Source organism: Massilia sp. LMS1-1-1.1 (genome assembly GCF_040815535.1).
Taxonomy (GTDB): Bacteria; Pseudomonadota; Gammaproteobacteria; order Burkholderiales; family Burkholderiaceae_D; genus Janthinobacterium; species Janthinobacterium aestuarii.
On sequence record NZ_JBFPNG010000012.1, the window covers coordinates 111585 to 166861 of the forward strand.

Annotated in this window: 53 protein-coding genes (2 of these 53 cut by a window edge); 33 read left to right on the forward strand and 20 right to left on the reverse strand. The window is 64.4% G+C overall.

The features are described 5' to 3' along the window. From MRBLMS1_RS10485 to MRBLMS1_RS10510, 6 genes are all read right to left on the reverse strand, one after another. Positions 1-933 carry the 5' portion of a sigma-54-dependent transcriptional regulator gene (locus MRBLMS1_RS10485; RefSeq protein ID WP_081368342.1) on the reverse strand. Its footprint begins 414 nt before the window's first position, so the window shows 933 of its 1347 coding nt (coding positions 1-933); it begins with the start codon at positions 931-933; the stop codon falls past the left edge of the window. Continuing rightward, a complete protein-coding gene (locus MRBLMS1_RS10490; protein ID WP_485879368.1) occupies positions 920-2821 on the reverse strand; it encodes a sensor histidine kinase in 1902 nt (633 codons plus the stop codon). The genes MRBLMS1_RS10485 and MRBLMS1_RS10490 overlap by 14 nt, the downstream gene beginning before the upstream one ends. Positions 2822-2851: 30 nt before the next feature. Then, complete coding sequence (locus MRBLMS1_RS10495; protein WP_485879369.1) at positions 2852-3643, reverse strand: ABC transporter ATP-binding protein; 792 nt, start codon at positions 3641-3643, stop codon at positions 2852-2854. An 11-nt stretch (positions 3644-3654) separates the two neighbouring features. Then, a complete protein-coding gene (locus MRBLMS1_RS10500) occupies positions 3655-4464 on the reverse strand; it encodes an ABC transporter permease (RefSeq protein WP_370385376.1) in 810 nt (269 codons plus the stop codon). A gap of 27 nt (positions 4465-4491) precedes the next feature. After that, the gene (locus MRBLMS1_RS10505; protein WP_485879370.1) at positions 4492-5493 is read right to left on the reverse strand and encodes an ABC transporter substrate-binding protein; all 1002 of its coding nucleotides are present in this window, start codon (positions 5491-5493) and stop codon (positions 4492-4494) included. Positions 5494-5891: 398 nt separating this feature from the next. After that, on the reverse strand, positions 5892-6128 hold the full coding sequence (locus MRBLMS1_RS10510) for a hypothetical protein (RefSeq protein WP_456149048.1): 237 nt from the start codon (positions 6126-6128) through the stop codon (positions 5892-5894). A 467-nt stretch (positions 6129-6595) separates the two neighbouring features. Here MRBLMS1_RS10510 and MRBLMS1_RS10515 point away from each other — a divergent pair, with 467 nt between their 5' ends. Together MRBLMS1_RS10515 and MRBLMS1_RS10520 are read left to right on the forward strand one after the other, a co-directional pair. Further along, a complete protein-coding gene (locus tag MRBLMS1_RS10515; RefSeq protein WP_223278908.1) occupies positions 6596-7096 on the forward strand; it encodes a winged helix-turn-helix domain-containing protein in 501 nt (166 codons plus the stop codon). A gap of 231 nt (positions 7097-7327) precedes the next feature. Further along, a complete protein-coding gene (locus MRBLMS1_RS10520; protein WP_128139999.1) occupies positions 7328-8200 on the forward strand; it encodes a M90 family metallopeptidase in 873 nt (290 codons plus the stop codon). A 4-nt stretch (positions 8201-8204) separates the two neighbouring features. Here MRBLMS1_RS10520 and MRBLMS1_RS10525 read toward each other — a convergent pair whose 3' ends face one another. Beyond that, entirely contained in the window at positions 8205-8894 is a 690-nt protein-coding gene (locus MRBLMS1_RS10525; RefSeq protein WP_485879371.1) for a LytR/AlgR family response regulator transcription factor, read from the reverse strand. Next, positions 8891-10552, reverse strand: a complete 1662-nt coding sequence (locus tag MRBLMS1_RS10530) for a histidine kinase (protein ID WP_485879372.1) — start codon at positions 10550-10552, stop codon at positions 8891-8893. Before MRBLMS1_RS10530 ends, MRBLMS1_RS10525 begins: the two co-directional genes overlap by 4 nt. Before the next feature lie 164 nt (positions 10553-10716). Between MRBLMS1_RS10530 and MRBLMS1_RS10535 the strand changes: the two genes are divergently transcribed. From MRBLMS1_RS10535 to MRBLMS1_RS10545, 3 genes are all read left to right on the forward strand, one after another. After that, positions 10717-12825 carry a serine hydrolase domain-containing protein gene (locus MRBLMS1_RS10535; RefSeq protein WP_485879373.1) on the forward strand — a complete coding sequence of 703 codons (2109 nt, stop codon included), beginning with the start codon at positions 10717-10719 and terminating at the stop codon, positions 12823-12825. 186 nt (positions 12826-13011) lie between these two features. After that, positions 13012-13566 carry a glycine zipper domain-containing protein gene (locus MRBLMS1_RS10540; RefSeq protein WP_485879374.1) on the forward strand — a complete coding sequence of 185 codons (555 nt, stop codon included), beginning with the start codon at positions 13012-13014 and terminating at the stop codon, positions 13564-13566. Between the two features lie 196 nt (positions 13567-13762). Continuing rightward, positions 13763-14122: a hypothetical protein gene (locus tag MRBLMS1_RS10545; protein WP_034758862.1), complete on the forward strand. Its 360-nt coding sequence runs from the start codon at positions 13763-13765 to the stop codon at positions 14120-14122. A 20-nt stretch (positions 14123-14142) separates the two neighbouring features. Here the strand turns inward: MRBLMS1_RS10545 and MRBLMS1_RS10550 are convergent, their stop codons facing one another. Continuing rightward, positions 14143-15009 (reverse strand): universal stress protein, encoded by an 867-nt coding sequence (locus tag MRBLMS1_RS10550; protein WP_034758861.1) that lies wholly within the window; start codon positions 15007-15009, stop codon positions 14143-14145. A 168-nt stretch (positions 15010-15177) separates the two neighbouring features. On the opposite strand from MRBLMS1_RS10550, the gene phbB reads away from it, so the two are divergent. Next, the gene (gene phbB / locus MRBLMS1_RS10555; RefSeq protein WP_485879375.1) at positions 15178-15924 is read left to right on the forward strand and encodes an acetoacetyl-CoA reductase; all 747 of its coding nucleotides are present in this window, start codon (positions 15178-15180) and stop codon (positions 15922-15924) included. Positions 15925-16086: 162 nt separating this feature from the next. Here phbB and MRBLMS1_RS10560 read toward each other — a convergent pair whose 3' ends face one another. The 6 genes from MRBLMS1_RS10560 to MRBLMS1_RS10585 form a co-directional block, all read right to left on the reverse strand. Beyond that, positions 16087-16467, reverse strand: coding sequence for a TraR/DksA family transcriptional regulator (locus MRBLMS1_RS10560; RefSeq protein ID WP_485879376.1), 381 nt, complete (start codon positions 16465-16467; stop codon positions 16087-16089). 110 nt (positions 16468-16577) lie between these two features. Then, positions 16578-16997 (reverse strand): VOC family protein, encoded by a 420-nt coding sequence (locus MRBLMS1_RS10565; RefSeq protein WP_485879377.1) that lies wholly within the window; start codon positions 16995-16997, stop codon positions 16578-16580. A gap of 84 nt (positions 16998-17081) precedes the next feature. Next, on the reverse strand, positions 17082-17555 hold the full coding sequence (locus MRBLMS1_RS10570; RefSeq protein ID WP_051992001.1) for a hypothetical protein: 474 nt from the start codon (positions 17553-17555) through the stop codon (positions 17082-17084). Further along, on the reverse strand, positions 17540-18406 hold the full coding sequence (locus MRBLMS1_RS10575) for a hypothetical protein (protein ID WP_485879378.1): 867 nt from the start codon (positions 18404-18406) through the stop codon (positions 17540-17542). The genes MRBLMS1_RS10570 and MRBLMS1_RS10575 overlap by 16 nt, the downstream gene beginning before the upstream one ends. Positions 18407-18443: 37 nt before the next feature. Further along, the gene (gene otnI / locus MRBLMS1_RS10580; RefSeq protein ID WP_485879379.1) at positions 18444-19226 is read right to left on the reverse strand and encodes a 2-oxo-tetronate isomerase; all 783 of its coding nucleotides are present in this window, start codon (positions 19224-19226) and stop codon (positions 18444-18446) included. A 243-nt stretch (positions 19227-19469) separates the two neighbouring features. Further along, the gene (locus MRBLMS1_RS10585) at positions 19470-20840 is read right to left on the reverse strand and encodes a DEAD/DEAH box helicase (RefSeq protein WP_485879380.1); all 1371 of its coding nucleotides are present in this window, start codon (positions 20838-20840) and stop codon (positions 19470-19472) included. Positions 20841-21254: 414 nt separating this feature from the next. Here MRBLMS1_RS10585 and MRBLMS1_RS10590 point away from each other — a divergent pair, with 414 nt between their 5' ends. The 3 genes from MRBLMS1_RS10590 (at position 21255) to MRBLMS1_RS10600 (ending at position 25276) form a co-directional block, all read left to right on the forward strand. Continuing rightward, positions 21255-21632, forward strand: coding sequence for a BlaI/MecI/CopY family transcriptional regulator (locus MRBLMS1_RS10590; protein WP_485879381.1), 378 nt, complete (start codon positions 21255-21257; stop codon positions 21630-21632). A gap of 3 nt (positions 21633-21635) precedes the next feature. Further along, complete coding sequence (locus MRBLMS1_RS10595; RefSeq protein WP_485879382.1) at positions 21636-23063, forward strand: peptidoglycan DD-metalloendopeptidase family protein; 1428 nt, start codon at positions 21636-21638, stop codon at positions 23061-23063. Between the two features lie 74 nt (positions 23064-23137). Next, a complete protein-coding gene (locus MRBLMS1_RS10600; RefSeq protein WP_485879383.1) occupies positions 23138-25276 on the forward strand; it encodes a TonB-dependent receptor plug domain-containing protein in 2139 nt (712 codons plus the stop codon). 7 nt (positions 25277-25283) lie between these two features. On the opposite strand, the gene MRBLMS1_RS10605 is transcribed toward MRBLMS1_RS10600, so the two are convergent. Next, a complete protein-coding gene (locus MRBLMS1_RS10605; RefSeq protein ID WP_485879384.1) occupies positions 25284-25526 on the reverse strand; it encodes a hypothetical protein in 243 nt (80 codons plus the stop codon). Between the two features lie 218 nt (positions 25527-25744). Here MRBLMS1_RS10605 and MRBLMS1_RS10610 point away from each other — a divergent pair, with 218 nt between their 5' ends. Then, entirely contained in the window at positions 25745-26398 is a 654-nt protein-coding gene (locus MRBLMS1_RS10610) for a hydrolase (RefSeq protein ID WP_485879385.1), read from the forward strand. A 67-nt stretch (positions 26399-26465) separates the two neighbouring features. After that, entirely contained in the window at positions 26466-28322 is a 1857-nt protein-coding gene (locus tag MRBLMS1_RS10615; protein WP_485879386.1) for an amidohydrolase, read from the forward strand. 14 nt (positions 28323-28336) lie between these two features. Here the strand turns inward: MRBLMS1_RS10615 and MRBLMS1_RS10620 are convergent, their stop codons facing one another. Genes MRBLMS1_RS10620 through MRBLMS1_RS10630 form a run of 3 tightly spaced genes read right to left on the reverse strand, consistent with a single transcriptional unit; the run spans position 28337 to position 30791 of the window. Then, complete coding sequence (locus tag MRBLMS1_RS10620; RefSeq protein WP_485879387.1) at positions 28337-29701, reverse strand: vWA domain-containing protein; 1365 nt, start codon at positions 29699-29701, stop codon at positions 28337-28339. Next, entirely contained in the window at positions 29701-30303 is a 603-nt protein-coding gene (locus tag MRBLMS1_RS10625) for a TadE/TadG family type IV pilus assembly protein (RefSeq protein WP_139090944.1), read from the reverse strand. Before MRBLMS1_RS10625 ends, MRBLMS1_RS10620 begins: the two co-directional genes overlap by 1 nt. Then, the gene (locus MRBLMS1_RS10630; RefSeq protein WP_485879388.1) at positions 30303-30791 is read right to left on the reverse strand and encodes a TadE/TadG family type IV pilus assembly protein; all 489 of its coding nucleotides are present in this window, start codon (positions 30789-30791) and stop codon (positions 30303-30305) included. The genes MRBLMS1_RS10625 and MRBLMS1_RS10630 overlap by 1 nt, the downstream gene beginning before the upstream one ends. Positions 30792-31351: 560 nt before the next feature. Here MRBLMS1_RS10630 and MRBLMS1_RS10635 point away from each other — a divergent pair. The 10 genes from MRBLMS1_RS10635 (at position 31352) to MRBLMS1_RS10680 (ending at position 40345) form a co-directional block, all read left to right on the forward strand. Next, positions 31352-32047, forward strand: a complete 696-nt coding sequence (locus tag MRBLMS1_RS10635) for a LuxR C-terminal-related transcriptional regulator (RefSeq protein ID WP_485879389.1) — start codon at positions 31352-31354, stop codon at positions 32045-32047. Positions 32048-32251: 204 nt separating this feature from the next. Further along, on the forward strand, positions 32252-32425 hold the full coding sequence (locus MRBLMS1_RS10640; RefSeq protein ID WP_070304077.1) for a Flp family type IVb pilin: 174 nt from the start codon (positions 32252-32254) through the stop codon (positions 32423-32425). 116 nt (positions 32426-32541) lie between these two features. After that, the gene (locus MRBLMS1_RS10645) at positions 32542-33102 is read left to right on the forward strand and encodes an A24 family peptidase (protein ID WP_485879390.1); all 561 of its coding nucleotides are present in this window, start codon (positions 32542-32544) and stop codon (positions 33100-33102) included. Between the two features lie 42 nt (positions 33103-33144). Further along, positions 33145-33978: a Flp pilus assembly protein CpaB gene (cpaB, locus tag MRBLMS1_RS10650; protein WP_485879391.1), complete on the forward strand. Its 834-nt coding sequence runs from the start codon at positions 33145-33147 to the stop codon at positions 33976-33978. A gap of 27 nt (positions 33979-34005) precedes the next feature. Further along, positions 34006-35511 (forward strand): type II and III secretion system protein family protein, encoded by a 1506-nt coding sequence (locus MRBLMS1_RS10655; RefSeq protein ID WP_485879392.1) that lies wholly within the window; start codon positions 34006-34008, stop codon positions 35509-35511. 9 nt (positions 35512-35520) lie between these two features. Continuing rightward, a complete protein-coding gene (locus tag MRBLMS1_RS10660) occupies positions 35521-35793 on the forward strand; it encodes a pilus assembly protein (protein WP_485879393.1) in 273 nt (90 codons plus the stop codon). Positions 35794-35830: 37 nt separating this feature from the next. Continuing rightward, entirely contained in the window at positions 35831-36991 is a 1161-nt protein-coding gene (locus tag MRBLMS1_RS10665) for an AAA family ATPase (protein ID WP_485879394.1), read from the forward strand. A 76-nt stretch (positions 36992-37067) separates the two neighbouring features. Next, on the forward strand, positions 37068-38411 hold the full coding sequence (locus MRBLMS1_RS10670) for a TadA family conjugal transfer-associated ATPase (protein ID WP_485880066.1): 1344 nt from the start codon (positions 37068-37070) through the stop codon (positions 38409-38411). 5 nt (positions 38412-38416) lie between these two features. Further along, on the forward strand, positions 38417-39385 hold the full coding sequence (locus MRBLMS1_RS10675; RefSeq protein WP_485879395.1) for a type II secretion system F family protein: 969 nt from the start codon (positions 38417-38419) through the stop codon (positions 39383-39385). A gap of 18 nt (positions 39386-39403) precedes the next feature. Further along, positions 39404-40345, forward strand: a complete 942-nt coding sequence (locus tag MRBLMS1_RS10680) for a type II secretion system F family protein (RefSeq protein ID WP_485879396.1) — start codon at positions 39404-39406, stop codon at positions 40343-40345. Positions 40346-40421: 76 nt separating this feature from the next. Here MRBLMS1_RS10680 and MRBLMS1_RS10685 read toward each other — a convergent pair whose 3' ends face one another. Continuing rightward, complete coding sequence (locus MRBLMS1_RS10685; RefSeq protein ID WP_034758799.1) at positions 40422-41204, reverse strand: inositol monophosphatase family protein; 783 nt, start codon at positions 41202-41204, stop codon at positions 40422-40424. Between the two features lie 195 nt (positions 41205-41399). On the opposite strand from MRBLMS1_RS10685, the gene MRBLMS1_RS10690 reads away from it, so the two are divergent. From MRBLMS1_RS10690 to MRBLMS1_RS10745, 12 genes are all read left to right on the forward strand, one after another. Next, positions 41400-42164, forward strand: a complete 765-nt coding sequence (locus MRBLMS1_RS10690) for an RNA methyltransferase (protein WP_034758797.1) — start codon at positions 41400-41402, stop codon at positions 42162-42164. Further along, positions 42161-43063, forward strand: coding sequence for a LysR substrate-binding domain-containing protein (locus MRBLMS1_RS10695; RefSeq protein ID WP_485879397.1), 903 nt, complete (start codon positions 42161-42163; stop codon positions 43061-43063). The genes MRBLMS1_RS10690 and MRBLMS1_RS10695 overlap by 4 nt, the downstream gene beginning before the upstream one ends. A gap of 90 nt (positions 43064-43153) precedes the next feature. Continuing rightward, entirely contained in the window at positions 43154-44347 is a 1194-nt protein-coding gene (locus tag MRBLMS1_RS10700) for an MFS transporter (protein ID WP_485879398.1), read from the forward strand. Positions 44348-44418: 71 nt separating this feature from the next. Continuing rightward, positions 44419-44946, forward strand: a complete 528-nt coding sequence (locus MRBLMS1_RS10705) for a hypothetical protein (RefSeq protein ID WP_128139975.1) — start codon at positions 44419-44421, stop codon at positions 44944-44946. A gap of 7 nt (positions 44947-44953) precedes the next feature. Then, positions 44954-46600: a GMC family oxidoreductase gene (locus tag MRBLMS1_RS10710; protein WP_485879399.1), complete on the forward strand. Its 1647-nt coding sequence runs from the start codon at positions 44954-44956 to the stop codon at positions 46598-46600. Then, positions 46597-47553, forward strand: a complete 957-nt coding sequence (locus MRBLMS1_RS10715) for an alpha/beta hydrolase (RefSeq protein ID WP_485879400.1) — start codon at positions 46597-46599, stop codon at positions 47551-47553. Before MRBLMS1_RS10710 ends, MRBLMS1_RS10715 begins: the two co-directional genes overlap by 4 nt. Positions 47554-47838: 285 nt before the next feature. After that, positions 47839-51477 (forward strand): EAL domain-containing protein, encoded by a 3639-nt coding sequence (locus MRBLMS1_RS10720; protein WP_485879401.1) that lies wholly within the window; start codon positions 47839-47841, stop codon positions 51475-51477. Between the two features lie 152 nt (positions 51478-51629). Beyond that, positions 51630-52211, forward strand: a complete 582-nt coding sequence (locus tag MRBLMS1_RS10725) for a phasin family protein (protein WP_485879402.1) — start codon at positions 51630-51632, stop codon at positions 52209-52211. 138 nt (positions 52212-52349) lie between these two features. Next, positions 52350-53021 (forward strand): TetR/AcrR family transcriptional regulator, encoded by a 672-nt coding sequence (locus MRBLMS1_RS10730; protein ID WP_034758777.1) that lies wholly within the window; start codon positions 52350-52352, stop codon positions 53019-53021. A 41-nt stretch (positions 53022-53062) separates the two neighbouring features. Then, complete coding sequence (locus MRBLMS1_RS10735) at positions 53063-53836, forward strand: tetratricopeptide repeat protein (protein ID WP_034758773.1); 774 nt, start codon at positions 53063-53065, stop codon at positions 53834-53836. 11 nt (positions 53837-53847) lie between these two features. Next, complete coding sequence (locus MRBLMS1_RS10740) at positions 53848-54393, forward strand: LOG family protein (protein WP_046682536.1); 546 nt, start codon at positions 53848-53850, stop codon at positions 54391-54393. Positions 54394-54742: 349 nt separating this feature from the next. Beyond that, on the forward strand, positions 54743-55277 hold the 5' portion of the coding sequence (locus MRBLMS1_RS10745; RefSeq protein ID WP_485879403.1) for a PEP-CTERM sorting domain-containing protein. The gene runs 62 nt beyond the window's last position; 535 of the gene's 597 nt are visible here — the first part of the coding sequence; the start codon lies at positions 54743-54745; its stop codon lies beyond the right edge, outside the window.

The window sequence follows — 55277 nt, forward strand, 5'->3', positions numbered from 1 at the left end:
CAGGCGGTAATACAGGTCGGGCCGGAATTTCCCCTGTTCCGCCAGTACATTCAAGTCTTCCTTGGCGGCGGCGATCACGCGGAAATTGACGGAAATGAGTTTGTTTGAACCGAGCCGCTCCACCTGCCGCTCCTGCAGCACGCGCAGCAGTTTGACTTGCAGGGCCAGCGGCATGCTTTCGATTTCATCGAGGAACAGGGTGCCGCCGTTCGCGTACTCGATCTTGCCGATGCGTTGGCGCTGTGCGCCTGTAAACGCGCCTTCTTCGTGGCCGAACAGTTCCGATTCGAAGATCGATTCGGGCAGGGCGCCGCAGTTGATCGCCACGAATGGATGGTCGCGCCGCTCGCTGAAGTCGTGCAGACAGCGGGCGATCAGTTCTTTTCCAGTGCCCGTTTCGCCGAGGATGATGATGTCGGCCGATTTCGGCGCCAGGTTCAGCACCAGCTGGCGCACCTTGGCCATGGCCGCGCTGCGGCCCACGATGCGTGCTTCGATGCCGACCCGCTGCTCGAGCTGGCGGCGCAAGTTCATGTTTTCCAGCACCAGGTGGCGCTTGTCGAGGGCGCGACGGCACACTTCCACGAGCAAGTCGGCGGAAAACGGTTTTTCGATGAAATCGTAGGCGCCGCGACGCATGGCACCCACGGCCATCGACACGTCGCCGTGGCCCGTGACGAGGATGACGGGCAGGCTGGCATCCTGCGCCACCGCGATATCGAGCAGTTTCAAGCCATCGATGCCCGGCAGCTTGATGTCGCTCAATAAAATGCCGGCAAATTCGGGTACCAGATAGGGCAGCGCCTCCTCGGCCGTGGCGACGGCCGTCACTTGCAAGCCCGCCAGTTCCAGCGATTGCCGGGCGCCCTTGCGCACGACGGCATCGTCTTCCACCAGCAGCACTTGCATGCCTTCAAAATTATTCTCGTGCATCAGATGTTTCCTTGTCTCTCTCCCCCGGGTCGCAGCTCAGGGTGATGGTAAATTGTGCGCCGCCCCCTTCCTGCGCGCTGCGGTTGCGCACGGCCAGGGCGCTGCCGGCAGCGCGCAGTATGCCTGCGCTGATCGACAATCCCAAGCCCAGCCCGTGTTCCTTGGTGGTATAGAAGGGATCGAAGATCTTGTCGAGCGAGGCCAGCGGGATGCCGGGGCCATTATCGGTGATATGCAGCACGGCAAGGCTGCCTTCGCGGCGCACCTGAAACCAGATTTGCACGGGCTCGCTTTCCGGCACGGCATCCATGGCGTTGGTGATCAGATTGGTAAACACCTGTTCCAGGCCGATGGCATTGCACAGCACGATGATGTCGCCATCAGGCCAGCTTTCATGCAGGGTCAAACGCTGCGAGTTCTTGCGCGTGCGGATTTGCAGCATGGTTTGCGCGAACGCCTGGCGCACGCTGACGGGCTTGCGCGCATCGTCGCTGCGCCGCGCAAAGCCTTTCAGTTGCGACGTGACATAGCCGAGCCGCTTGACGAGGTCGGAAATGGTCGACAGGTTGTCGAGCGCATCGTCGATCTGCCCCCGCGCCAGAAACACCTTGGCATTATCGGAAAATGTTTGCAGGGCGGCCAGCGGCTGGTTCAGCTCGTGCGTGACGCCGGCCGCCATCTGGCCGATGGCCGCCAGCTTGCCGCTTTGCACCAGTTCCGCCTGGGCATAGCGCAAGGTTTGCTCGGCCCGCTCGCGTTCCGTCACCTCGGCTTGCAGGCGGCCGTTCGCGTGGACGAGGTCGGCCGTGCGCTGCTCGACCTTGATTTCCAGCTGTTCATACGCGCGTGCCAGGGTTTGCTGCGCGTTGAGCTTGTCGGCGATGCGGCGCCGGCGCTGGCGCGCATACATCAGGGCCAGCAGCAGCAAGGCCCAGCCCAGCGCGGCGGCGATGGCCGCGTTGCGCGCCGCCTCATTCACCTGGTCGAGTTCGGCCAGCACCGTGATCTGCCATTGCAGCGGCCCCAGCGCGCGGTTCACGGCCAGGTAGTCGGCGCTGCCGGACAGGGCGGGGGTATCGCCCGTCTGTGGACGCTCCAGGGTCATCACGCTGGCGCCGTCGGCGAACTGGCGGCTGACGCGGTGCGGCAAGATGGGCAGGTTTTCTTGCAGGAACTGGCGCTGTTCGCTGATGTCTTTCTTGGCGTCCGGCGACAGCGGGGCCAGGGTCTTGAACTTGAAGGCCGGCGTGGTGGCCAGGATGATCACGCCATTCGCATCCTTGACCCAGATCTGTTCGCCAGCGCCGGGCGTGCGCCACGATTGCTCGATCCAGTCCAGGTTGACCTTGGCGGCGACGATGCCGATGATGCGCCCGTCGCGCTGCACGGGCTGCGAAATGAAATAGCCGGCCTCGAAGGTGGAAAAGCCGATGCCGTAGAAGCGGCCGATGCCGCCTGCGATCGCCTTCTTGAAATACGGACGGAAACCGTAGTTGACACCCACATACGAGCTGCGGTCTTGCCAGTTGCTCGACGCCAGGGTCGTGCCCTTGTCGTCGAGCACGTAGACGGCAAAGGCGCCCGCGCGGCGGTTCATGTCGACCAGGTAGGCGTTGATTTGCGTGACTTTGTCGGCGCTGGGCTGCTCCAGCAATTGCGCCACCGCATCGCTCTGGGCCACGGCCAGGGGCAGGAATTCGTACTTGTTGAGGGCGCCGCCGATGGACGCCGCATACAGTTCCGCGCGCGAATCCAAGGTGCGGTGCAATTCGTCGAGCTGGCGCTGCTTGACCCAGGCATACGACGCCCACGTCAGCACGACCAGCGACCCCACGGCCAGCAGGGGGGCGAGTGGCCTTGGGGTCTGACCCGCCGGGTCAGACCCCAAATAAGTTTGCGGTCGCTTAATCAAGCTCCCTCAATCGGCGGTACTGGACATGGTTTCGGCATTGTGATGACGCTGCTGCTCTTCCATCACCATCTCGCCCAGCATGCGCTTGAGGCGGTTGAACTCCGGGTCGCTCGGGTCGCGCGGGCGGGGCAGGTCGATGGCCACGTCGCGCTTGATGGTGCCGGGACGGTAGGTCATGACGATGGTGCGGTCGGCCAGGTAGATCGATTCCTCGATCGAGTGCGTGACGAACACGATGGTGGTGCCGAAGACTTTCCAGATTTTCAGCAATTCATCTTGCAGGTTGCGCCGCGTCAAGGCATCCAGCGCGCCGAACGGTTCATCCATCAGCATGATCGGCGAATCGAGGGCCAGCACGCGGGCGATGGCCACGCGCTGGCGCATGCCGCCCGACAAGTCTTTCGGGTAGCGGGCACGGAATTCCGTCAAGCCCAGCATGCTCAGCAGCATGTCGACCCGTTCCTTGATCTCGGCTGGCGTCTTGCCGGCGATTTCCAGGCCGAAAGCGATATTGCTCTCGATGGTCATCCAGGGGAACAGCGCGTATTCCTGGAACACCATGCCGCGGTCGGGACCGGGTTCTGTGATCAGCTTGCCGCCGGCCAGGATCTGGCCCGACGTCGGCTGCGAGAAGCCGGCGATGGCGTTGAGCAGGGTCGATTTGCCGCAGCCGGACGGTCCCAGCAGGCAGATGAATTCGCCGCTGGCGATTTCCAGGTTGATGTCCTTCAGAGCGATGACGTCCGCGCCGCCCGTGGTGAAGATTTTATTGACTGCATTGATATTGATCGTGGTCATGGCCGTTCCTCTTAATGTTCCAGGCCGCGGTGCCACTGCAGCAAATGATTATTCAGGGCATTCATGGCGATATCGATGGCCAGGCCAAACAGGCCGATAGTAAACATGCCGGCGATAATCTTGTCGGACCAGAAGTACTCGCGCGCTTCCAGGATGCGGAAACCGAGGCCGCTGTTGACGGCGATCATTTCCGCGACGATCACGACAATGAAGGCCGTGCCCATGCCGATGCGCGCGCCGGCCAGGATGTACGGCGTGGCGGCCGGCAGGATGACGCGGCGGAACATGGTCATCTGGCTGGCGCCCAGGTTGCGTGCGGCGCGGATGTAGATGCCGTCGACCTGGCGCACGCCGGCGATGGTATTCATCAGCACGGGGAAGAAGGAGCCGATGCTGATCAGGAAGAAGGCGGGCGGGTTGCCCAGGCCGAACCACAAGATCGCCAGCGGAATGTAGGCGATCGGCGGAATCGGGCGCAGCACCTGCACCAGCGGGTCGAACAGTTTATAGATGGTCTTGTTGGTACCCATCAGCAAGCCCAGCGGCAATGCCAGGCCGGCGCCGATGGCAAAGCCGCCCAGCACGCGCGACAGGCTGGCCCAGGCGTCGTGCGGCAGTTCGCCGGAGAACATCCACACCAGGTAATTGCCCGCTTCGGGCGTGTACGCTTCCATGGGAATCAGGTATTCATACCATTTCACGACCACGGCGACGGGCGAGGGCAGGATTTGCGGGTTGATCCAGCCGAACGTGGACATGGCTTGCCACAGCAGCAGCACGGCGACGGGTACGGCGGCGCCGTGCGCGAAGCGTTTCATCATTTGAATATTCATCGTGACACTTTCAGATTAGCGTGGTGCGTAGGACTTCTTGGCTTTTTCCAGCAGATCCAGCTTGACCCAATCCTTGGCGGCAGGCGCTTTGGCCATGCGGCCCACGCCGAATTTCACCATGTAGTCGGTGGTCAGCTGCACGTGGCTTTGCGTGATGTCTTCCGTGAAGATGGCGTTGTCGATGGCGTCGCGGTAATCGTCGGAGGTGATCTGGTTCTTGAACATCGATTCGCGCACGTATTTTTCCGCCAGTTTCGGGTCGGCCAGGAAGGCCCGCGTGGCGGCGACGAAGCAATCCATGAAGCGCTGGGCCACGGCCGGCTTTTCCTTGTACATTTTTTCCGTCATCACGAGCGCGCGCACGGGCTCGCCCAGCGGCGTGTCGTAGGGCTTGAGGATGGCTGCGCCGTATTTCTTGTGGATGGCCTGGGTCGAGTACGGCTCGGACTGGCTCATGACATCGATATCCTTGGTCAGCAGCGCTTGGTTCAAGTCCGGGTAGCCCATGTACAGAATTTGCACGTCCTTGCCCGGTTTGTCGGACCAGGTAAGCTTGGCTTTGGTCAATTCGGCAAACAGCAGGATTTCCTGCGGACCGCCGCGCGTGACACCGACTTTCTTGCCTTTCAGGTCGGCAATGCCCTTGATGTTCAGGTCGGGACGGCCGACGATCTGCACGCCGCCCTTGGCGAAGCCGCCCACCAGGTACACGGGCAAGCCGGTGGCGCGGCCCGTGATGGCCGCTTCCAGCGCGCTGGCGGACACGTCGATTTCGCCGGCGATCATGGCCGGCACGATGTCGAGGCCCTTGGCGAAGATGCGCTCTTCGATCTTCAGGTCGTATTTCGGCGCGATTTCCTTCATGTAGGCAACGGCGCCGTAATGGGCGAATTTCAGGTTGCCCAGACGTACGGTATCGGCTGCGTGGACGGCCAGCGGGAATTGCGCGGCCAGGGCGACGGCCAAGGCCAGTGCCTTGGTGTTGAGGAAGGACGAGATGCGGAAGGTGCTTGCCATGCTGTTGTCTCCAAAAGGTAGATGGTTTTTATATAGTGGGTCAGGCCGCCGCTCTGATGGCGGCTATGAAAATATAAAAGCATCTTCCGTGCCAGTGGAGCGCATTTTGGCGTTTATTGCAAGTGATTGTTTATAAAGGTTTAATTTGAATCTATTGAAATTGGGGAATGGCGAGATTCCGTCTTTCCGCACGGGGAGGGGAAAGACTGTGCGGATTGCCGCATTTTGGTGGGCGGGTTCGATACCGGCTTGCGGGCTCGGAGCAGGTGAACCTAAATGGCGCGGCCGACTCCAATCGTAAAAAAACGCGTTGCAAACAGGCTGGCAACGCGCAACTCCCCCGTGGAGTAGGGGCGGCGCCGCACGGGCGCCTGATGGATGGGCTCCGTCTGCCGGGCTTACTTTGGTGCCGTGGCAGGCGGCAGGGCCGGCGCGGTGGCCGGGTCCGTCAGCGGGGCAGGCGGCGTCGTGCTGCCAGGACCCGCTTCCGGCGTGGCTGGCGTGACGGGTGGCGGCATCACTTGTGGTGCGGAAGCGGGGTTGGGTGCCGTTTCGGGCAGCGGCGCGTCGGCCGGTTTTTTGCAGGCGGACAAGGTGATCAGGGCGGCGGCGGCCAGCAGACTGGGCATATTCATGATGGTTCCTTTGCAAAGTATCAAGATTGGCGCGATGCGGGCGGCGGGTGCCGCGCGCGAAGCTTGAATTTATTACAAGGATGCCGACGCTTCTGTTCGCTATTTCACGTTGTGCGCGTATGCAAGCGCAGCGTTTTTAGATGTCTTTTATAGATGCATTCAGAGAAATAATTCAACAAGGCAATATTTTTCACTTTCTTGCTTCTAATGTTCGTTAACGCACAGACCAGTGAGGATCAGGATGGCATTCTGTGCCCAGACGCTCAGGATTCGTGGCGTTCTGGTATAAAAATTGCCAAGAACTTAACAATCCGGGCTACCGGCAATCGTTTAAAAGGAGTATTCAAATGCATGCAATGACTCAGTCTCACGTGAAGAGCGAATTAAAGGCAGCGCACCAGGAACTTCGTAGCCCCGAAAAAGGCTCGCAAATGGTAGAACGCGCAGCACCTATCCCCCCGGAACGCATGAATCCCATTTCCATGGCACCGATCGAGCGCGTGCGTTCGACGTCGGCCACCCTGCGCCGCATCGAAAACATGCAAAAGCTGATCGGCGAATTGTCGCTGCACGAGATGCTGGCCGACGAAATCGCCTGGTTCCTCAAGTTTTCGCCATCGGGCGCCCGTAAATACATCCGCGACCTGCGCGAAGCGGGCGTGATCGAACTGGCCCGCTACATAGAAGGCACCGCCACCTATCTTGGCAAGGCAGTGTACCAGTTGACGCCGGATCCTGAGCGCGTGCGCGCCTTCCTGGCCGCCATCGTCCAGCCAAAACGCGAAGGCGCGCCACCGCGCAAGGACCGTCCAGGCCTGCGCGAGCAAAGCATGGCAGGCAGCGGCCGCCACTTCCACATCCTGGCCGATGACACGCATTACGCCATCCGCGTCAACCGCGGTCCCGTGACGCGCGATCCGTTGGTGGCCGCGCTGTTCGGTGCGCCGCAGCAAAAGTCGGCCGAGTAATAGCTGACGGTTTTGTCAGGCGTTGTTATGTTGTAATGAAAGCCGGGTTGCAACCCGGCTTTTGGCGTTGGGGCAGGCCATTTGATGTCGTCTGATTGAAAAGACTGCAAGCATCCCCATGTGGGCTGGACTGCTGCCCGCAACGCGCGGGTTCACTTGAAGGAGCTTGTCCTTGTCTGCCTACGCCATATTCTCCTGCTCCATTGCCCTTATCCTGAAGCGGGCCGCTGCATGAATCCGCTGCTGTGGATCGCCCTCGTCACGGCTGCCATCGTCTTTTCGCTGTGGTTTCCCCGCTGGCGTTTGAAGCGGGCCCTGGCCAGGCCCTTGCCGCCGGAAGGCCTGGCCGTGCTGGAAAAGAATATCCCCGTGTATCCGCGCATGCCGGCGTCGCTGCAGGAGCAGTTGCGCCGTCTCGTCGTGCAATTCCTGTATCAGAAGAAATTCGTCGGTTGCGGCGGACTGGAGATCACGGACGAGATGCGCTATACCATCGCCGGCCAGGCTTGCCTGCTGTTGCTGAACCGCCAGACCCAGGTGTATCCGGAACTCGACACCATCCTCGTGTATCCCACGGAATTCATCGTCACGCGCGATGAAGTGGGACCGGGCGGCGTGGTGACGCCATCGGCCAATGGGCTATTGGGCGAATCCTGGGGCGATGGCAGAGTCGTGCTGGCCTGGGACCATGTGCAGCGCGGTGCGGCCGACTGGACCGATGGGCACAATGTCGTGCTGCATGAATTTGCCCACCAGCTCGACAGTGAATCGGGCGCCGCGAATGGCGCGCCGTATTTGCCCAGCGTGTCGAGCTACCGCAGCTGGGCCACCGTGCTGTCGCGCGACTTCGACAATCTGCGCCACGACGCCATCTACCAGCAGCACAGCGTGATGGACCATTACGGCGCCACGAATCCCGCCGAATTCTTTGCCGTGGCCACGGAAACCTTCTTTGAAAAGCCGTACCAGATGGCCGAGCACCACGAAGAACTGTACGCGCAATTCTTGCAGTACTACAAGGTCGACCCGCGCGACTGGATGGCGCCGCCCGTGGAACCCGAGCACATGAGCTCGCCGTTTCCCAACTACGCGGCACATTGGTAGGCGTTCAGCCCAGCAGCCGCCGTTTCAGCGCGGGATAGCTGCTGCGCGACACGGGGATGCCCGTGCTGGTTTGCGTGTCGAGCGCGTATTTGCCGCCTGCCGCGATCTGCAGCCGTTTGAAACCGAGGCTGTTGACGATGTAGGAGCGGTGCACGCGCAGGAAGTGGGGCGGCAGCAGGGCCATGAGCTTGTCGATGGCCAGGTCATGAAAACACTGTTCGCCGCTGCGCAGCACGATATTGCTGTAGTGGCCATCGGCCTGCACATGGTCGATGTCTGCCATGGCGATCCATTCCAGCGCGCCGCGTTTCTTGACGGCCAGCGAGGCCGCTTCCGTATGCCGCCCCGTATAGCGTTGCAGCGCCTTGTGCAGGCGCTCGCGGCTGAAAGGCTTGGCAACGAAGTCGAGCACGCCGAACTCGAAGGCCGTGATCGAGCGTTCCGCATGGGCCGAGACGATGATGGTCTGGAACGGGGCTGTCTGGGCCAGGCGCAGCAAGTCATAGCCGTCCGCGCCATGCAGGTTCAAGTCCAGCAGCAGCAAGTCGACCTGTTCCTGGGCCAGCGCGGCCAGCGCTTGCGGGACATTGTCATGCAGCACGAGATTGCTGAGGCGCGCGCCGAAATGCGCACGCACCTCGCGTTCGAGGCCTTGCGCGATCAGCGGTTCATCTTCCAGTATCAACACATTCATGGCGCCGCCGGCAAGGTAAAGGTGAGGCGCCAGCCAGCCTGCTGCTGTTCGCTGGCATATTCACGCTCATAGCGGGCCGCATCGCCAAACACGGCGTGCAGGCTGGCGCGGATGTACTGTTCGCCCACGCCGCCGCCCGCATGCGGGCGTGTCTCGCCTTCGGGCAGGATCAGGGTGAGTACCTGCGTTTGCGCATGTTGTGCGATGCGCAGGATAAAGGCCGCACCGTGGCGGTAGCGGTTGTGGCTGAACGCATTTTCCAGCGCCGTCAGCAAGATGGCGGGCGGCACGGTGATGCCCGCCGCTTCGCCATCGAGCTGCAGGCTGCACGGCTGCTGCAGCCGCGTGCCCATGATGCTCAGGTAATTCCCGCACAGGGCCAGTTCCTGCGTCAGGGCGATGCTGGGCTGCTGCGCGAATTCGTTGAGCATGCGCAACTCGGCGCCCAGCGCCTCGATGAAGGTTTCCGCCGCCTGCGGCGATTGCGCGTTGAGTTCGCTGATCAGGCTCAGGGAATTCATCAGGAAATGCGGTTGCATGCTTTTGCGCAAGAGCTGGTTTTCCAGCTGCTGGGCGCGTGCCGCCTTGCTGCGTTCGCGCAGCAGCTGCGCCAGCAATTGCGCACACAGGGGCAGCAGCAAGAAGCACACGACGAGGGCGAAACCGCCTTCGGCAAACTGGCTGCCCGTCAGCAGGAACAGGGCGCACGAGGCCAGCGCGATCAAGGTGCCGCCGCGGCTGCCCGGCAGGCGGCGCCACAGGGCGCCCAGGTTGAGCGCCAGGCTCGCTGCCAGGCCCGTCAAAAACATCGACCAGCAGCGCGAGTCGAAATGCGCGGGCAGCGCGCCGGCCAGCGCGATGCCCGCCAGCAGTAACGCCGCCGCCAGCGGCCAGCGCGGCAGCCGGTATGCCGTATAAAAATACAGGGGCAGCAAGGCGGAAAACAGCCAGGTCAGCGCACTGACGGCGTACAGGCGCGGCAAATGCATGGGATAGGCGTAGCCGGTAACGCTGCGCCAGAGCTCCACCACCAGCAGCAGCGCCGCCACCAGGCACAGCGCGGCAAACATGGCCCAGTGCCGTTGCCGCTGGTACAGCGCGGTCAAGGCGAGAAACAGCAGGGCGACGGCACCCAGCGCCCCGGCCAGCAGCAGCGGCGGCAGCCGGTACCAGGCCAGCGCCGCGCGGTAGTCTTGCCGGTCGACCAGGTACAGCGCATACAGTGGCGACGCCAGGCGGGCAGGCGCCTGCTGCGTCGACAGCAGCAGGCGCAGGTGGTGCCTGCCCATGGACAACTGCCGTGGTGTCAGGTGGATGGCAAAATCGATGTCGCCCGCGCGTTCCCCGCTGGCCTGGCGGGCCGGCTGGCCATTGCTGCCGATCAATATGTCATCGAGCCACAGCTCGCTGGAAGCCAGCGCCGACAGCACCAGCAGCTGCGTCGACGAGGGCGTGGCGGCCACGGTGATATCGCGCTCGGCGCACAGCAGCTGGCCCGGCTTGAGCAGCTGGTACAGCGAAGCGGCGGGCGTGGCGCGCGTTGTGCCGCAGGCGCGCCAGCCTTCGGCCAGCGATAGCCTGTCCATGCCCATGGCGAACGAGGGCAAGGCCAGGCAGCACAGCAGCAGGTAGCGGAAGCAGGAGGGCATGGCGGGCATTGTAGCTGCTCATTTGCCAACCCTTTGCAACATTTTCATCATTGCCGGTGCTGTTCGTGCCGGCCACGTGCATTTCGTGCACGGCTCGCCAGCAGTGTGTAAAAGACACTTACCATGCATCAGCGCCGTGCTGTGGACACGGCCCTCACCATGGAATCATGACTATGCAAAGCAAGACTTGTTTCGCCGGCGCGCTGGCGCTGTTCTGCGGCGCGGCGCAAGCCGCTTCCGCTCCCGCTTCTGTTCCCGCTCCTGCTCTGGCCGCGCGCCTGGCCGATTTCGACGGCTGGGTCGCTCAGCGCATGGACAAGGCACGCATCCCGGGCGTGACCGTCGGGTTCAGCCAGGGCGACGTGGAATGGGTCAAAGGCTATGGCTATGCGGACCTGGAAAACCGCGTGCCGGCCACGGCCCGGTCCAGCTACCGGCTCGCGTCCGTCACCAAGCCCATGACGGCGGTGGCCATCCTGCAACTGGTGGAGCAGGGCAAGATCGACCTGGATGCGCCCGTGCAAACGTATGTGCCGTATTTCCCCGTCAAACCGTTTCCCGTGACGGTGCGCCAGTTGCTGGGCCACCTGGGCGGCATCGACGCCTACCGTAACAGCAAGGCGGAAAAGCACTTCAAGGAGCACAAGGATACGCGCCAGTCCATCGCCGTCTTCGAGCGGTTCGACCTGATCGCCGAACCGGGCACGCGCTTCCGCTACACCAGCTATGGCTACAATTTGCTGGGCGCCGTCATCGAGGGTGCCTCGGGCGAAAGCTATGGCGGCTACATGCGTCGCCACGTGTGGGAGCCGCTGGGCATGGACACCATCGTGATGGATGACCCGGACACCGTGATTGCCCATCGCGTGCGCGGCTACCGGCTGGCCGGCAAGGAATGGAAAAATGCGGAATTCGTCGACATCAGCAGCCGCTTTTCCGCCGGCGGCACGCGCGCCAGCGTGCCCGACATGCTGGCGTTCGGCAGGGGCGTGCATGAAGGCAAGATACTGTCGGCGGCCAGCGTGGCCGCCATGGTGCAGCCGATGGCCACGCGCGCCGGCCGCTTGACGGACTATGGCATGGGCTGGGAAGTCGTCCCGACGGGCGGGCGCTATGCGATTGCCCACAGCGGCCAGCAGCCGGAAACCGTCACCTATCTGTACAGCTTCCCCTCGCGCAAGCTCACCATTGCCGTCGCCGCCAATCTCGAGCGCGTCAATCCCGAGGCGTTCGTGCAGCGCCTGTTCGAAGTCGTCACGGGCGAACCGTGGCAGCTGAACACGTATATCGCCGATGCGGGCGCGCAGCGCGCGTATCAGGTGGCGCAAGGCATGTTCGAGGAGGGCAGGGCGTATGCCGAGCGCACGGATCAACCGTATGCCGATGTGGCCGCCACGCGCGAGGCATTTACGCAAATTAACCGGCAAGCGCTGGCGCCCGATGCCAGGGCGGCGCGCGCTTACATCGACGCGGCCCGCCATCCCGCAGGCGGCCGCGTATTTCTCACGGCCGGTGCCAGCATGGCCAGGCAGTTGCGCGAGGCCGGTGTCGACCTGAATCAATACGCGCGCGGCGGCGCGCTGGCGTTTGCGCGCGACTATGTCCTGTTGTCGCAAGGCACAAAGGCCGGCGCCTTGCCCCGCTTCGATCCCGTTTTCGAGCAAGCCATCGTGGCCCTGGCTGGCAGCTGGGACCGCACGGCCGCCATCGCCTGGCCGGCCGCGCCCGCTTCCATCGCCGCACGCGATGGCCAGCTGCGCACGGCCTTCCGTGGCCAGCGCGCCTATCCCGATTTCGTGCCCGAGCTGCAGGAACTGGCGCAAGCGTCGGCCGCGCGCGGCGAGGTGGAGGCGGCGCTGGCGGCCAGCCGCCTGGCCGTGGAACTGTATCCGCTCAGCGACCGCGCACATGCGCTGCAAGGCTTGACCCTGCTGAGCGCCGGCAAGACGGAAGCGGCCCTCGCCGCCCTGCGCCTGGCGCTGGAGCGCGATCCGCTCGGTGCGGCCAGCCCGGCGGCGCTGAACCTGGAAGTCTACCGCTTGAAAGGCAGCGGCGCCGTGGCGCAAGGCATGGCCGTGCTGCAGGCGGCCGTCAGCCTGCATCCGCGCGACGCGAATCTGCAGGACAGCCTGGCCGAGTTTTATGTGGAGCAAGGCTTGCGCCCGCAGGCCGTCGAGGCATATCGGCAAGCGCTGCAGCTCGACCCCCGCTATCCGGGCGCCGTGGGCGCAAAAGCGGCGATCATCCGCCTCGGTGGCGAGACGAAGGCGCTGGCGCCTTAGAACACCTAATGGGCTTTGCGCGCACAACAATTCCTGTCCGATATCCGCAGCCCGTTCGGCGCAGCCGCATGATTGACTGGCTGTGTGCGTAACTGTGTGTGCAAGCGAACGGTATCCTGGCGCCGTCCGGCGCACCCTATCGTAGCGGCGCACGGTGCGCCAGCAGCCGACCAGGAGGGCCGTACCATGTCACGCATCATCGCAGGTCATTTTCAGTTGCAGGAGCAGATCGACGCCGCGCGCGCGGCCCTGAATCAGGCGGGCTTTCCCGACAGCCGCATCAGCGCCTTCTTTGTCAACCAGCCGGGCCAGCATGATCTGCACGCGCTTGGCGGCGACCGCGATATCTCGCCCGGTGCCAAGGAGACGCCGGAGGGCGTTGCCGAAGGCGTGGCTGTCGGGGCCGCCGTCGGTGCGGGCATCGGCGCGGCCACCACGCTGGCGACGGGGCCGCTGGGCCCGGTGGTGGGAGCGCTCGTGGGTGCCCACGTGGGCTCGCTCTACAGTTTCAATAAAATGAAGGACGCGGGCGAGGCCGAGGAAAATGGCGAAAACCGCCGCCAGCCACGCCATCCGGGCATGCTGATCGCCGTGGCGCTGAGCGGCCTTGAGGAGCGCGAACGGGCGCTCGAGACCTTGCACCGGCTCGGCGCCGAGCATATCGAGGAAGCGGAAGGCACGATCGCCAATGGCGACTGGCTGGATTTCGACCCGCTCAGCATGCCCGTGCTGGTGGCGTGAACCAGGGCATCGGTGGCGCAACAGGCATAAATTCCGCGCCGCATGAAATTTAGGTATGATCCTTGTTAGTATTCGTAATTATTGGTAAACAATGCCGACAGGGATAGTTTCCGCGCGCCCGAAGTGACACTGGACCAAGGTGACTGCCTGTAGTACTTGCCTCGCATGCTAACGGGTATGAATAGGAGGTCGCGTCATGACACAGGCATGGTTCATTCTGACACGGGCCGATGGGCGCGACATCTGCGCGCCCTCGCCGGCACAGCTGGCCGATGCGCTGGCCGAGGTTTACCGCGGCGGCGCCGTGGCGCAGGATGGCAGCCCGGCCGCCGTCCTGTTGCGTTTTGGTTACGACGATGGCTTGATGTATCAGGTCGAGGTCGCTAGCGGAGGCGAAGTCACTTTCGAGGAATGGTCGGACCGCGATTGCGAAATCGCCCTGGCCAGTCCGCGCCACATGTCGGCCCTGCCGCAGGACGACGCGCTGCAACTGTGGCAGTGGCTGGCGCAGCGCCAGGTGGCGAAGATCCGCAGCCAGCCCTGGCAGGGCGGCTAGCCCGCCGCTTTCAATACGCCCTAGTGCGCCATCAGCACGGGGATCGTCATGCTTTGCAGAATCGTGCGCGTGACGCCACCGAGGATGGTTTCGCGCAGGCGCGAATGGCCATACGCCCCCATCACCAGCAAGTCGGCCGACAGGTCGGCCGCCTGCGACAGCAGCGCTTCGCCGATATCGCCGCGCCGCACGCCACCGCCATCGAGCAGATGCAGCCGCGCTTCCACGCCGTGGCGCGCCAGGTATTGCGTCAGTTCCGCGCCTGGCTGTTCGCCGTGCTCGGCGGCATGCACTTGGGCGTCGAAGATGGCCACGTGGACTTGGCCGGCGCGCTGCAGCAGGGGCAGGGCGGCGCTCACGGCGCGGCTCGCTTCCTTGCTGGCGTTCCAGGAAATGAGTACATTGCGCGCGGCCGCAGGCGGCGCCAGCAGGGGCAGCGGCGGCGCATACGGCACGATCAGCACGGGACGGCCCGAATGCAGCAGCACATAGGCGGGAAAGTCGCGCATCACGGACGGCGATTTATCCTTGGCATTGTATTGGCTGATGACGACCAGGTCCGCATAGCGGGCCAGCAGGCTGATGCCGCCCGCCGCCTCGTCGTCGAGCACGCGCTGTTCGAACGAGGCGACGCCGGCCGCGCGCACCTGCGCTTCAAAACCGTCGAGGGCGCGCGTGGCCCGGTCGCGCAGGAAGTTCAGATGCAAACTCAGGTTCGGGTCGGCATCGAGGTCGGGCTGGTTCTGGTACAGCAGGCGCGACACGCCCGTCAGCGCCACGCCCGTCAGGTGGCCGCCGCAAGCTTGGGCGATGCTGGCCGCCGCTTCGATGCGGGCGGCGCGCCCGGCGCTGTCGTCGATGTGGAGCAATACGGTCTTGTACGTCATGGCCTGTCCTCTCGCTGTGCAGTAGCGGCCATTCTGGCACAGTCCGGGGTGCCGGCCGCGCACGACTGCATCAGGCTGAGCAATTGATCTGGCGCAAGGCTGGCAATAAAAACTGCTCCTACACTTGATGCCACGCAGAACAACCATAACAAGCGGGGAGAGACAGTCATGAAGGAACAAAAGGTAGCGCTGGTCACGGGCGGCATGGGCGGCCTGGGCACGGCCTTGTGCCGCCGCCTGCATGGGGCGGGCTTTGCCGTCGTGGCCGCGCATACGCCGGACAATGCGCGGGTGGCAAGCTGGCTCGACGAGCAGCAGGCGCAGCAGTATTATTTCCATCCGCTGGCCATCGACGTGACGGATTTCGCTGCCTGCAGCGAGGCCGTGGCCAGCGTGCTGGCGCAATTCGGCCGCATCGACGTGCTGGTCAACAACGCCGGCATCACGCGCGACCAGAGCATGCGCAAGATGGAATTGCCGCACTGGTCCGAGGTCATGCGCACCAATCTCGACAGCCTGTTCAACATGAGCAAGCAGGTGCTCGAGCCGATGCTCGAACATAAATGGGGCCGCATCATCAATATCTCGTCCGTCAATGCCCAGAAGGGCGCGTTTGGCCAGTGCAACTACGCAGCCGCCAAGGCGGGCGTGCATGGTTTCAGCAAGGCGCTGGCGCTGGAAGTGGCGCGCCATGGCATCACCGTCAATACGGTCTCGCCCGGCTACCTGCGCACGCAGATGGTGACGGCGGTGCCGGCCGAGATACTGGAAACGAAGATCCTGCCGCAAATTCCCCTGGGCCGCCTGGGCGAGCCGGACGAAGTGGCGGCCCTGGTCGCTTACCTGGCGTCGGACGAGGCCGCGTTTGTCACGGGCGCGAACATCGCCATCAATGGCGGACAGCATATGAGTTAAGCAAGCGTACAGCTTGCACAGAGGCAATGGCAGTAGAGGAGACCCGTCCACCCAGCCGGCGCGCAGACGCTGGCGGAGGACGGCAGGCAATGGCAGTTACGCTGGAAAACAAGGGCAGGGCAGCGATGCCTTGCCCTTTGTTGTTGCGCAGTCATGCTGCCGTCATGGTATTGGGCGCCGGGCTTTTTCCAGCCGCGTCTGGCAATCGATGCACAGCCGTGCTTCCGGGCGGGCGTTCAGGCGCGACAGGCCGATGGCTTCGCCGCAGTTGTCGCACAGGCCGTAGCTGCCATCGGCAAACTTGGCCAGCGCGTGCTTGATGATGGCCAGCTGCGCCAGCTTGTGTTCGGCCGCTTCGCTGACGAGGGCGTTCAAGGTGCGCACGCTGGCGTTGTCGGCCGGCGAGGCTTCGATTTCATTGAGCAAGGAGGCGCGCGCGTCCGCTTCGGCCGCTTCGTTCTCGATCTGTTCCAGCAACGCCAGCTTGCGTTGCTCCAGCACGCCCTGCAGGCGCTGCAACTGGTCTTGCGGCAATCCATTCATGGCCATCACCCGGTAGAGGTTACTTCCATCATGGTAGTCCAAGATTGGCGGCTCTGCTTGCGCTACCACCCGCGCCGCGTTTGACGCGGCGCAGGCTGGCAGTGGCCGTTCTATGCTGGCTCTTTCAGGCAGTTGACCATCCAGGCAACGCCGAACTGGTCTTTCAGCATGCCGAAGCGCTTGGCCCAGAACGTTTCTTCCATGGGCATCTGGATAGTGCCGTCACGCGCCAGCGCGTCGAAGGCCCGTTCCGCCTCTTCCGGCGTATCGACGGTCAGGCAGATCGAGCTGCCGTGCATGCCCTTGGCGCCATCCTCGGTGCAGCCGCCATCCGAGCCCATCAGCATGGTGGGGCCCAGCTGCACGGAGCCGTGCATGATCTTGTCATACCAGTCTTCCTTGACTTGCTCCTGGCCCGGGGTGCCCCGGAATGGCATCAGACATAGGTCGGTGCCATGCAGGTGCTGGCGGTAGTATTCGAGCGCTTGCGCGCAGTTTCCACTGAATTGCAAATACGGTTCGATACGCATCTTGGTCTCCTCTGGTCATCTTCCCGCAGGCACGATTGCCACGCGGGGGAGGTCCCAGTATAGGCGCTCACCGGCCGATTTCAATCACTCCGGGGCCATCTCTTGCAGGCGCTCACGCACCTTGCCCAGTGTGCTGAGGATGCGCTCCGGATTGCCGGCGAGCACGGCGCTGCCCAGGTGCAACAAGCTCGTCGCCAGGCTGATCCAGTGCCGTACGTCGTCGTTGCGGGCGATGCGCAGGCGCACCGTGTCGAGCAGGCCGCTGAGCTGGCGCTGCGCCGTCTCCAGCCCTGCCACCGTGTGCCCGGCGGCATCGGCATACAGCTGGTTGGCTTGCTGGCGCAAGGCCACTTCCAGGGCGAAGACGGCTTGCGCCTGGCTGTGGCTGATGCCGTCGGCGCCCTGGCTGGCGCGCTTGCGGATGGCGCGCATGACGGCGCCGTGCAGGGTGACGGCCGCCTGCGACAGACTGTCGGCCAATTGCTCGACGCGCATGGCGCTGCTGAGAGCCGCTTCGCGGCGTTCGCTGTTGCTGCTCCTGCCTACCGATCCGTCCATTGTGCCTCCGTGGTGGTGGTGAGGGCGGCGGCGAGCTGGGCGTGTTCGCGCCCCAGTGCCGCCAGTTGCCGGCGCGCCAGGGTATGGCGCAAGCCAGCCAGGCGGTATTCCTCGGTTTTGTTTTGCTGCATGTTTTTCGCCAGCACGGCCAGCAGGCGCTGCTGCGGCGTGTCCGCATACGCGATTTCCACGTCGAGCAGGCCGAGCACCATGTCGCGCTCGTTGTCGCCGCTTTTGTCGTACAGCGCCAGCAAGCTGTCGAGCGCGGCCAGCAAGGCTTGCAGCGGCGCGTCGCCATCGTGCAGCACTTGCGCCAGGTGCGCCTGCTGGCTGGCCGCGCTGCTCAGGCGCGACAGTTGCTGCAGCAACTGGGTATAGGCGCTGACATGGCGGTCGTCGATGCCGCTGTCCGGCCAGGCGCGGATGGCGGCGCCGGCGCCGGCCAGTTCCGGCCGCACGTCATACGCGTCGGCATCGGCCAGTCGGCCCAGCGCCTGCAGGTACAGGCGCACGGCTTGCGCCAGGCGTGCGGCGTCCGCCTGCGCGGCGCGGCGCTGCGCATCGAGCAGGCGTTCGCGCGCGTCTTCGGCCGGCGACAGATAGGGGCGGGCGCGCTGGTAGCTGTCGACGTGGCGCTGCGACAGTTCGCTGAAAGCGGTCAAGGCATCGGTGCCGGCCGCCAGGGCGCGCACTTGCGCCAGCTCGGGGCGCGCGGCGGCGCAGCCGCACAGCACGGCAGCCAGGCAGAGGTGGATGCAAAGATAAAGGGCGCGGCGATGGCGGGCGGGCAGGGCAAACACGTCACCTCTCGACAGGAAATACTGTATGGAAAGGTATTGTCGTGCCGGCATGCGCTACCCGCCTTGTGCGGGCGCAAGCAGGCTGCGATCAGGCGCCCGTCAATTGCTCGCGCCAGCCCAGTCCGGCAACGGTGTCGCTGGCGGGACGGTATTCGCAGCCGACCCAGCCTGCGTAGCCGACCTGGTCCAGCAGCTTGAACACGTGGCGGTAATTGATTTCGCCTGTACCCGGTTCGTGGCGGCCCGGCGTGTCGGCGATCTGGATGTGGCGGATCAGGGGCAGCATGGCGCGGATGGTGTTGCTCAGCTCACCCTCCATGCGCTGCATGTGATAAATGTCGTACTGCAGGAAGATATTGCTGCGCTGGCAGTCGGCGATGATGTCGGCCGCCTGCTGGCTATGGTTCAGAAAGTAACCGGGCATGTCGTGGTGGTTGATCGGCTCGATCAGCACATTGATGCTATGCGGACGGCAGGCGTCGGCGGCAAATTGCAGGTTGCCGATCAGGCTTTGCCGCGCCCGCTCCAGGCTCATGCCGGGCGGCACGATGCCGGACATGCAGTGCAGCTGTTTCGCCCCGAGCGCCAGCGCATAGTTAAGCGCCAGCTGCACGTTGCTGCGGAATTCCTCGCCCCGGCGCGGGTCGCAGGCAATGCCCCGCTCGCCGCGTTCCCAGTCGCCGGGCGGGAAGTTGAAGAGGGCCAGCTGCAGATGGTGGCGCTCCAGCAGCATGGCAATCTGCCGCGCCTCGACGGCATAGGGAAACAGGAATTCGACGGCATCGAAGCCCGCTTCCCTGGCGGCGGCAAAGCGGTCAAGGAAGGGCAGTTCGGTAAACATCATGCTGAGGTTGGCAGCGAAGTTCGGCATGGCGGCACGCAGGTGAGGGCAATGGACACTATCCTAGCCCAAATCGGCAATTGGTGGCGGGCATGAAAAAACCGTTCCAGAAACGAGTTCTGGAACGGTTTTTATCGTCTTTTGATAAAGACAAACGCCGCCTGAAAGCGTAGCGAGCGGGAGTGATATTGCGTCGAGTAGCGCAGCCGTACAGGAGTACGGCGAGCAACGCAAACGCAATAGCGCCCCGCGCAGTAGCTTTAAGGCTGCGTTTTAGCGGCCGCGGCCGCCGGAGCGGTGATTAGCTGCCGAACGCGGCGCATTGCCCGAACGGTTGCCGCCGCCACCGCCGCCCGATGGGCCGGCGCTGCGTGGCTTGGCGCCGCTGCCGCCGGTTTTCACGCGCACGACGGCGCCCGCTGGCGCTCGGCTGTTGTTGCGGTGGCCACCGGTGCCGCTGCGCAATTGCACAGGCTGGGCGCGGGCGTTCAGGTCGGGCTCGAAGCCCGGGATGACTTCGCGCGGCAGGGTTTGCTTGATCAGCTTTTCGATGTCTTTCAACATTTCGTGCTCATCCACGCAGACCAGCGACACGGCTTCGCCCTTGGCGCCGGCACGGCCCGTGCGGCCGATACGGTGCACATAGTCTTCCGGAATGTTCGGCAAGTCGTAGTTGACGACGTGCGGCAACTGGTCGATGTCGATACCGCGCGCGGCGATGTCGGTGGCGACCAGCACTTGCAGGGTACCATCCTTGAACTCGGACAGCGCGCGCGTGCGCGCCGACTGGCTCTTGTTGCCGTGGATGGCCAGGGCGCCGATGCCGTCCGCGCCCAGTTGTTCGACCAGTTTATTGGCGCCATGCTTGGTGCGCGTAAAGACCAGCACTTGCGTCCAGTTGTTCGACTTGATCAGGTAGGACAGCATCGGGTGCTTCTTGTCGCGGTCGACCGGATGGATCTTTTGCTTGATCACTTCCACTGTCGAATTGCGGCGCGCCACTTCGATCATGGCTGGCTTGTTCAGCAAACCGTCGGCCAGGGCCTTGATCTCTTCCGAGAACGTGGCCGAGAACAGCAGGTTCTGGCGTTTTGGCGGCAGTACGGCCAGCACTTTCTTGATGTCGCGGATGAAACCCATGTCCAGCATGCGGTCGGCTTCGTCGAGGATCAGGATTTCCACTTTCGACAGGTCAACCGTGCCCTGGCCCATGTGGTCCAGCAAACGGCCCGGCGTGGCGACGAGGATGTCGACACCATGCTTGAGCTGCTTGATTTGCGGGTTGATGCCGACGCCGCCGAAGATCACGGCCGAGTTCAATTTCGTATACTTGCTGTAGGCGCGCACGCTTTCCTCGACCTGCGCGGCGAGTTCGCGCGTCGGGGCCAGGATCAGGGCGCGGATAGGGCGTGTCGAGGTGTTGCTGGTGATGGCCGTGCCATTGGCGTCGGTCGACAGGCGGTGCAGCACGGGCAGGGTGAAGCCGGCCGTCTTGCCGGTACCGGTTTGTGCGCCGGCCAGCAAGTCGCCGCCAGCCAGCACGGCGGGAATCGCCTGCGACTGGATCGGGGTTGGCACGGTGTAGCCGTGTTCGGTAACGGCACGTACGATAGCGTCGGACAATCCGAGGGAGGAAAAGGACATGGTAACTTTATTGTGAGATCGGCCTGTCGCCATCGTGAGGCGCCAGTCGCAGGCAATCAGATTAGGGGTCGAAAGACAGCGGCAAGGGGACTGGTCATATGTGCCGCACACGCGAAGTATAACAGCCTGGCAAAAATGCGCCTGTTTTGTTTCAGGTTTGCAATGTCGCAAGTAAAGAAAAGCGAGGCCAAGGCACGCTGCCGTCTTGGAAAGCCTGAGCTATACGATATGGAAACTGGGCAGCGGCGACGTGATCACGGGCAAGGCGGCCTTTCTCGGCCACCTGGGCAGGGCGTGCCTGAACGGAAGAAGCGCGGGAGGCGTTTTAGCGCATGTGACAGCTGTCGCAAATAGTGCTTGCGTGCGTGTGACTGTTGTCGCATAATTGTGTCAATAGTCACTAAAGGATGCAACATGAGCACGCCCTCCGTCACCGAACTGTCGTTATTGAAAGCCTTGTGGAAAGACCATCCGCTGTCCGCGCGTGAATTGCATGCCAGGGTGGAAGACGAGCTGGGATGGTCATTTTCGTCCACGCGCAAGACGGTCGAGCGCATGCTGGACAAGGGCATGCTGCAGCAGCGCAGCGTGCATGGCGTGCTCGTGTATGAAGCGAACGTGGACAAGGTGGCCACCCTGGCCGCGTTCGCCCACGACTTTGGCCGGCGCGTGATGGAAATCGACAGTCCCTTGCCGGTCAGTATGTTTACGGGCAGCAAACTGGTGGATCAGCAGGAACTGGCGGCGCTGGAGCAACTGCTGCAGGACTGGCCGCTCGAGGGAAAGGAATAAGCGATGCTGCTGTTTTCCCTCACGCTGTTGCAGGCCAGCGTCGCCTGTCTCGTGACCGGTCCGCTGCTGTGGGCTTTGCTGAGTCTGGCGCAACGGCGCTGGCCCGCGCTGGCGGCGCAGCGCAGCGTGTGGCTGGGTGCTCAGCTCGTGCTGGTCGCCGTGTTTGTGCTGCCGCTGCTGCCCGACACGCGGCAGCTGAGCGTGGTGCCCGAACTGAGCGTGCCCGTTTCCCTGGCCAGCGCGGCGCCCGGCGTGCCGATGGTCATGGTTGCGCCAGCCGCCGGGCTGCCATCCGCCGCTTCCTGGCTGGTGCTGGTGCCGTCCGCCTGGGGCCTGATCTATCTGCTGGGCGTCGCTTGGACCGCCTGGCGCTGGCAGCGTGGCCACGCCATGTTGCGCACCTTGTTGCGGCTTGCGCGGCGCCGTCGGCTGCATGGCATGGATGTGCTGGAGGTGGAGGCGCCGATCTCGCCGATGCTGGTGGGCGTGTGGCGGCCGCGTCTGCTGTTGCCGGCGCACCTGGCGCAATTTACCCCGGAACAGCAGCAACTGGTGATCGCCCATGAGCTGACCCATGCGCGCCGGTGCGACCCCGTGCTCCTGCTGCTGGCCACCGTGCTGCAGGCGCTGCTGTGGTTCAATCCTGCCGCGCGCTGGCTGGCCGGCCAGCTGGCTTGGGCGCAAGAGCTCGGTTGCGACCGCCAGGTACTCGCTGGCTGCCTCCCGCGCCAGCGCCAGCAATATGCGGCGGCGCTGGTCAAGCAACTGGGCCTGCAGGCACAACCGCTGCCTGGGCTGGCCTTTGGTGGCGGCAGCATGGCCGAGCGCCTGCTGCGCATGCGTGACGGCCAGGGGCGCCCATCTCCGGCCTTGCGGGTGCTGACGGCGCTGCTGCTGTGCGTGATCGGCGCGGCCAGCCTGGCGCTGCAGCCGGCACTGGCGTGGGCCGTGGCAGCCGCGCCGGCAAGCATGCTCGCTGCGCCGGCGACGGCGCCAGCTCTCTGGCGCAATCCCCTGGACACCATGCGCGTGACCGGCTTCTTTGGCGTCGTGCGCCAGATGACACCGCATGGCCATAGCGGTATCGATCTGGGCGCCAGGCGCGGTACGCCCGTGCATGCGGCGGCCGACGGCATCGTCAGCGTCAGCGAAGATGCGCGCCTTGGCAAGGCCGTGCGCATCCACCATGGCGCTGGCGTCGAGTCGCTGTATGCCCATCTCGACCGGGTTACGCTCACGACCGGCATGGCCGTCACGGCAGGGCAGGCCATCGGCACCGTGGGCGCCACCGGTCTGGCGACGGGGCCGCATCTGCATTTCGAGGTCACCCGCGACGGGCGCTTGCAGGATCCGAGGCAGTGGCTGGCCGGCCTGGACGCCAACGCCACCGCGCGCGCCCTGCGCATGCGCAAGGAACAATTCGGCTATTAACGTGATCCGGCCGCAGGTCGGCTGAGCGCGGGAACGCGCAAGCCGACACCACCACAGACCTTTCAGGATTTCCCATGCGATTGAGTATTTTATTGTGCAGCCTTGCGCTGCCGTTGACGGCGCACGTCCGCGCCGAAGAGGCCCTCCCTTCCGTGACGGTCAATGCCGGTAAAGTGGAACAGCGCCGCAACGATACCGTCGCCGCCATCGTCGTCGGACACGAAGAATTGATACGCCAGGGTGACCGTACCCTGTCCGACGCCCTGAAGCGCCTGCCCGGCATTTCCATCGGCGGTACGGCTTCGGGTACGGCTGGCGGGCAAATCCAGCTGCGCGGACTGAGCCACGGTTATACCCTGATCATGCTCGACGGCGTGCCCGTGCCGCCCGGTTTTTCGCTCGACTCTCTGGACCCGGAACTGGTCGAACGCGTGGAAATCATGCGTGCCGCCACGGCGCAATTTTCCGCCCAGTCGATCGCCGGTTCCATTAACATCGTGCTGAAAAAATCGGGCAGGCGGCGCGAACGCACCTTCAAGCTGGGGGCATCCAGTAGCCACGGCATGCCCGCCGGCAGCGCCACCGTGCAGTGGTCGGACAAGGACGGCCGCCTGTCGTATGCGCTGGCCGGCACGCTCGCGCACACGGGACGCCGGGGCTTGCTCGACGAGTGGAACCGCGCATACGATGCCGATGGCAGGCCCGCGGTGGTGCGCCATATGCCGCTGACCGAGCGCGTAACCAGCGATACGTTCGAACTGGCGCCCCGTTTGCAATGGGCGCTGGCGGGCGAAGACAGCCTGGCCTGGCAAAGCCTGGTCAGCTTGCGCCGCCTGGCCAGCCGCCGCCAGGTTGTGGAAACGGCTTACCTGGGCGGCCATACCGACTATCCGGACAACGACGCCGCGTTCAGCCAGGACAGCGGCACCGTGCGCAGCGATCTGCACTGGCTGCGCAAGCTGGGGCAAGGAGCCAGCCTCGACATGAAACTGGGCCTCGATGCCAACCACCGTGGCAGCGACTATCTGTTCCAGGGCGTCAGCGCCGCGCCCGGGCCGGCGAATGTGCGCCGGGTCGATGCGGGCGTGGACGATGTGGGCGTGCAGACCAGCGGTACCTACCGCCGGACTCTGGGCCAGGGGCATGCGCTGGCGGCGGGCTGGGATGCGGGCAACCGGCGGCGCACGGAGTTCCGCCGCGAACGCCTGCTGTCACCGGGCGGGCCACCCGTGCTGCCGGACGAAGACTATGCGGCCACGGTACGGCGCCTGGCCTTGTTCGCGCAGGATGAATGGGATATCTCCGCGCGCTGGTCGCTGTATCTTGGACTGCGCTGGGAAGCCTTGCGCACGGCCAGCGCCAATGGTGGCGCGGAGCGCCGCGTCGACGTGCGCGCCCAAGTATGGAGCCCTGTGCTGCAAAGCCTGTGGAAGCTTGCCGGCAAGGATCAGGTGCGCTTGGCCGTCACGCGCACCTACAAGGCGCCGCAGATTTTCCAGCTGATCCCGCGCCCCTACCTCAACGACAACGGCAATAGCCCCGTGAACCCCGACAACCAGGGCAACCCGGCACTGCGCCCGGAACTGGCGTGGGGCCTCGATGCGGCCTACGAATACTATCTTGGGGAAGGCGCCATGCTGGGCGCCAGCGCTTCGCTGCGGCGCATCGGCGACGTGATGCTGGATCGGCTGTATCAGGACAAGGGGCGCTGGGTGGCCACGCCCGTCAATCAGGGCAGGGCGCAGGTGCGCGGGATCGAACTGGAAGCGAAGCTGCCGTTGGCGGCGCTGTGGGCAGGCGCCCCCGCGCTGGACCTGCGGGCGAACGTGGCGCGCAACTGGTCGACGCTGGACGCCGTCGCCGGCCCGGACAACCGCCTCGATGGCCAGCTGCCGTGGAGCGCCAACCTGGGCGCCGATTACCGGCTGGCCGGTCAGCCCTTGACCCTGGGCGGCAATCTGCATTACCAGGGCGGTGGACGGTCGCGCGAGTCAAGCCAGTTGCTGGTCTGGCAGGGCGTCCGGCGTGAACTGGATCTGTACGCGTTGTGGACTTTCAGCGACCAGCTGCGCCTGCGCGTGTCGGGCGCCAATCTGCTGCGCCAGCTTGAGCGCACGCGCAGCCTGTATGCGGATGGTGGCGGCAGCCTGCTGCGCACGGTCGATACGGGCAGCTACAACACTTTGCGCGTCATGCTCGAAGGCTCCTTGTAGGTTTTATTCAGTCGTCGATCTCGTCGACGGCATAGCGTACGCCCTGCGCATCGAGCCAGGCGCGCACGGCGGCCAAGCCGTGCCACGGGTCCGGGCGCAGGTGTTGGCAGATATACAGGCCAGCCTCCGTCAGCCTGGCGTCCGTGTCGGGCATGGCGCCGGGCGCCTGCGGCAGTGCCGCCAGCAGCTGCGCGATGTGCTGGCGCTGCTCTGGCGTCAGGCTGGCCGTGATCCTGAATTCAAATCCCATGTTTTCTCCTAGAGGACAGGCTGCTGTCGCGGCCATTTTTCATTATCGAAAAAATTGCACATAGCTTGGCATTCTTTCCGTTTTTGTTTTCAAAGTATCTCGTCCATACTGCATAGCACTGGCCCGGCACACACAGCGTGACGCAAGGGCAGGAGCAGCAGCACCGTATAACGACATCTCTTTTTTTATATTCAATTATTTTCACTAAGGAAAACATCATGCCTATCGCCACCGCCCAAGCCGCACAAAAACTGCTGACCCCGAACGATCATACCCTGATCATGATCGACCACCAGTCGCAGATGGCGTTCGCCACCCGCTCCATCGACCTGGCCCTGCTGCGCAACAATGCAGCCCTGGTGGCCAAGGCGGCGGCGCAATTCAAGGTGCCGACGATTTTGACGACGGTGGCCGCCAAATCGTTCTCCGGCCCGATCTTCGACGAGATCCAGTCCGTCTTCCCGGATCAGGCGCCGATCGACCGCACCAGCATGAATACCTGGGAAGATGCGCGCATCGCCGACAAGGTGAATGGCTACGGCAAGGGCAAGATCGTGCTGGCCGGCCTGTGGACGTCCGTCTGCATCGTGGGCCCTGCGCTGTCGGCGCTGGAGCAGGGTTTTGAAGTGTACGTGATCGCCGACGCCAGCGGCGACGTCTCCGACGAAGCCCATGCGATGGCCATGCAGCGCATGATACAGGCGGGTGCGCAGCCGATGACGTCCGTGCAATACTTGCTGGAACTGCAGCGCGACTGGGCCCGCGGCGAGACTTACAATGAAACGGTGGCGACTGCCGTGGCGCACGGCGGCGGCTATGGCCTGGGCCTGATCTACGCCAAATCGATGTTCAACGCCAGCGAAGGCCATTGATTTTTCGCTGATTTTGGCTCCGCCGACCGCCGGCGGGGCCGTGTTTTCATTTGATCCGGGAGTTCCCATGCACGCAAACACCATCTTGCTCAACGGCCGTTTCCACACGGTCGACAGGACGCAGCCGCTGGCGTCCGCCGTCGCCATCGCCGATGGCAAATTTCTCGCCGTGGGCGACGTGGAAGACGTGATGCGCCATCGCGGCCTCGCCACGCAGGTGATCGACCTGGCTGGCCGCACGGTGATTCCCGGCTTGAACGACTCGCATCTGCACCTGATCCGCGGCGGCTTGAACTACAACCTGGAATTGCGCTGGGAAGGCGTGCCCTCGCTGGCCGACGCCTTGCGCATGCTGAAGGAGCAGGCCTTGCGCACGCCAAACCCGCAATGGGTGCGCGTCGTGGGCGGCTGGACGGAATTCCAGTTCGCGGAAAAGCGCATGCCCACCCTCGATGAAATCAACGCGGCCGCACCCGATACCCCCGTCTTCATCCTGCACCTGTACGACCGCGCCCTGCTGAACCGCGCCGCCCTGCGCGCCGTCGGCTACGACAAGAATACGCCGAACCCGCCCGGTGGCGAAATCGTGCGCGATGCGGCCGGCAATCCGACCGGCCTGCTGATCGCCCGGCCGAACGCCATGATCCTGTATGCGACCCTGGCGAAATGCCCCAAGCTGCCGCTCGAATTGCAAGTGAACTCCACGCGCCAGTTCATGCGCGAATTGAACCGCCTCGGCATCACCAGCGCCATCGACGCGGGCGGCGGCTTCCAGAATTATCCCGAGGATTACGCCGTCGTCGACGAGCTGGCGCAAAAAGAACAGCTGACCATCCGCATCGCCTACAACCTGTTCACGCAAAACAAGGGCGCGGAACTGCAGGACTTCCAGAAGTGGACGGGCATGATCAAGCCCGGCGACGGCACGGATTTTTACCGCCATAACGGCGCCGGCGAAATGCTCGTGTTTTCCGCCGCCGACTTCGAGGATTTCCTCGAGCCGCGCCCCGAGCTGGCGGCCGGCATGGAAGACGAGCTGGAAAAGGTCGTGCGCCACCTGGTCGAGCAGCGCTGGCCGTTCCGCCTGCACGCCACCTATGACGAATCGATCAGCCGCATGCTCGACGTGTTCGAAAAGGTCAACCGCGACACGCCATTCGGCGGCCTGCACTGGCTGTTCGACCACGCGGAAACCATCAGCCCGCGTAATATCGACCGGGTCAAGGCGCTGGGCGGCGGCCTGGCCATCCAGCACCGCATGGCCTTCCAGGGCGAGTATTTTGTCGAGCGCTATGGCGCCGACGCGGCGAAAGCCACGCCGCCCGTGCAGCGCATGCTGGACGCGGGCGTGCCCGTCGGCGGCGGCACGGATGCGACCCGGGTCGCCAGCTACAACCCGTGGACGGCGCTGTACTGGCTGGTGTCGGGGCGCACGGTGGGCGGCCTGGCCCTGACGGATGCGGCGGGCAGACTGTCGCGCGACACGGCGCTGGAACTGTGGACGGCGGGCAGTGCCTGGTTCTCTAGCGAGCAAGGCAAGAAGGGACGTATCCGCGAGGGCATGCTTGCCGACCTGTCCGTGCTGTCGGCCGATTATTTTACGGTGCCGGAAGAGGCGATCAAGTCCATCGAATCCGTGCTGACCATGGTGGGCGGCAAGGTCGTCTACGGTCAGGCGGAGTTCACCAATCTGGCGCCGCCACCGATTCCCGTACTGCCAGAGTGGTCGCCCGTGCGCACGGTGCCCGGCCATTACCGGCCGGTGGCCAAGCAAGCGCAAACGCAAGCCATGCTGCCGCACCAGTGCGCGGGCGCCTGCGGCGTGCATGCGCATGCGCACGACCGGGCGCGCAAGTCGGCCGTGCCGGTTGCCGACTTTTCCGGTTTCTGGGGCACCCTGGGCTGCAGCTGCTTCGCCTTCTAGGAGCTGGCCGGGCCTTATTTGGAAATGCGCAGGATGGCCGAGGCAAGCCGCGTGAAACAGGGGCTCAGGTCGCTGTCCGTGGCCGCATAGCAGTACAGGCCCACGGGTTCGGCCGGCTTGCGGCAACGGTTTGGTGCATCCGCTGTATTGGCCATGCAGCGCAGCAAGTCCTCGCCGATTTCATTGTCCGGCCCGGCCTTGGCCTTCAGCGCGGCGCCCATGCCCAGAGTAAATATGTAGGTATTTTCCAGGCGTGCCTTGCTGGCCATCGCCTCTGCCAGGTTGCGCGATGCACGGTGCATATTGGTCCACTGGAGTTTTCTGGTGGACATATCTTTGCTCACCGCACGCGGCGTAGTGGTCACGATGGGGAATTCGCGTGCTGTCGGATCGTCGGCCTGGGCGGGAAGATTGTGCGCGTTATACCAGGTCGGCAATTCACTGATCAGGTTTCTGGTGCAATAGGTCTCGGGCGCGAGCTTGGTGCTGCTTGCATTGATACGGTACAGTCCATCTGTCGCAAAACCGCTCGATGGTAAATCGTCGTACACGGCCAGCGCTCCCGCTTTCGTGCAATTGCCCGTGGTAGCGGGGAAAAAGTAAGAGGAAAAGGCGGACGGAGATCCATCGGAAAAGAACACGATGACGCGCAGGCTGGAGCGATTGTTCTGGCTGATGCTATTGAGCTGATCCTGAGCATTCCACATGCCTTCCGAGTAATTCGTGCCGCCTTCGAACTTGTAGCCATTGATGGCATTGCCAGCCTGCGTGCGATCGAAGCCGCGATCGCTTGTCTTGATCGGCAGATCGAGCTGCGCGCCGCTGGCAAAATGCAGCAAGCCGACGCGGTCCACGGTGGAATTGAATTTATTCAGAAAGGACTTGCCCGCCGCCCGCACGGCGTCCGCATTGTTTTTCAGCGAACCCGAGGTATCCATCACCAGCACCATGTCCAGGTCCTTGCGGATGGTTTGCGCGCTGGCGGCCACTTTCAGGGTCTTGAAGCCGAGTACGCCCATCAGCGAGACGGGCAGCGAGGCGGTGGCCGAGACGTCGATGGTGACGGTGCCCTTGTCGAACGTGACGCCGACGGGATTGAGGGTCGGTGTCGAGAGCAGGAACTGGTCCGGATAATTGATGTCGAAAAATTCCCTGGCCGACTGGCGCGCATTGGCCCGCTGGTCCTCTTCCGAGCTGCCCGCCGTGACGCCGCGCGCCGCCGCCAGGCTGGCCGAGTCGACGGCCGCGTTGAGCTTGGCCTTGACGAAGTAGCCGAGGGCCGAATCGACGGCCAGGCCCACCGAGGCGATCAAAACGACGGCCGACAGCGCCACCATGATCAGCACTTGCCCGTCTTGCCGCTTGTGTGGAATGCGCATCAGAATACCGTCATCGAAGTGAGGTTGGGCCCCAGCACGGGCGTCGTGCTGTTGCCAAATTTCAAGGTGCCGAACAGCATGTCGAAATGGTAGAAAGTTTCCACGGCGTAGATCAGTTCGCCGTCGGCCAGCTGGTCCCGCATCAAGGCCACCGTGGGGGCGGACTCGTCCTTGGCGATGCCCGTGCACGCGCCATTGCTCCAGCTGCCGCATTGCCACACCTGGCTGGCGGGCAGGTAGCCGCTGGCGTTGGCGCCCGCATCCCAGCGGTACTGTTCCAGCACGATGTTGCGCATGCCGCTCTTGGCCGTGTAGCCCATGATCTTGGTGATGTAGATCATGCCGCGCTGGTTCATGTCCAGCGGCGGCGTGCTGGCTGCCAGCGCGTTCATGATGGCCTGGCTAGATCCGCTCAGGTCGGACGTGGAGCGCGAAGCCAGGTTGGCGCCTTCGCGGCTGATGTTGAGCAAGATGGTCTTGGCCTGGATGGCGCGCGACAGGTCGACCACCATGAACAGCAGCAGCGCCAGCAGTGGCAGCACGATGGCAAATTCCACGGCGGCGATGCCGCGCACGAGGCGCGCAGGAGAGTGACCGCGCATCACAGGCCGCCAAAGCTTTCATTGCGCATGGTGGCGGCCACGACGAAATGCGCCTGGCCATCACGGAACAGGGCACGGATCATCGGCGTGGCAAACGCCCAGCGGCAATCGACGGAAATGACGACGATATCGCCGGCCTGGCCGAACATGGCGGCGCCGACGGCATCGCTGCCGTTGACGGCGATCACGGGACTGACCTTGTCATACATGCCCATGGAACTGTCCCGTATCTTCTGTATCACGGCCTGGTAGCGCTGCTGGTTGGCGCTGTCGGGGTCCAAGTCCTTGGCCCCCGTGACGGCATAGCGCGCGCCTTCGCGCACGGCGTGCTGCATGGTCATATTGGCAAAATAAGCCATGCTCAATTCGATGATGCCGATTATCAGCATGAGAAAGACCGGCGTTATCAAGGCAAATTCAAGCAAGGTGGCGCCGCCTTGTCCGCGGTGCTTGCGGAATATGCGGGAATCGGCCTGTTTTAAACGCATGGGAATAATCCGGTAAAGTTCCGCGACGACAAATGTCGGGCGGATGGCATTGCGCCATTTGACTGGCGATTATTCTATATTGATTTTCAAGGGCGTAGCCGCTATTTAAATTATTACAGGTCAAGATAATCGAAATTAACTGCCATATTTCAATTGTGCCGGCCCCGTCCCGATAAGGCCGGGAGTAATATGCGCGGGTATGAAAACAGGCCTGATGTCAGGATTGTCCTGCGTGCAGGCAAGGACTTGTTTTGCAAGGTGATGCAACAAAAATGCTGCAACGTAAGCAACAGCAGCGGTGGCAGCAGCGATGGCGCGCCCGCGCCGCGTGCGTCCCGGCCACGCTGCCCATCCATCGGCACACGCCCGCCATGCGGCGCCCGCTGGCCTGGGCCACGCACCGCGTTTGCGCGTGCCGGCCCGATGCCTCTTCCTTCGTGCCCCCGTGACTTCTTTCCCCTGCGCGCAGCCGCGGAAGGCGCGCGCGGGCGAGGCAGGCAAGCCGATTCGGATCAACAACCCTCCCCGAGGGGAGTGGGCTTCAAGTAAAGAGGTAAAGCATGTCAACAAAAAATGTCATCCGCGTCATGCTGGTGTCGGACCACAAGACCTGGCTGTGGGGCCTGGAGCAGCTGCTCGCCGGTGCCCAGCCGGCGATGCAGGTGGTAGCCAGCTCCACCGAGATCGACAGCGCGCTGCTGCTGGCGCGGACCCTGTGTCCCGACGTCATCGTGCTGGACGCCGACCTGGACTGCAGCGGCGCCAGCGCCTGCGCCATCGACTATCTGCCGCAGCTGCTCGGCAATGGCGTGTCGCGGGCCTTGCTGTTCAGCGGCACGCAGGACCAGGCCGCATGCGCGCGCGCCGTGCGCAGCGGCGCGCGCGCGGTGCTGGGCAAGGAAACGCCCGTCAAGCAGATGGTCGACGCCATCGCCCGCCTATATCAGGGCGAGTTGTGCCTGGATCCGGCGCTGCTCGACAGCATGCTCGGCGTGCTGAACAAGCCGGAAGCGGCGCCCGATCCGGAAGAGCAGCGGATCGCCAGGCTGACGCTGAAGGAGCGCAAGATCGTTGCCATGATGGTGGAGGGAAATGGTGCGCTGAACCGCGCGATAGCCCAGCGCGCTTTTATCTCGGAGCAAACCTTGCGTAATCATCTGACATCGATCTACAGCAAGCTCGATGTCACCAACCGCCTGGAATTATATGTGTACGCCACCCGCAACCGGCTGGCCGAGCCCATGCCTGCGGAATGACGGTACATATGTACTGGATGTGAATAAAAAATTAAGATGTTTTGTACTGCGCACAAAATGACTTTTCTCTGATTCGATTTGATGTTTGTTTATATAAAATACACGCATCAGAAATTGGCAAATAAAAACAAGGATGATGTTTTTATTTTCAGACTGTATTTTCAGTTTTTATCATGTTTGAAACTTGACCTGAAAGGGAATAATATGAATTGCATTAAAAACTTTATCGCCGAAGAAGACGGCGTGACTGCGATCGAATATGCGCTGATCGCGGCGCTGGTGGCTGCGGCGCTGGTAACGGCCGTCGGCTATTTCACCACCGGCCTCGATGGCGCCTTCAAGGCGATCGGCACCAAGCTGACGGGCGCGGCGATCTAAAACGCCGGCCCACCGCGCTGCACCCCGACAGGCCGGCTGCCGATCCGGCCCGGCCTGCCGACCTCCCGCCCAACGATGCGCATGCTGTCCTGCGCTCGGCTTGCATCAGGTACACGATGGATCCTCATTCTTTCTGGACGTTCAGCCCCGCCATAGTCTTGTGGGGGCTGCTTGCTGCGGCTGTCTGGCATGACGTGCGCCGCCGGCGCATTCCCAACCGCCTGGTGTTTTCCGGCGCCGTGCTGGGCGTGTTGCTCAACAGCCTGGCCTTGCCCGGGGTAACGACGGCCGGACCGTGGCTGGCACTGGGCGGCCTGGCCGTCGGCCTGGGCTTGCTGCTGCCCATGCATGCGATGAAGGCGCTGGGCGCGGGCGACGTCAAGCTGATGGCGATGGTGGGGGCTTTTCTCGGTCCGCGCGCCGCCGTGTTTGCCGTGCTGTGCAGCCTGCTCGCCGGCGGCGTGCTGGCGCTGGCCGTCGCCCTGTATCAGGGCACGCTGCGCCAGGCGCTGGCCAATGCCCGCCAATTGCTGCTGCAAGGCTGGCTGCGCGCCGCGGCGGGCGAGGCGCCGCAGCTTGACGCACCCGCCGCGCCGGGCGGCAACTTGCCGTACGCGATCGCCATTGCCGTCGGCACCGCCAGCTGGCTGGCCCTGGCGGCTGGCGGCCATGCATGACGCGCCCGTCCGGAACCCCACGCTTGATCAAGAGGAAAAACAATGAGAAATAGCCGCGTTGTGATCGTGCTGCTGCTGGCGTTGCTGATGGCGGGGGCCGCCGTGCTGGCGGCCGCGCGCTGGATGTCGGGGCAAAGTGCGCCGGCCAGCCAGACGGTGATGGTCGCGCTGGTCGATATCGGCGTGGGCGCGAAGGTGACGCCGGCCATGCTGCGCGGCATGGACTGGCCGGCCGGCGCCATGCCGCCCGGGGCGTTCGGCGAGGCCGGCGCGCTGGACGGGCGCATCACGCGCAGCGCCGTCAGCAGGGGCGAGCCGGTGCTGGAAAGCAAGCTCGCGCCGCCCGGCGCCACGGGCGGCCTGTCGGCCATCGTGGCGGCCGGCAAGCGCGCCATGACGGTGCGCGTCAATGACGTGGTGGGCGTGGCCGGCTTCGCCCTGCCGGGCAATTTCGTCGACATTCTCGTGCATACGCAGGATGACCGCGCCAGGCCGGCGGGCGGCGCGCCGCTGGCCATTTCCAAGATCGTGCTTGAACGCATCCTCGTGCTGGCCGTGGCGCAGGAGTCGGGCCGCGACGACAACAAGCCCAAGGTGGTCAACGCCGTGACCCTGGAACTGACGCCGGAGCAGGTGGAAAAGCTGGACCTGGCGCGCAGCGTGGGCAGCCTGTCGCTGGTGTTGCGCAACCAGGTCGATCCGGAACCCGTCAACACGGGCGGCGCCACCAAGGAGTCGTTGCTGGAACTGAAGGCGCCGGCGCCGGCGGCCGTGCCCGTACGCGCGGCGCGGCGCCACGCGGCCCCGGCACGCGCCGCCGCGCGCGACAGCGTCACCGTCGTCAAGGGCATGGATACGAGCGTCCAGCAATTTTAACAACCAGCAGGCAAGCAAGGATGACCGATGAACACATTTCGTAAGCACGCCGCGAGTGCGGGCATGCGCCTGGCCCTGGCGGCAGGATTGGCCTGGCCGGGCGGCGCCATCGCGGCGGCGCCGGCCCGGCAGGCCGTCATGTCGCCGGTGGCGGCGCCGGCCATGTCGCTGGGCGCCGATATCGCCCGCCTTGGCGAGCCCGTGCGCATCGCCGTGGGCAAGTCCACCTTGCGCAAGCTGAGCTTGCCGGTGTCGCAGATCGCCGTCAACGATGCGAGGGTGGCTGGCGCCAGGATGCTGGGCTCGTCCAGCCAGCTGTTCGTCTGGGGCCTGGCCCCGGGCAGCACCAACCTGATCCTGTGGGACCGGCAGCAGCGCCCCGTGATCGTCGATATTGAAGTCGAGATCGACGTCGAAGGCTTGCAGGCGCAGCTGGGCTACGTCTTCCCTGGCGAGCGCGCCGTGAAAGTTGGCGTGGCCGGCGGCAGCATCGTGCTGTCGGGGCAGGTGAGCGACGGCGTCAAGGCCAGCCAGATCCTCGAAATGGCGCAAGCCTATGCGCAGCGGGGCGCCGGCGAGCCGGCTGCACCGGCTACGTCGGCCGACGGCACCGCCAGTGCGGGCGGCGCCGTCAAGGTCATCAATATGCTGTCGGTCGCGGCGCCGCAACAGGTGATGCTGGAAGTGAAAATCGCCGAAGTGTCGAAGACCCTCGTCGACCAGCTCGGTGCCAGCGTGGGCCTCAGCGGCACGCGCGGCAACTGGAGCTACGGCTTGCTGTCGAACCTGCTCAGCGGCAACCCCAGCCAGCTGGGCGCCGTGCACGGCAAGAATGGCAACGGCCTGACGCTCGATGCGCAAAAGCGCGACGGCCTCGTCAAGGTGCTGGCCGAACCGAACATCATGGCCATCAGCGGCCAGGAAGCCAGTTTCCTGGCGGGCGGCAAGATTTTCATTCCGGTCGCGCAAGACAGCACGACCAACAAGATCACGCTCGAGGAAAAGGAATTCGGCATCGCCGTCAAGTTCACGCCCACCGTGCTGGAAGGGGGACGCATCAATCTGAAGGTGGCGCCGGAAGTGTCGGAACTGAACCGCGAAGGCATCGGCATCACCACGGGCGGGGGCACCGCCGCCAATGCGGTGCTGCCGGCCTTTACCACGCGGCGCACCACGACCACGGTGCAGTTGTTCGATGGCCAGAGCTTTGCCGTTGGCGGCTTGATCAAGAACAATGTGACGACCAATATCAAGGCCTTGCCCTTCCTCGGCGAGATTCCCGTGCTGGGCGCGCTGTTCCGCAGCAGCGATTTCCAGACCGACCGCACCGAACTGGTATTCATCATCACGCCGCATCTGGTCAAGCCGCTCGATACCGCCGATGGCGCCGATATCGTGCTGCCGACCGACGCCTATGTGGCACCGAGCCGCGGCGAGTTCTTCTTGCAAGGAAAAATGGAAGGCGCCGCCTCACCACGGCCACGGCAGGAAGCGGCCACGCAGACAGCGCCGGCCGGCCCGGACATTCAATAGGAGCACACCATGCAGCATTCTTTTTACTTTCCCGTGCTGCTGGCCGCCCTGGCCGCCAGCGGCTGCGCCGCCACGCCGAACCTGGACCGCCAGTTCGGCCACAGCGTCGAGCAGTTGCGCGCGCGCCAGGTGCTGGCGCCGCAGGCGGGCGCGAACCGCGACCCCGTGGCCGGCATCGACGGCAAGGCCGCGCAGGCCGCCCACGCGGCGTACCAGAAAAGCTTTGCCGCGCCCGCGCCGCAAGCGGCCGCCCTGACCATCGGCGTCGGGGCGCGCCCGTGAGCCTGGCACCGTCACCACAGAATCAGCAAGGCATATCGTGAAAATCGCCATCAATTCCAGGGATGAAAAAATACTGTCCGAACTGGGCCGGCTGCTGCGCAGCCGCAACCGGCTCGACGAGATCAGCGCGGGCGGCGAATCGCTCGAACCGCTGCAGACGGCGCAATCGCTGCCCGACGTGCTGATCTTCGACCGCCCGTCGAACGACGGCGCCGACCTGGCCGCCATCGAGCGCCTCAGCAACCTGCATCCGCGCATGGCCTTCATCGTGCTGTGCCACCAGCAGGCGCCGGAGTTCCTGCTGCAGGCCATGCGCGCGGGCGTGCGCGACGTGCTGCCGTTCCCTGCCGTGCCGGCCAGCCTGCATGCGGCGCTCGAACGCATCGAGGAAAAGCTGGAGCGGCGCGAGCATGGCAACGGCAAGGTGCTGGCCTTCATCTCGTGCAAGGGCGGCAGCGGCGCCACCTTCATTGCCAGCAACCTCGGTTATGCGCTGGCCGCCGGCGGCCAGCAGCGCGTTGCCCTGATCGACATGAACCTGCATTTTGGCGATGCCTCGCTCTTCGTTTCCGAGAACAAGCCACTGGCCACCCTGTCCGACGTCACGCGCGACATCCACCGGCTCGACTCTTCGTTCCTGGGATCGAGCATGCTGCACATCCTGCCCAACTACAGCGTGCTGGCCGCGCCCGAGGATCCCGCGCACGCCAGCGAAGTGGCGCCCGAACACATCGACGCCATCATCCGGCAAGCCAGGCGCCAGTACGATTTCATCGTGCTCGACGTGGGCCGCAACCTCGACGCCGTCAGCGTGCGCGCGCTCGACCACGCTGACATGATCTTTCCCGTCCTGCAGGCAACCTTGCCGTACATCCGCGACGGCAAGCGCCTGCTGGGCATGTTCCGCTCGCTCGAATACGCGAAGGAAAAGGTGCACATCATCGTCAACCGCCACGACAAGGGCGGCGAAATCCGCCTGCGCGACCTGGAAGCGGCGTATGGCACGGCTGTCTACCGCACCGTGCCCAATCACTATGCTTCGGCGGCCGCCTCCGTCAACCAGGGCATGCCGATTTTGCAGCTCGACAAGGCCAGCCCGATCACCCGCTCGCTGCAGGAATTCGCCGCCAGCCTGGCCGGCGGCGCGGCCAGCACGGCGCGCCAGGGCTGGCTGGGCCGCGTCCTGCGGCGAGCTTGATGCACGTGCTTGGCCCACGTGCTTGATACAAATCCCAGAACAGGAGCATCGCATGGCTAGTTCCCCCTCCGCCGCCTTGTCCATCCGCGAACGGCTCGGCAGCGCCAAGATCGCCGCGCTCGCGCCGCAACGCGCGGCGGCCATCGACAACCACGGCTACCGTGACCTCAGGCTGCGCATCCATGGACTGCTGCTGGAACGGGTCGACCTGGAAAGCATGCAGCGGCTGTCGCAGGAGCGCATCCGCGAAGAATTGCGCGGCCTCGTCGAGCGCCTGTTGGACGAAGAGGCGGTCGTCATCAACGACGCCGAGCGCCGGAGCCTCACGCGCGACATCCAGCACGAGATGCTGGGCTTCGGGCCGCTTGAAACCCTGCTGTCGGACGCCAGCGTGTCGGACATCCTCGTCAACGGCCACAAGCAAGTGTATGTGGAGCGCGGCGGCCGCCTGGAGCTGACCGACATCTGCTTCGACGATGACGCCCACCTGATGAAAATCATCGACAAGATCGTCTCGCGCGTGGGCCGGCGCATCGACGAGTCGAGTCCCATGGTCGATGCGCGCCTGCCCGACGGTTCGCGCGTGAACGCCATCATCCCGCCGCTGGCCATCGACGGTCCCGTGATGTCGATCCGGCGTTTTTCCGTCGATCCGCTGCGCCTGGCCGACCTGGTCGCCTACCGCAGCATGACGGCCGAGATGGCCGAAGTGCTGCAGGGCCTGGGCAAGGCGAAGATGAACATCCTCATTTCCGGCGGCACGGGCAGCGGCAAGACCACCATGCTCAACGTGATTTCCGGCTTCATCGGCCATACGGAACGCATCGTCACGGTGGAAGACGCGGCCGAACTGCAATTGCAGCAGCCGCACGTCGTGCGCCTGGAAACGCGGCCCGCGAATATCGAAGGCAAGGGCGAAGTGAGCCAGCGCGCGCTGGTGCGCAATGCGCTGCGCATGCGCCCCGACCGCATCATCCTGGGCGAAGTGCGCGGCGCCGAGGCGCTCGACATGCTGGGCGCGATGAACACGGGCCATGAAGGTTCGATGGCCACCATCCATGCGAATACGCCGCGCGACGCGCTGACGCGGCTGGAAAACATGATCAGCATGGCGGCGGCGAATTTGCCCAGCAAGGCCATCCGGCAGCAGATCAGTTCGGCCGTGTCGGTGGTGGTGCAAGTGTCGCGCCTGATCGATGGCAAGCGCAAGGTCACGTCGATCCAAGAAATCACGGGCATGGAAGGGGAGGTCATCACGATGCAGGAAATCTTCAGTTTCAAACAGACGGGTGTGGCCGAGGGCGGCGCCGTGGTGGGGCAGTTCTCGGCCAGCGGCATCCGCCCCCGCTTCCTCGAGCGCCTGAACAGCTTTGGCATCGGCGTGCCGGCCGCCCTGTTCGAACCCGCGGCGGGGCGCTGAGCGCCATGCTTTCCTACCTTGTCTATCTGTTCCTTTTCCTTGCCGTCGTGCTGCTGGTGGCGGGCGCCTGGCTGGCGTGGCAGGCGGCGCGGGGGGCGGGCGCTGCGCGGGTGACGCGGCGCCTGCAGTCCATGTACACGGCCAGCGATGGCGAACAGGCGCTGTCGATCACCAAGCAGCGCCCGCTGAGCAGCTATCCGTTTCTGCAGGGCGTGCTGGAAGGCTTGCCCGGCGCGCGGCGCATCGAGCAACTGCTGCTGCAGGCGGGCATGCGCTGGCTCGTGGCCGGCTTCCTCGGCTATTGCGCGCTTGGCGCGACCGCCGGCCTGCTGGCGGCCAGCGCGCTGCCCTTGCCATGGTATGTGCGCCTGGGCCTGGGCGCGGGCGGCGCCGCGCTGCCGTATCTGCTGGCGCGCCGCGCCAGGAGCCGGCGGCTGGTGCGCATCGAGCAGCAATTGCCGGACGCGCTGGACTTGATGGGCCGCGCCATGCGTGCCGGCCATGCGTTTCCCACCGCGCTGAAAATGGTGGGCGAGGAGATGACGGGGCCGCTGGCCGACGAGTTCCGCGCCGTGTTCGACGAAGTCAGTTTCGGCGTGGCGATGGCCGATGCGCTGGGCAACCTGGCCGGGCGCGTGCCCAGTACGGACTTGCGCTATGTCGTCATCGCCGTGCTGATCCAGCGCGAAACGGGGGGCAACCTGACTGAATTGCTGGGCAGCATCAGCGCCATCATCCGCGACCGATTGAAACTGCTGGGGCAGGTGCGCGTGCTGTCGGCCGAAGGGCGCATGTCGGCCTGGGTGCTGGGCTTGCTGCCGTTTGGCGCGGCGCTGATGATGCACGTGATGAATCCGCAGTTTCTTGCCGTGCTTTACACGGATGCGGGCGGGCGCAAGATGGTCGGCGTGGCGCTGGGCTTGCTGATGGTCGGCGTGCTCTGTATCCGAAAAATTATCCATATCCGGGTGTGACATGAAAGAAGAGACACGATGAGCGGCATGAACGCGGCGCAGTTGGCTTTGCTGGGCCTGCTGTTCCTGATTGTTTTCGCGCTGGCCGTGCTGGTGCTGCGCCTGTTCGCGGGCAATGCTGTGCAGCAGCGGCTGCAATCGCTCGGTGATGCGGGCGCCGCCAGCGACCGGGAGCGCCATGCGAGGAGGCGCTGGGTGGCGCACGCCGTCAGCCTGACTCGCCCGCTGGCCAGGCTGTCGCTGCCAGACGAAGGCTGGGAAAGTTCGCCCATCCGCAGCCGCTTCGTCCATGCCGGCTGGCGCAGCCAGGCCGCGCCGGCCCTGTTTTATGCGGCCAAGACGGGTCTGTTCGTGGGCTTGCCGCTGCTGCTGTATTTCCTGCTGCGCCAGGGCGCGCAGAATATGCTGTTGTGGCTGGTCGCGGCGGCCGCCCTCGGCTATTACCTGCCCAACGTCTGGCTGTCGCACTGTTTGAAGCAGCGCCAGCGCGAAGTGTTCGAGACCTTTCCCGATGCGCTCGACCTGATGACGGTGTGCGTCGAAGCGGGGCTGGCGATGGATGCGGCGCTGGCGCGCGTGGCGCAGGAGATCGGCCTGAAAAGCGCGGTGCTGGCCGAAGAGCTGCAACTGGTGACGCTGGAACTGCGCGCCGGCAGCGCCAAGGACAAGGCTTTGCGCAACCTGGCCCTGCGCACGGGCGTGGAAGACGTGGACGCACTGGTGACCTTGCTGATCCAGGCCGAACGCTTCGGCACGAGCATCGCCGCGTCGCTGCGCGTGCAGTCCGACCAGCTGCGCACCAAGCGGCGCCAGCGCGCCGAAGAAACGGCGGCCAGGATCGCCCTCAAGCTGCTGTTCCCGCTGATCTTTTTCATTTTTCCATCGCTGATGGTCGTGCTGATGGGCCCGGCGTTCCTGCAGATTTACCGCGTGCTGCTGCCGGCCATGCGGGGCAGCTGAGGGGTAGCCGAGCGGGCAAAAAAAAGCTGCCGGAGTTTCCTCCGGCAGCTTCTTTACATCAGCCCTTGCCTGGCAATCAGGCGAATGGCGTCAGCAAGGTGATCATCTGGCCAAAGATCTTCGGGCTGGCGGCGATGACGTCACCCTTGTACAGGTAGTCCGATTCGCCGGAAAATTCACCGACGATGCCGCCCGATTCCGTGATCATCAGGGCGCCAGCGGCGATATCCCAAGGCTTCAAGCCTTTTTCGTAGAAGCCGTCCAGGCGGCCGCAAGCGACGTAAGCGAGGTCCAGCGCGGCCGAGCCGGCGCGGCGTACGCCCTGGCTGCGTTCGCCCATGATCGCGTACATCTTCAGGTATTCGTCCAGCGCGCGGGCGCTGCCGGCCACGTAGCCGGTGCCCAGCAGGGCGTTCGAGATGCGGTCGAGCTTGGTGACGCGGATGCGTTTTTCGTTCAGGTAGGCGCCGGCGCCCTTGGTGGCCGTGAACAGGTCGTTGCGGACCGGGTCGTAGATGACGGCTTGCGTGACGACGCCGCGATGCGCGAGGGCGATCGAGATGCAGTATTGCGGGAAACCGTGGATGAAGTTGGTGGTGCCGTCCAGCGGATCGATGATCCACTGATATTCGTTCTCGTCGTGCGAGTTGGCGGAAGCTCCCGATTCCTCAGCCAGGAACGCGTGGTCCGGGTAGGCTTTGGACAGCACCTCGATGATGGCTTGTTCGGCCGCCTGGTCGACGTCGGTGACGAAATCGTTATGTTGTTTTTCCGTGACGACGACGCGGTCGAGGTCAAAAGAGGCGCGATTGATGACGGCGGCGCCGCGGCGGGCGGCTTTGATCGCCGTATTGAGCATTGGGTGCATGTGAGCTTCCGTTAAAAGCACGCGACCGCCCATGGCCGCCTTGCGGCGCCGGTACGATAGAGTGCAAGAATGAATTAAAGAGCGGAGCGGTGCCGAAGTGGTTAAAATCCCGGCCTGGCGTCAGCGTTTTGTGACTCCGTTTCCCGAAATTTCCTGTATCGATACCGCGCAATAGCGCTATTTTAAATGAATCTGCCCGAAATCAACACGTCTCTTTTCAAACGCCTGCGATTTATTCTTGTCGAAACTAGTCGTCCTGGCAACATTGGCGGCGTCGCGCGCGCCATGAAAACGATGGGTTTTTCCGATCTGGTGCTGGTCAATCCCCGCTTTCCCGATGCCTTGACGGATGCGGAAGCGGTGGCCTTCGCCAGCGGCGCGCAGGATATTTTGTCGGGCGCGCGCATCGTCGGCTCGATCGCCGAGGCGCTCGAAGGCTGCAATTACGCGGCCGCCGTGTCGGCCAGGTTGCGCGAATTTTCGCCGCCCGTCACGGCGCCGCGCGCCATCGCGGCCCAGCTGGCGGCCGGCGCAGACTTGCACGCGGCCGTCATCTTCGGCAACGAGCGCTTCGGCTTGCCCAACGAGATCGTCGAGCAGTGCAATGTGCTGATCAACATCCCCGCCAATCCCGAGTATTCGTCGCTGAACCTGTCGCAGGCGGCCCAGGTCGTCGCCTATGAATGCCGCGTGGCGGCGCTCGGCGATGGGCAAATGGCCAGCCCCGTCGGTTTCCATGGCGACGCGGCCAGCCTGGCGCAGGTCGACGGCATGTATGCGCATCTGGAGCAGGCGCTGGTCGCCATCGATTTCCTCGACGCCGACAACCCGAAAAAGCTCATGCCCCGTTTGAAACGCCTGTTTTCGCGCACGGGACTGGAAACGGAAGAAGTCAATATCCTGCGCGGCATCGCGCGCCATATCCTGGCGGTAGCCAAAAAAGGCCCATGATAGAGACCCGGCTGCTGCGCCAGTTCATTGCCGTCGCCGAGGAGCTCAATTTCCGGCGCGCGGCCGAACGGCTGCACATGGCGCAGCCGCCGCTGTCGCAGGCGATATTGCGGCTGGAAGAGGTGCTCGGCTACCCAGTCTTCGAACGCACGAACCGCAAGGTCGCCTTGACGCCGGCCGGCAGCACTTTTTTGGCCACGGCGCGCCAGGTGCTGGCCAGCCTGGAAGAGGGCGTGGCCGCCACGCGCCGCGTGGCGCAAGGCATCGAGGGCCACTTGCGCCTCAGTTTCATCCACATCACGCCCTACGCCCACGTGCTGGCCGCCTTGCGCGCATTCCGCGCCGCCTCGCCCTCCGTGCAATTCACCTTGCGCGAAGCGTCGACGCAGCAGCAGGTCGAGTGGCTGGAGCGGGGCGACATCGATATCGCGCTGCTGCGCGCACCGGGCCGCAGCACGCCGGGCTTGCGCTTCGAGCGCCTGTCCGGCGAAGACATCGTGATTGCGCTGCCATCGGACCACCGCTGCGCGGGTCAGGCGATGGTGGACTTGGCGGACCTGGCCGGTGACGATTTCGTCGCCTCGCCGCGCGAGCTGGGCCAGGGCTTCCACGACCAGCTGGCCAGCCTGTGCCTGCACGCGGGTTTCGTGCCGCGCGTGGTGCAGCAGGCGCGCCGGCTGCAAACGGTGCTGGGATTGGTGGCGGCCGGCTTTGGCGTGGCCCTGCTGCCGGCCAGCCTGGCGACGTCCAAGCCTGCCGGCGTCATCATGCTGCCGTTGGCAAGCAGCGCGCCCGAAGCGCTGCGCCAGCTCGACCTGTACATGGCGTGGGACCCGCAGCGCACGTCGCCCGTGCGCGAGCGGCTGCTGGCGCAGCTGCGGCTGTCTGCCTCGCATTGAGACTTGTAGAGTCTCATTTCAAGATAAATAAGATATTTTACAGATGGTGGCCCAGGGGGCAGCATGGCGTTTTGATTGTCGGGAATTGCCATGTCCATCGTTTCATCGCGCAGCCGCGGGCTGCCACTCTCCATTTATCTGCTGTCGTTGTGCAGCTTCGCCTTTGGTTTATCTGAATTCATCGCCGCCGGCCTGTTGACCCCCATGGCGCGCGACTTGCACGCCAGCGTGGCGGCGGCCGGCGGCGCCATTGCCGCGTATGCGCTGGGGGCGGCCATCGGCGCGCCCATCCTGACGGCCATGCTGGCGCGCTGGCCCACGCGCCAGGTGCTGGTGGCCACCATGCTCGTGCTGGCGGTTGGCAGCATGGCCATGGCGGCCGCGCCGGCGCTGAGCGCGCTGCTCGGTGTGCGCTTTGCCGTGGGACTTGCGCATGGCGTGTTCATGGCCATCGCCTCGCATGCGGCCACCAGCCTGGTCGACCCGTCCCGCGCGGGAAGGGCGCTATCCATCGTCTGGCTGGGACTGACCCTGGCGCTGGCGGGCGGTGTGCCGCTGGGGACGTGGCTGGGCGCCGTCTCGTCGTGGCGCTGGGTATTTGCGGCCATCGGCGTGCTGGCCCTGTGCGGCGGCGCCGGCTTGCGCTTCGCCATGCCGGCCGCGCGCCAGCAGCTTGCCGCCGTATCGGCGCTGGCCAGCCTGCGCGCCATCTTGCAGCCGCCCCTGTTGCTGGCGGCCGGCGTGGCGGCGCTGGTCAGCGTGGCCACCTTCAGTTTTTTCACGTATGTCTCGCCATTCCTGCTGCAGCTGGGCGGGCTCGATGCGGGCTGGCTGGGCGCCGCCATGCTGTGCTTTGGCGCGTGCGTCATCGGCGGCAACCTGCTGGGCGGCTGGTGCGCCGATAGGCCCCACGCGCTGCGCGCCACCGTGCTGGCCCTGGCCGCGCTGGCGCTCAACCTGCTGGCGTTTTATGTGCTGCGCGCCCAGCCCGTGGCCATGCTGGCCCTGTGCGGCACTTTGGGCTTGCTGTTCTTCGCCCTCGTGACCTTGTCCACCGTGCGGCAGCTAGCCCTGGCGCAGCAGTATTGCCCGGGCAGCGACGCCGTGGCGGCGGGCTTGAATATCGCCGCCTTCAATGCGGGCACGGCGGCCGGTGGCGCGCTGGGCGGCGCGCTGATCGTCGCCTTTGGCTTGCCCAGCATCGCCATCGGCGGCGCGCTGGCGGCGCTGCTGGCCATGCTGCTGCTATGGTTCCCGTCGCGCAAACTAGACGGGTCGCTCTAGTTTTTGCGCACGGATCGCCGCCCCCTTTGGCGTACACTGGCCTGCAAAAGGCCGTACAAAACAAGGGAGACATGGGGATGCGACGCAGATCGTTTCTGAAACTGGGCGTGCTCGGCGCCGGTGTGCTGGCCGCCGGCGGCGCCGCCTACCGGCTCGTGCGCGGACCGGCGCCACCTGGCCGCTTCGTCCTCGACGGCGAGGCGCGCGCGGCGCTGGCGGCCATCGTGCCGGCGATGCTGGGCAGCGCACTGACTCGGGACGCGACCGCGCGGGCCACGGCGCTTGATGGCGCCATCGCCGGCGTGGACACGGCCATCCGCGGCTTGCCGCTGGCGGCGCAGCAGGAAGTGCAGGATCTGTTTGGCTTGCTGGCGCTGGCGCCCGCGCGGCGCTTCGTCGCCGGCGTGCATGGCGGCTGGCTTGACGCTGACCCGGCACAGGTGGCCGCCTTTCTGCAGTCGTGGCGCACGCACCGCCTGGCGACACTGCAGACGGCCTATCTGGCCCTGCACGACCTGATCCTCGGCGCCTGGTATGCCGATGCCGCCCACTGGGCCGCCATCGGCTATCCGGGACCGCTGCCCGAACTGAGCGCATAAGGCATCCATGAGCACATCCCCCATTCTTGATCCCATCGCCATCGGCGTGGCCAGCGGCTGGAACGTCACCGACGCCAGCACATTGAGCGCCGACCGCACCCTGGAAGCGGACGTCGTCGTCATCGGCAGCGGCGCCGGCGGCGGCGTGACGGCGGAAATCCTCGCGCTGGCCGGTTTGAAGGTCTTGATCGTCGAGGAGGGCGGCTTGAAGTCCTCGCAAGACTTCAAGATGCGCGAAGCGGACGCTTATCCCGCGCTGTACCAGGAATCGGCCGCGCGCAAGACGCGCGACAAGGCGATCAATATCCTGCAGGGACGCACGGTCGGAGGTTCGACCACCGTCAACTGGACGTCGAGCTTTCGCACGCCGCCCGGCACCCTCGAATACTGGCGCAAGCACTTTGGCTTGTCCGGCTATGGCGTCGATGCCATGGCGCCGTGGTTCGCCATGATGGAAAAGCGCCTGCACGTGAGCGACTGGGCCGCGCCGCCCAATGAAAACAACGACTTGTTGCGCCGTGGCGCCACGGTGCTGGGCATCCCCACGGCCGCCATCCGGCGCAACGTGAACGGCTGCTGGAACCTCGGCTACTGCGGCATGGGCTGCCCGACCAACGCCAAGCAGTCGATGCTGGTGACGACGATCCCGTCGGCGCTGGCGCTGGGCGCGGGCCTGCTCGTGCATGCGCGCGCCGAGCGTTTCACTTTCAAGGGCGAGCGCATCGACAGCCTGCAGGTGACGGCGCTGGACGCCGCCGGGCAGGCGCCCACGGGCGTGCGCCTGACGCTGCGCGCCAAACACTTCGTGCTGGCCGGCGGCGCCATCAACTCGCCGGCGCTGCTGCTGCGTTCGCAGGCGCCCGATCCGCACGGCTTGCTGGGCCGGCGCACCTTCTTGCATCCGACCGTGGTCTCGGCGGGCCTGTTCCAGCAAAGGGTCGACGCCTATGCGGGCGCGCCGCAGACGATTTATTCCGACCATTTCCTGCACGTGGCGCCCATCGATGGTCCCATCGGCTACAAGCTCGAAGCGCCGCCCTTGCACCCGCTGCTGATGGCCACCACCATGGGCGGTTTCGGTGACGAGCATGCGCGCACCATGCGCGAATTTCCCCATGCGCACGCCTTGCTGGCGCTGCTGCGCGACGGCTTTCACCATGATGCGGCGGGCGGCAGCGTCTCGATCGACAGTTTCGGTGCGCCCGTGCTCGACTATCCGCTCACGCCTTTTCTCTGGGATGGCGTGCGGCGCGCGTTGCTGTCGATGGCGGAAATCCAGTTCGCGGCCGGCGCCAGGAGCGTCTATCCCGTGCATGAAATGGCCAGCCACTACACGAGCTGGGCGCGGGCGAAGCAGGCCATCGGCGCATTGCCGATGAAGGCGCTGCTGGCGCGCGTGGTGTCGGCCCACGTGATGGGTGGCTGCGCCATGTCGGACGATGCGCGCTTGGGCGTGACGGGGGCCGATGGCCGCTATCACGGCGTACGCAACCTGTCCGTGCACGACGGCTCGCTGTTCCCCACCTCGATCGGCGCCAATCCACAACTGACGATCTACGCGCTGACAGCGCGCCTGACCAGCGGCCTGGCGCAAGCGCTGACGGGCAAGCCGGCGCCCGTTCCCATGCCTGCCGCCGCAACAGGCGCCGCATGATCGCGCGCATCCTCAAGTGGCTGATGCTGCTGCAAGTGCTGGCCGTGCTGGGCTTGGCGTACCTGGCCATGCAGGCGTGGGGCGTCGCTTCGCCGATGCTGGCCGTGCTGCTGGCGCTGGGCATGCTGCTGGCCGTGCGCGCGCTGATCGTCGTGCGCAATTTTCGGGAGAGCCGGCGCCTGGGCAGTTCCGTGCCGCCTGAATACCAGCTGGGCGCCATGGGTACGATGCGCCTGTTTTTCGGCGAATTGCGTGCCACCCTGTGGACGTCGTCATGGGGCATGCTGCGTCCGCGCCTGCATGCGGCCGACACCATCGCCGGCCAAGGGCTGCCCGTGCTGCTGGTGCACGGCTATGTGTGCAACCGCGGCTACTGGACAAAGCTGAGCCGGCAACTGGCGCGGGCCGGCATCGTGCACGACGGCGTCGACCTGGAACCGATCGGCGCCGACATCGAGGCGTTCGTGCCGCAGGTGGAACTGGCCATCGCCGAGCTGTGCGCCCGCACGGGCAGCGACCGCGTGATTCTCGTCGCCCACAGCATGGGCGGCCTGGTGGCGCGCGCCTGGCTGCGCCATTACGGCGCGGCCCGCGTGGCCCGCATCATCACGATCGGCACGCCGCACCACGGCACGGCGCTGGCCAACCTGGCGGCGGGCGCGAATGCGCGCCAGATGAGCCGCGTCGATGGCACGCCCAGCGGCTGGCTGGCGCAGCTGGCCGCCAGCGAGACGCCGGAGACGCGTGCCCTGATCACGTCGATCTATTCGCATCATGACAATATCGTCGCGCCGCAAGCGTCCGCGCAGCTGCCGGGCGCGCGCAATATCGCTTTCGGCGGCATCGGCCACGTGGCGCTGGCCAGCGATGCGCGCGTGCTGCGCCAGCTGCTGGCAGAAATCACTATCAAGAGCGAAGTCGCCCAGCCTCCCTCCGCTCCCCATTTCGCCTGAGTCCTGTTGTGTTTTGTCTGCATGGCAAGACTGTCTCTTTTGTCTCTGCTGTTGCCCATGTTTAACAACGCACGAGGCAGAAAATGCTGTTTTCCACTGGCGTACTGTATTAAGCTAACGTCAGAAGATAGCTGAAGGAAATTTGTTCATGAGGCCGCTTGAGCCGTTCTGCAGACGTACGTCGGCCAGAAATTTCTCTGAATCTATGGCAAGATGTTATACGATTGTTATGTAGCCCGCGCATGCGGAAAAATGAGTCCATGCCGTTTTTATTGGGGGCGCTAATTGTCCGCACGTATCCTGATTATCGAAGATAACGCCACCAATATGGAATTGATGGTGTACTTGCTGCGTGCCTTCGGGTACACGCCGCTGGCCGCCTATGACGGCGAAGAGGGCGTGCGCATGGCGCGCAGCGAGTTGCCGGACTTGATCATTTGCGACGTGCACTTGCCCAAGCTCGATGGCTATGGCGTGGTGGCGGAGCTGAAGAAAGACCCGCAGCTGCGCAAGATCCCGGCGCTGGCCGTGACGGCGCTGGCCATGGTGGGCGACCGCGAGCGCCTGCTCGAAGCGGGCTTCAATGGCTACATCGGCAAGCCAATCGAACCCGACCTGTTCGTCGCGGAGCTGGAGTCTTTTTTACCCGGGGCGCCGTCGACGCCAGTTAAAAACGACATAGCCACCATCCTGATCGTCGATGATCATGTGCTGAACCGCGAGTTCCTGACCGCACTGCTGGGCTACGGCGGCCACCGCCTGCTGGAGGCGGCCAACGGCGCCGACGCGCTGGAAATACTGCGCACCGAGCGGCCCAACCTGATCATCTCCGACATCCTCATGCCGAACATGGACGGCTACGAATTCGTCACGCGCGTGCATGCCGATCCCGCGCTGGCCGACGTACCCATCATCTTTTATACGGCCACCTACCGCGAGCAGGAAGCGATCCTGCTGGCGCAGGCGTGCGGCGTGCGCTGGGTCTTGCCCAAGCCGTCCGATCCCGAAGTCATCGTGCGCACCGTCAACGAGGCGCTGGGACTGATGCCGGCGGCGCCCCAGGTGCCGGCGCCGCCGGGTGTGGGCGGCGGTGCGGCGCTTCCCGCCACGGGCCAGCTGGCCGGCATCGAGCACCAGGTCAGCGGCTACCTCGACGAACTCGAATCGAGCAGCCAGCAGATTTCTCAGTTGGCCAGCCAGCGCGAGGGCCAAGCCGCGCTCCCCGAAGACCTGGGCATCATGACGGAGCGCTTGTCGCGCTCGCTGTCGAGCCTGCAGGCGGTGAGCCTGCGCCTGACGGCCCTGATCGAACTGGGCATCGAGCTGGGCGCCGAACGCGATCCGCGCGCCCTGATCGAGGCGGGCTGCAAGGTGGCGCAGAATATCTGCGTCTCCAAGTACGCCTGCATTGGCGTGCTGGAAGAGGGCGCCGAAAAGCTCAGCTATTTTTCCTCGTGCGGCACCGAGAAAAACCTCGACCGCATCGCCAGCACGCCGCGCACGGGCATTTTGAACCGCTTGCTGGAACAGCGCCAGCCATACCGGGTCAATGGCTTGAAGGGAGATCCCGGCGCGCTGGGCCTGCCCGACACGCACCCGCCCGTCCACTCCTTCCTCGGCGTGGCCATCGCCTCGCGCGAGCGCAGCCACGGCTGGCTGTACCTGGTCGACAAGCTGGGGGCGAATGAATTTTCCGAAGTCGACGAACGGGTCGCCGCCACGGTAGCGGCGCAGATCGCCGTCGCTTACGACAACCTGCTGCTGTACGACGAGATCAAACGCCACCACGAGCAGCTGACCCTGGACATGGCGGCGCGCATCCGCCTCGATGAAGACTTGCGCCGCTTCCGCCTGGCGATGGACGCCACGGCCGACGCTATTTTCCTCGTCGACCGCGCCGGCATGTGCTTCGTCGACGTCAACCAGACGGCTTGCCGCATGCTCGGTTTCGAGCGCGAGGATTTCCTGCGCGTGGGCCCGGGCCGCGCGCACGAGGGCGAATCCCAGCTGGAAGAACTGTACAACAAGCTGCTGGCCGGCGACCAGGGCGGCCCGATGACGGAATTGCAGCTGCAGCGCAAGGATGGTTCGCCGCTGTCGGTGGAAGTGCAGCGGCGCACCCTGCGCTCGGGGCAGAGCTGGATCCTGGTGGCCGTGGCGCGCGACATCACGGAGCGCAAGGACGCCGAACAGCGCCTGATGAAGCTGGCCCATTTCGACACCTTGACGGGTTTGCCGAACCGCAGCCAGTTCTACGCCTCGCTGACCCATTCGCTGGCCCAGGCGGCCGAGCATCAGTGGGCCGTGGCCGTGCTGTTCATGGATGTCGACCGCTTCAAGAATATCAACGATACCCTGGGCCACACCATCGGCGACGACCTGCTGCGCCAGTTTTCCAGCCGCCTCGTCGATTGCCTGCGCGTGCGCGACACCATCGGCCGCTTTGGCGGCGATGAATTTGCCACCATCCTGCTGCTGCCCGAAGGCGCCCAGCATGCCGTCGGCGTGGTCGATAAGATCCGCGAGGCGATGCGCAAGCCCTTCGACTTGCAGGGCCACGAGGTGACGGTGACGGTCAGCATCGGCATTTCCGTGTTCCCCGAGGATGCGGCCGATGCGGACACCCTGATTCAATATGCCGACACGGCCATGTACCGCGCCAAGGAGGCGGGCCGCGATGCCTTCCGCTTCTTCACGGCGGAAATGAACGCGCAATCGATGGCGCGGCTGGACATGGAAAATGCCCTGCGGCGTGCCATCGACAACGAGGAATTCGTGCTGTTCTTCCAGCCCAAGGTGAATATCATCTCGGGGCGCATCAGTGGCGCCGAGGCGCTGATACGCTGGCGCCGTCCCGGCCACGGCATGGTTTCGCCGGCCCTGTTCATCCCCCTGCTGGAAGAAACGGGTCTCATCGTGCGCGTCGGTAACTGGGTGCTCGACGAGGCCTGCAAGAAGATCAGCGAGTGGGGCGCCAGCAGCATCGGCCCCGTGCACCTGTCGGTGAACGTGTCGGGCATCCAGTTTTTCGTCGGCGGCCTGGAAGAAGAGGTGCTCAAGGCGATCCGCAAGCACGATATCGCGCCCGACCTGCTGGAGCTGGAGCTGACGGAAAGCTCGCTGATGTCGAATGCCGAGGAAACCATCGCCGTGCTGCGCAACCTGAAGGCGCTGGGCATCCAGATTTCCATCGACGATTTCGGCACCGGCTATTCCAGCCTGGCCTATCTGAAGCGCTTCCCCATCGACAAGCTGAAGATCGACATCGCCTTCGTGCGCGAAGTGACGAGCAATCCGGACGATGCGGCCATCGTGCTGGCCATCATCAGCATGGCCCACAGCATGAAGCTGGAGGTGATCGCCGAAGGCGTGGAAAACGATGCGCAGCTGGCCTACCTGCGGCGCCATGGCTGCGATGAGATGCAGGGCTATTATTTCAGCCGCCCCGTGCCGCAGGAAGAATTCGAGCAGATGCTGATGGGCGGCAAGCTGCTGCAGGCGCCGCAGGATGCGGGCAGCGAAGAGCAGCAAACCCTGCTGATCGTCGACGACGATGTCTTCATGCTCGACGTGCTCAGCGACTTCCTGGCGCAGGACGGCTACCGCATCCTGACGGCGCAGACGGCCGCCGAGGGCTTCGACATCCTGGCGCGCCACAAGGTGCAGGTGATCCTGTGCGACCAGTGCATGCCGCTCATGAGCGGCACCGAATTCATGGAGCGGGTCAAGCACCTGTGTCCCGACACCTTCCGCATCATGCTGTCGGCCTTTGCCGACCTGACGCCCATCATGGCGGCCATCAACCGCGGCGCCGTCGACCGCTTCTATACCAAGCCATGGAAAGGCGCCGTGCTGCGCGAGAATATCCGCGAAGGCTTCCGCCTGCACAAGCTGCTGCATGGCCAGGTGAAAGCGGCGGCCTGAGGATTTTCCGCAGCGGGTAATTGGCCGCCGCGTGCGCTGGCGCACCTTGCGCCGCAGCTTTCCACCGAATTAGACTCCCGTCTCTAGTTTTGCTCTCTAGAATAAAACGCATCCATGAAGTGGCATGGCCTTTCACATGACGGGAGCTGGCGATGGCGAAGAAATTGAAGGCGCTGACGGAAGACACGGAATTGGCGAGCGCCGTGCGCTCGTCGGCGCAGCAGATCTGGCAAGCGGGCCTCGGCGCTTTTGCCAAGGCGCAGGAAGAGGGCGGACGCGTGTTTTCCAGGCTGGTGAAGGAAGGCACGGAATTCCAGAAACGGGCCGAAGACAAGGTGGCCGACGTCAGCGGCAGCGTCGGCAAACTGGCCGATGGCGTTGGCAAGCAGGCCAGCGGCTCCTGGGACAAGCTTGAGCAAGTGTTCGAAGAGCGCGTGGCGCGCGCGCTGGCCACCATCGGCGTGCCCACGCAGCAGGACATCGCCGCGCTGCATGCGCAGATCGATGCCTTGAGCCGGCAAGTGGCGGCGCTGTCGGCCAAGCCCATGCCGGCGCCCAAGCCGAAGGTGGCGGCCAAGCCTGCCGTGAAGGCGGCGCCGAAAGCCGCATCGAAAGCCGTACCAAAAACTGCACTGAAAGCGCCTGCCTCCAAGGCGCCGGTCAAGCCCGCGAGCAAAGCGGTGAGCAAACCCGCCGCGAGGCCGGCGGCGAAGAAAAAAGCGCCGGCCGCCTGAGCTGGCGCCGCATTCCTCCAGCCTGCTCGCGCAGGCTTTTTTTTGCCTGCGGTTTTCGCCGGCGCCAGCGGGCGCAGTGTTTCATTACGACTATCTTAGGTGGTATGCTTGAGGCAGAACACAGAGAGATTGCCCGCCATGCTACAAAAAGCACCACGCCGTACCCGCGAACGCATCCTGGAGTTGTCGCTGCGCCTGTTCAATGAGTTTGGTGAGCCGAATATCACGACGACCGTGATTGCGGAAGAGATGAACATTTCGCCGGGAAACCTGTATTACCACTTCCGTAACAAGGACGACATCGTCAACTCGATCTTCGTCCAGTTCGAGGCGGAAATCGAACGCATCCTGACCGTGCCCGACGGGCGCCGTTCGAATATCGAGGACGTCTGGCTGTACCTGCACCTGATGTTCGAACTGATCTGGCGCTACCGCTTTTTCTATCGCGACCTCAACGATTTGCTGTCGCGCAACCGCAAGCTGGAACTGCACTTCAAACTGATCCTGGCGCACAAGATCAAGGTGGCCACCCAGCTGTGCGAAGACTTGCGCAGCGAACAGTCGCTCGAAGCGTCGGACATGGAAGTTGCTGCCATGGCGACGAATATGGTGGTCGTCGCCACCTACTGGCTGTCGTACGAGTACGTGCGTAACCCGCGCAAGTACAGCGAGCAGCAATCGATGTCCGATGCGCTGGCGCGCGGCTGCTACCAGGTGCTATCGCTGATCGGGCCGTATCTGCGCAATGAAACGCATTTGCTGTTTCGCAAACTGTCGGAAGAGTATGTGACCAAACTCAAGAACGACTGACGCTGCTGCTGGCGCCACGTCGTCAATTACAGGAGAGAGAGATGGCTTGGAAACAATTCCCCTATCCGGACGAAGCATATGTCTACACGCCGCAAACCCTGGAAGCGGCCTGGCCGCGCCTGCATGCGGGCGATGTGGAACCGTTTCCCACGCACCCTGCGCTGCTGCAAGCCTGGCTGGCTTTCCACGCGGGCGACTTCGAGCGCGCCGTGAAGCTGGGCCTGGCCGTCGGCGTGCCCGGCTATGCGGTGGCGCACAAGGCCACCTGCATCTATGCCACGCACCTGGAAGGAAACGATAGCCAGAAACTCGACATGTACGAGGAAGTGGCCGAGCGCTGCGAGCGCCAGCAGAGCGAGCAGCCGGACAATCCGGCCGGCTACTACTGGCATGCCTACAGCCTGGGCCGCTACGCACTGGGCACGTCCGTCGTCAAGGCACTGGCGCAAGGCATGGGTGCGCGCGTGCGCAACAGCCTGGACCGCACGATGACGGTAGCGCCCATGCATGCGGAAGCGCATATCGCGTTTGGGATTTATCATACGGAAATTATCGACAAGGTCGGCGCCATGATAGGCAGCCTGACCTACGGCGCCAACAAGGAAGATGGCTACCAGCACTTCAAGACGGCGCTGGCCCTGACGCCGTATTCGGCGCTGGCGCACAGCGAATATGCGCGCGCGTTGAACATGCTCGACGGAAAGAAAAAGCTGGCGGAAGCGCTGGCCCTGTATGAAAAGGCGGCCGAGTGCGTGGCGCTGGACGCCAAGGAACGCCTCGAAGTCGAGGCGGCCATCGATGAATTGAAAGGGTAGGGATTACTGTGATCAAGGCTTTATGTGTGTACTGTGGCGCCAACGCGGGCGTCTCGCCGGACTATGCCGTGGCGGCGCGCGAACTGGCGCGCGTGCTGGTGGCGGAAAATATTTCGCTCGTGTATGGCGGCGGCAAGGTGGGCCTGATGGGCGTGATCGCCGATGAAGTGCTGCGCCTGGGCGGCGAGGTAACGGGCGTGATTCCCACCCAGCTGGTCGAGCGCGAAGTGGGCCACATGGGCTTGACGCGCCAGTTCATCGTGAAGGACATGCATGAGCGCAAGGCGATGATGGCCAGCCTGTCCGACGCCTTCATCGCCATGCCCGGCGGCTATGGCACCCTGGAAGAACTGTTCGAGATGCTGACGTGGGCCCAGCTGGGCTTGCACGCCAAGCCGATCGGCCTGCTCAATGTTGACCGTTTCTATGATGGCTTGATCGCTTTCGTGCAAAACGGCAAGGAACAGGGTTTCATCCGCCCGCAGCACGCGGCCTTCCTCAATGCCGACGCCGACCCTGCTGCGCTGGTGCAGCGCCTGAAGGAGTGCGCGCCGTAAGACCATGTTTGCCTGGCCGTGCGGGCGCCGCGGATCAACTATTTTTCCTGTCGCCGGAAAGAGCCATGCGGTGCGCACTGCATGGCTTTTTTATTTCTGCACGGGAAAATTGATCGGGCTGAATGACTTAATTAATAAAAATATGGCTATAAAATTGCTCTGGAGGCATGTTTTTTTGAAAATGAAGATGATTTTTAATCATGGCTGTGGTCTACTGTCAGGGTTCAAAAGTTAGGAATATCGGACACCGACGAGCGTTGTACAGACTCCCAAAAAAAGGTGCCGAACCGTTTCAAGTTGCCACAACCACGCTACTTCTTCATCTCGAAAGGATGCTATTTTGAAACCTATGACCCTCTTGCGAGCGACCGCTGTCGCCGCCGTTCTCGCTGCCGCCAGCGGTGCCCATGCACAAACCACCACCATCGGCTTCGATTCGCTGGAACAACCGGGCTACTTCGGTTCCGTGTTCAATTCCTACTCCGAAGGCGGCTACAACTTCGACAGCAGCTTCCTCGGCCTGCTGAGCTCGGCGCATCAGGATAGCTTCGCCTATGCCGGCTCGGCCGGTCTCGGCGCGACCCCACTGTCGACGACCACCCTGAGCCGTGCCGATGGCGCCGCTTTCTCGCTGAGCTCGATCAGCCTGGCCGACTTCGTAAGCTTGCCCGGTTCCTTTGACGTGACGTTCGTCGGCCACCAGGTGGGCGGCGGCACGGTGAGCCAGACCTTCACCCTCGGTGGCGGCCACACCTTTGCCGATTACACGTTTACAGGTTTCAGCAATCTGCTGTCCGCAACGTGGAAGGAAGGCGCTCTGCACACCTTCCAGGTCGACAATATCGCCGCCACTGTCAGCGCCGTGCCGGAACCGGCCACCTACG

Excerpts from the sequence above, each read along its gene's own strand:
- MRBLMS1_RS10495 (WP_485879369.1), bottom strand. The coding sequence starts at position 3,643 with ATGACCACGATCAATATCAATGCAGTCAATAAAATCTTCACCACGGGC.
- MRBLMS1_RS10500 (WP_370385376.1), bottom strand. The coding sequence starts at position 4,464 with ATGATGAAACGCTTCGCGCACGGCGCCGCCGTACCCGTCGCCGTGCTG.
- MRBLMS1_RS10505 (WP_485879370.1), bottom strand. The coding sequence starts at position 5,493 with ATGGCAAGCACCTTCCGCATCTCGTCCTTCCTCAACACCAAGGCACTG.
- MRBLMS1_RS10510 (WP_456149048.1), bottom strand. The coding sequence starts at position 6,128 with ATGAATATGCCCAGTCTGCTGGCCGCCGCCGCCCTGATCACCTTGTCC.
- MRBLMS1_RS10515 (WP_223278908.1), top strand. The coding sequence starts at position 6,596 with ATGAATCCCATTTCCATGGCACCGATCGAGCGCGTGCGTTCGACGTCG.
- MRBLMS1_RS10520 (WP_128139999.1), top strand. The coding sequence starts at position 7,328 with ATGAATCCGCTGCTGTGGATCGCCCTCGTCACGGCTGCCATCGTCTTT.
- MRBLMS1_RS10525 (WP_485879371.1), bottom strand. The coding sequence starts at position 8,894 with ATGAATGTGTTGATACTGGAAGATGAACCGCTGATCGCGCAAGGCCTC.
- MRBLMS1_RS10530 (WP_485879372.1), bottom strand. The coding sequence starts at position 10,552 with ATGCCCGCCATGCCCTCCTGCTTCCGCTACCTGCTGCTGTGCTGCCTG.
- MRBLMS1_RS10535 (WP_485879373.1), top strand. The coding sequence starts at position 10,717 with ATGCAAAGCAAGACTTGTTTCGCCGGCGCGCTGGCGCTGTTCTGCGGC.
- MRBLMS1_RS10540 (WP_485879374.1), top strand. The coding sequence starts at position 13,012 with ATGTCACGCATCATCGCAGGTCATTTTCAGTTGCAGGAGCAGATCGAC.
- MRBLMS1_RS10545 (WP_034758862.1), top strand. The coding sequence starts at position 13,763 with ATGACACAGGCATGGTTCATTCTGACACGGGCCGATGGGCGCGACATC.
- MRBLMS1_RS10550 (WP_034758861.1), bottom strand. The coding sequence starts at position 15,009 with ATGACGTACAAGACCGTATTGCTCCACATCGACGACAGCGCCGGGCGC.
- phbB (WP_485879375.1), top strand. The coding sequence starts at position 15,178 with ATGAAGGAACAAAAGGTAGCGCTGGTCACGGGCGGCATGGGCGGCCTG.
- MRBLMS1_RS10560 (WP_485879376.1), bottom strand. The coding sequence starts at position 16,467 with ATGAATGGATTGCCGCAAGACCAGTTGCAGCGCCTGCAGGGCGTGCTG.
- MRBLMS1_RS10565 (WP_485879377.1), bottom strand. The coding sequence starts at position 16,997 with ATGCGTATCGAACCGTATTTGCAATTCAGTGGAAACTGCGCGCAAGCG.
- MRBLMS1_RS10570 (WP_051992001.1), bottom strand. The coding sequence starts at position 17,555 with ATGGACGGATCGGTAGGCAGGAGCAGCAACAGCGAACGCCGCGAAGCG.
- MRBLMS1_RS10575 (WP_485879378.1), bottom strand. The coding sequence starts at position 18,406 with ATGCCGGCACGACAATACCTTTCCATACAGTATTTCCTGTCGAGAGGT.
- otnI (WP_485879379.1), bottom strand. The coding sequence starts at position 19,226 with ATGCCGAACTTCGCTGCCAACCTCAGCATGATGTTTACCGAACTGCCC.
- MRBLMS1_RS10585 (WP_485879380.1), bottom strand. The coding sequence starts at position 20,840 with ATGTCCTTTTCCTCCCTCGGATTGTCCGACGCTATCGTACGTGCCGTT.
- MRBLMS1_RS10590 (WP_485879381.1), top strand. The coding sequence starts at position 21,255 with ATGAGCACGCCCTCCGTCACCGAACTGTCGTTATTGAAAGCCTTGTGG.
- MRBLMS1_RS10595 (WP_485879382.1), top strand. The coding sequence starts at position 21,636 with ATGCTGCTGTTTTCCCTCACGCTGTTGCAGGCCAGCGTCGCCTGTCTC.
- MRBLMS1_RS10600 (WP_485879383.1), top strand. The coding sequence starts at position 23,138 with ATGCGATTGAGTATTTTATTGTGCAGCCTTGCGCTGCCGTTGACGGCG.
- MRBLMS1_RS10605 (WP_485879384.1), bottom strand. The coding sequence starts at position 25,526 with ATGGGATTTGAATTCAGGATCACGGCCAGCCTGACGCCAGAGCAGCGC.
- MRBLMS1_RS10610 (WP_485879385.1), top strand. The coding sequence starts at position 25,745 with ATGCCTATCGCCACCGCCCAAGCCGCACAAAAACTGCTGACCCCGAAC.
- MRBLMS1_RS10615 (WP_485879386.1), top strand. The coding sequence starts at position 26,466 with ATGCACGCAAACACCATCTTGCTCAACGGCCGTTTCCACACGGTCGAC.
- MRBLMS1_RS10620 (WP_485879387.1), bottom strand. The coding sequence starts at position 29,701 with ATGCGCATTCCACACAAGCGGCAAGACGGGCAAGTGCTGATCATGGTG.
- MRBLMS1_RS10625 (WP_139090944.1), bottom strand. The coding sequence starts at position 30,303 with ATGCGCGGTCACTCTCCTGCGCGCCTCGTGCGCGGCATCGCCGCCGTG.
- MRBLMS1_RS10630 (WP_485879388.1), bottom strand. The coding sequence starts at position 30,791 with ATGCGTTTAAAACAGGCCGATTCCCGCATATTCCGCAAGCACCGCGGA.
- MRBLMS1_RS10635 (WP_485879389.1), top strand. The coding sequence starts at position 31,352 with ATGTCAACAAAAAATGTCATCCGCGTCATGCTGGTGTCGGACCACAAG.
- MRBLMS1_RS10640 (WP_070304077.1), top strand. The coding sequence starts at position 32,252 with ATGAATTGCATTAAAAACTTTATCGCCGAAGAAGACGGCGTGACTGCG.
- MRBLMS1_RS10645 (WP_485879390.1), top strand. The coding sequence starts at position 32,542 with ATGGATCCTCATTCTTTCTGGACGTTCAGCCCCGCCATAGTCTTGTGG.
- cpaB (WP_485879391.1), top strand. The coding sequence starts at position 33,145 with ATGAGAAATAGCCGCGTTGTGATCGTGCTGCTGCTGGCGTTGCTGATG.
- MRBLMS1_RS10655 (WP_485879392.1), top strand. The coding sequence starts at position 34,006 with ATGAACACATTTCGTAAGCACGCCGCGAGTGCGGGCATGCGCCTGGCC.
- MRBLMS1_RS10660 (WP_485879393.1), top strand. The coding sequence starts at position 35,521 with ATGCAGCATTCTTTTTACTTTCCCGTGCTGCTGGCCGCCCTGGCCGCC.
- MRBLMS1_RS10675 (WP_485879395.1), top strand. The coding sequence starts at position 38,417 with ATGCTTTCCTACCTTGTCTATCTGTTCCTTTTCCTTGCCGTCGTGCTG.
- MRBLMS1_RS10680 (WP_485879396.1), top strand. The coding sequence starts at position 39,404 with ATGAGCGGCATGAACGCGGCGCAGTTGGCTTTGCTGGGCCTGCTGTTC.
- MRBLMS1_RS10685 (WP_034758799.1), bottom strand. The coding sequence starts at position 41,204 with ATGCTCAATACGGCGATCAAAGCCGCCCGCCGCGGCGCCGCCGTCATC.
- MRBLMS1_RS10690 (WP_034758797.1), top strand. The coding sequence starts at position 41,400 with ATGAATCTGCCCGAAATCAACACGTCTCTTTTCAAACGCCTGCGATTT.
- MRBLMS1_RS10695 (WP_485879397.1), top strand. The coding sequence starts at position 42,161 with ATGATAGAGACCCGGCTGCTGCGCCAGTTCATTGCCGTCGCCGAGGAG.
- MRBLMS1_RS10700 (WP_485879398.1), top strand. The coding sequence starts at position 43,154 with ATGTCCATCGTTTCATCGCGCAGCCGCGGGCTGCCACTCTCCATTTAT.
- MRBLMS1_RS10705 (WP_128139975.1), top strand. The coding sequence starts at position 44,419 with ATGGGGATGCGACGCAGATCGTTTCTGAAACTGGGCGTGCTCGGCGCC.
- MRBLMS1_RS10710 (WP_485879399.1), top strand. The coding sequence starts at position 44,954 with ATGAGCACATCCCCCATTCTTGATCCCATCGCCATCGGCGTGGCCAGC.
- MRBLMS1_RS10715 (WP_485879400.1), top strand. The coding sequence starts at position 46,597 with ATGATCGCGCGCATCCTCAAGTGGCTGATGCTGCTGCAAGTGCTGGCC.
- MRBLMS1_RS10725 (WP_485879402.1), top strand. The coding sequence starts at position 51,630 with ATGGCGAAGAAATTGAAGGCGCTGACGGAAGACACGGAATTGGCGAGC.
- MRBLMS1_RS10730 (WP_034758777.1), top strand. The coding sequence starts at position 52,350 with ATGCTACAAAAAGCACCACGCCGTACCCGCGAACGCATCCTGGAGTTG.
- MRBLMS1_RS10735 (WP_034758773.1), top strand. The coding sequence starts at position 53,063 with ATGGCTTGGAAACAATTCCCCTATCCGGACGAAGCATATGTCTACACG.